Origin of the sequence: Pseudomonas sp. RG1 (genome assembly GCF_025910115.1) — a bacterium.
In the GTDB taxonomy this organism is placed as follows: Bacteria; Pseudomonadota; Gammaproteobacteria; order Pseudomonadales; family Pseudomonadaceae; genus Aquipseudomonas; species Aquipseudomonas atacamensis.
In genome coordinates, this window is sequence record NZ_JAPCIK010000034.1 from 1 (window position 1) to 54,350 (window position 54,350).

At 60.7% G+C, this 54,350-nt stretch carries 54 protein-coding genes; 28 read left to right on the forward strand and 26 right to left on the reverse strand.

Annotated elements, in window-relative coordinates:
• The first annotated feature begins 106 nt into the window (after nucleotides 1-106).
• Nucleotides 107-1,390 carry an NAD(P)/FAD-dependent oxidoreductase gene (locus OK411_RS17510; RefSeq protein ID WP_264365445.1) on the forward strand — a complete coding sequence of 428 codons (1,284 nt, stop codon included), beginning with the start codon at nucleotides 107-109 and terminating at the stop codon, nucleotides 1,388-1,390.
• Nucleotides 1,391-1,501: 111 nt separating this feature from the next.
• On the opposite strand, the gene OK411_RS17515 is transcribed toward OK411_RS17510, so the two are convergent.
• The 3 genes from OK411_RS17515 to OK411_RS17525 all read right to left on the reverse strand — a co-directional run bounded on the left by OK411_RS17515 (nucleotide 1,502) and on the right by OK411_RS17525 (nucleotide 4,117).
• Entirely contained in the window at nucleotides 1,502-2,287 is a 786-nt protein-coding gene (locus OK411_RS17515) for a DeoR/GlpR family DNA-binding transcription regulator (RefSeq protein WP_150635003.1), read from the reverse strand.
• A gap of 186 nt (nucleotides 2,288-2,473) precedes the next feature.
• Complete coding sequence (locus OK411_RS17520; RefSeq protein ID WP_264365446.1) at nucleotides 2,474-3,529, reverse strand: AbrB family transcriptional regulator; 1,056 nt, start codon at nucleotides 3,527-3,529, stop codon at nucleotides 2,474-2,476.
• A gap of 165 nt (nucleotides 3,530-3,694) precedes the next feature.
• Complete coding sequence (locus tag OK411_RS17525) at nucleotides 3,695-4,117, reverse strand: HD domain-containing protein (protein WP_264365447.1); 423 nt, start codon at nucleotides 4,115-4,117, stop codon at nucleotides 3,695-3,697.
• A gap of 158 nt (nucleotides 4,118-4,275) precedes the next feature.
• Here OK411_RS17525 and OK411_RS17530 point away from each other — a divergent pair, with 158 nt between their 5' ends.
• Entirely contained in the window at nucleotides 4,276-4,707 is a 432-nt protein-coding gene (locus tag OK411_RS17530) for a hypothetical protein (RefSeq protein WP_264365448.1), read from the forward strand.
• A gap of 70 nt (nucleotides 4,708-4,777) precedes the next feature.
• On the opposite strand, the gene OK411_RS17535 is transcribed toward OK411_RS17530, so the two are convergent.
• The 5 genes from OK411_RS17535 to OK411_RS17555 all read right to left on the reverse strand — a co-directional run bounded on the left by OK411_RS17535 (nucleotide 4,778) and on the right by OK411_RS17555 (nucleotide 10,558).
• Entirely contained in the window at nucleotides 4,778-5,062 is a 285-nt protein-coding gene (locus OK411_RS17535; RefSeq protein WP_264365449.1) for a hypothetical protein, read from the reverse strand.
• A gap of 143 nt (nucleotides 5,063-5,205) precedes the next feature.
• The gene (locus tag OK411_RS17540; RefSeq protein ID WP_011333561.1) at nucleotides 5,206-5,754 is read right to left on the reverse strand and encodes a cupin domain-containing protein; all 549 of its coding nucleotides are present in this window, start codon (nucleotides 5,752-5,754) and stop codon (nucleotides 5,206-5,208) included.
• 349 nt (nucleotides 5,755-6,103) lie between these two features.
• Nucleotides 6,104-7,387, reverse strand: coding sequence for an NAD(P)/FAD-dependent oxidoreductase (locus tag OK411_RS17545; RefSeq protein WP_024013330.1), 1,284 nt, complete (start codon nucleotides 7,385-7,387; stop codon nucleotides 6,104-6,106).
• 49 nt (nucleotides 7,388-7,436) lie between these two features.
• The gene (locus OK411_RS17550) at nucleotides 7,437-8,927 is read right to left on the reverse strand and encodes an aldehyde dehydrogenase (RefSeq protein WP_110600952.1); all 1,491 of its coding nucleotides are present in this window, start codon (nucleotides 8,925-8,927) and stop codon (nucleotides 7,437-7,439) included.
• 254 nt (nucleotides 8,928-9,181) lie between these two features.
• Entirely contained in the window at nucleotides 9,182-10,558 is a 1,377-nt protein-coding gene (locus tag OK411_RS17555) for a glutamine synthetase family protein (RefSeq protein ID WP_007918694.1), read from the reverse strand.
• 282 nt (nucleotides 10,559-10,840) lie between these two features.
• Between OK411_RS17555 and OK411_RS17560 the strand changes: the two genes are divergently transcribed.
• The 5 genes from OK411_RS17560 (at nucleotide 10,841) to OK411_RS17580 (ending at nucleotide 16,187) form a co-directional block, all read left to right on the forward strand.
• Nucleotides 10,841-11,602 (forward strand): gamma-glutamyl-gamma-aminobutyrate hydrolase family protein, encoded by a 762-nt coding sequence (locus tag OK411_RS17560; RefSeq protein WP_264365450.1) that lies wholly within the window; start codon nucleotides 10,841-10,843, stop codon nucleotides 11,600-11,602.
• A 369-nt stretch (nucleotides 11,603-11,971) separates the two neighbouring features.
• Nucleotides 11,972-13,114 (forward strand): polyamine ABC transporter ATP-binding protein, encoded by a 1,143-nt coding sequence (gene potA / locus OK411_RS17565; protein WP_024013333.1) that lies wholly within the window; start codon nucleotides 11,972-11,974, stop codon nucleotides 13,112-13,114.
• Entirely contained in the window at nucleotides 13,111-14,025 is a 915-nt protein-coding gene (locus OK411_RS17570; protein WP_024013334.1) for an ABC transporter permease subunit, read from the forward strand. Before potA ends, OK411_RS17570 begins: the two co-directional genes overlap by 4 nt.
• A complete protein-coding gene (locus OK411_RS17575; protein ID WP_016775182.1) occupies nucleotides 14,022-14,894 on the forward strand; it encodes an ABC transporter permease subunit in 873 nt (290 codons plus the stop codon). The genes OK411_RS17570 and OK411_RS17575 overlap by 4 nt, the downstream gene beginning before the upstream one ends.
• Nucleotides 14,895-15,089: 195 nt before the next feature.
• Complete coding sequence (locus OK411_RS17580; RefSeq protein ID WP_024013335.1) at nucleotides 15,090-16,187, forward strand: polyamine ABC transporter substrate-binding protein; 1,098 nt, start codon at nucleotides 15,090-15,092, stop codon at nucleotides 16,185-16,187.
• Between the two features lie 245 nt (nucleotides 16,188-16,432).
• Here OK411_RS17580 and thpR read toward each other — a convergent pair whose 3' ends face one another.
• Nucleotides 16,433-16,972, reverse strand: coding sequence for an RNA 2',3'-cyclic phosphodiesterase (gene thpR / locus OK411_RS17585; RefSeq protein WP_217878462.1), 540 nt, complete (start codon nucleotides 16,970-16,972; stop codon nucleotides 16,433-16,435).
• A gap of 107 nt (nucleotides 16,973-17,079) precedes the next feature.
• Here thpR and OK411_RS17590 point away from each other — a divergent pair, with 107 nt between their 5' ends.
• Entirely contained in the window at nucleotides 17,080-17,274 is a 195-nt protein-coding gene (locus tag OK411_RS17590) for a hypothetical protein (RefSeq protein ID WP_110600946.1), read from the forward strand.
• A gap of 65 nt (nucleotides 17,275-17,339) precedes the next feature.
• On the opposite strand, the gene OK411_RS17595 is transcribed toward OK411_RS17590, so the two are convergent.
• Both OK411_RS17595 and OK411_RS17600 read right to left on the reverse strand, forming a co-directional pair.
• Entirely contained in the window at nucleotides 17,340-18,482 is a 1,143-nt protein-coding gene (locus OK411_RS17595; protein ID WP_110600944.1) for an HlyD family secretion protein, read from the reverse strand.
• Nucleotides 18,479-20,134, reverse strand: a complete 1,656-nt coding sequence (locus OK411_RS17600; RefSeq protein ID WP_136493690.1) for an MFS transporter — start codon at nucleotides 20,132-20,134, stop codon at nucleotides 18,479-18,481. Before OK411_RS17600 ends, OK411_RS17595 begins: the two co-directional genes overlap by 4 nt.
• 309 nt (nucleotides 20,135-20,443) lie before the next feature.
• On the opposite strand from OK411_RS17600, the gene OK411_RS17605 reads away from it, so the two are divergent.
• From OK411_RS17605 to OK411_RS17630, 6 genes are all read left to right on the forward strand, one after another.
• Nucleotides 20,444-21,739: an OprD family porin gene (locus OK411_RS17605; RefSeq protein ID WP_217878463.1), complete on the forward strand. Its 1,296-nt coding sequence runs from the start codon at nucleotides 20,444-20,446 to the stop codon at nucleotides 21,737-21,739.
• A 272-nt stretch (nucleotides 21,740-22,011) separates the two neighbouring features.
• Nucleotides 22,012-22,836, forward strand: coding sequence for an NAD-dependent epimerase/dehydratase family protein (locus OK411_RS17610; RefSeq protein WP_122751063.1), 825 nt, complete (start codon nucleotides 22,012-22,014; stop codon nucleotides 22,834-22,836).
• Nucleotides 22,837-22,879: 43 nt separating this feature from the next.
• Nucleotides 22,880-23,773 carry an SMP-30/gluconolactonase/LRE family protein gene (locus OK411_RS17615; protein WP_264365451.1) on the forward strand — a complete coding sequence of 298 codons (894 nt, stop codon included), beginning with the start codon at nucleotides 22,880-22,882 and terminating at the stop codon, nucleotides 23,771-23,773.
• A 60-nt stretch (nucleotides 23,774-23,833) separates the two neighbouring features.
• A complete protein-coding gene (locus tag OK411_RS17620; RefSeq protein ID WP_024013342.1) occupies nucleotides 23,834-24,805 on the forward strand; it encodes a TRAP transporter substrate-binding protein in 972 nt (323 codons plus the stop codon).
• A 75-nt stretch (nucleotides 24,806-24,880) separates the two neighbouring features.
• Complete coding sequence (locus OK411_RS17625; RefSeq protein WP_217878465.1) at nucleotides 24,881-25,408, forward strand: TRAP transporter small permease; 528 nt, start codon at nucleotides 24,881-24,883, stop codon at nucleotides 25,406-25,408.
• Nucleotides 25,408-26,688: a TRAP transporter large permease gene (locus OK411_RS17630; protein WP_016775191.1), complete on the forward strand. Its 1,281-nt coding sequence runs from the start codon at nucleotides 25,408-25,410 to the stop codon at nucleotides 26,686-26,688. Before OK411_RS17625 ends, OK411_RS17630 begins: the two co-directional genes overlap by 1 nt.
• 51 nt (nucleotides 26,689-26,739) lie before the next feature.
• Here the strand turns inward: OK411_RS17630 and OK411_RS17635 are convergent, their stop codons facing one another.
• The 3 genes from OK411_RS17635 to OK411_RS17645 form a co-directional block, all read right to left on the reverse strand.
• Entirely contained in the window at nucleotides 26,740-27,540 is an 801-nt protein-coding gene (locus OK411_RS17635; RefSeq protein ID WP_133336674.1) for a sulfite exporter TauE/SafE family protein, read from the reverse strand.
• A 10-nt stretch (nucleotides 27,541-27,550) separates the two neighbouring features.
• Nucleotides 27,551-28,795 (reverse strand): FAD/NAD(P)-binding oxidoreductase, encoded by a 1,245-nt coding sequence (locus tag OK411_RS17640; RefSeq protein WP_264365452.1) that lies wholly within the window; start codon nucleotides 28,793-28,795, stop codon nucleotides 27,551-27,553.
• A gap of 168 nt (nucleotides 28,796-28,963) precedes the next feature.
• A complete protein-coding gene (locus tag OK411_RS17645) occupies nucleotides 28,964-29,305 on the reverse strand; it encodes an ArsR/SmtB family transcription factor (protein ID WP_217878467.1) in 342 nt (113 codons plus the stop codon).
• Nucleotides 29,306-29,397: 92 nt separating this feature from the next.
• On the opposite strand from OK411_RS17645, the gene OK411_RS17650 reads away from it, so the two are divergent.
• On the forward strand, nucleotides 29,398-30,261 hold the full coding sequence (locus OK411_RS17650) for an MBL fold metallo-hydrolase (protein WP_264365453.1): 864 nt from the start codon (nucleotides 29,398-29,400) through the stop codon (nucleotides 30,259-30,261).
• Nucleotides 30,262-30,428: 167 nt separating this feature from the next.
• On the opposite strand, the gene bkdR is transcribed toward OK411_RS17650, so the two are convergent.
• Nucleotides 30,429-30,917 carry a Bkd operon transcriptional regulator BkdR gene (gene bkdR, locus OK411_RS17655; protein WP_016775196.1) on the reverse strand — a complete coding sequence of 163 codons (489 nt, stop codon included), beginning with the start codon at nucleotides 30,915-30,917 and terminating at the stop codon, nucleotides 30,429-30,431.
• A 184-nt stretch (nucleotides 30,918-31,101) separates the two neighbouring features.
• Here bkdR and OK411_RS17660 point away from each other — a divergent pair, with 184 nt between their 5' ends.
• The 5 genes from OK411_RS17660 (at nucleotide 31,102) to OK411_RS17680 (ending at nucleotide 37,315) form a co-directional block, all read left to right on the forward strand.
• Nucleotides 31,102-32,337: a 3-methyl-2-oxobutanoate dehydrogenase (2-methylpropanoyl-transferring) subunit alpha gene (locus OK411_RS17660; protein ID WP_024013347.1), complete on the forward strand. Its 1,236-nt coding sequence runs from the start codon at nucleotides 31,102-31,104 to the stop codon at nucleotides 32,335-32,337.
• A gap of 1 nt (nucleotide 32,338) precedes the next feature.
• A complete protein-coding gene (locus tag OK411_RS17665; RefSeq protein ID WP_003224000.1) occupies nucleotides 32,339-33,397 on the forward strand; it encodes an alpha-ketoacid dehydrogenase subunit beta in 1,059 nt (352 codons plus the stop codon).
• Nucleotides 33,398-34,672 (forward strand): dihydrolipoamide acetyltransferase family protein, encoded by a 1,275-nt coding sequence (locus OK411_RS17670; RefSeq protein WP_264365454.1) that lies wholly within the window; start codon nucleotides 33,398-33,400, stop codon nucleotides 34,670-34,672.
• 4 nt (nucleotides 34,673-34,676) lie between these two features.
• Nucleotides 34,677-36,050, forward strand: coding sequence for a dihydrolipoyl dehydrogenase (lpdA, locus tag OK411_RS17675; RefSeq protein WP_264365455.1), 1,374 nt, complete (start codon nucleotides 34,677-34,679; stop codon nucleotides 36,048-36,050).
• 245 nt (nucleotides 36,051-36,295) lie between these two features.
• Nucleotides 36,296-37,315 carry a branched-chain amino acid aminotransferase gene (locus OK411_RS17680; RefSeq protein WP_016775201.1) on the forward strand — a complete coding sequence of 340 codons (1,020 nt, stop codon included), beginning with the start codon at nucleotides 36,296-36,298 and terminating at the stop codon, nucleotides 37,313-37,315.
• 200 nt (nucleotides 37,316-37,515) lie between these two features.
• Here OK411_RS17680 and OK411_RS17685 read toward each other — a convergent pair whose 3' ends face one another.
• From OK411_RS17685 to OK411_RS17700, 4 genes are all read right to left on the reverse strand, one after another.
• Nucleotides 37,516-38,418, reverse strand: a complete 903-nt coding sequence (locus OK411_RS17685; RefSeq protein ID WP_264365456.1) for a TIGR03915 family putative DNA repair protein — start codon at nucleotides 38,416-38,418, stop codon at nucleotides 37,516-37,518.
• Nucleotides 38,415-39,635, reverse strand: coding sequence for a putative DNA modification/repair radical SAM protein (locus tag OK411_RS17690; RefSeq protein ID WP_024013352.1), 1,221 nt, complete (start codon nucleotides 39,633-39,635; stop codon nucleotides 38,415-38,417). The genes OK411_RS17685 and OK411_RS17690 overlap by 4 nt, the downstream gene beginning before the upstream one ends.
• Before the next feature lie 166 nt (nucleotides 39,636-39,801).
• The gene (locus tag OK411_RS17695) at nucleotides 39,802-41,070 is read right to left on the reverse strand and encodes an Nramp family divalent metal transporter (protein ID WP_264365462.1); all 1,269 of its coding nucleotides are present in this window, start codon (nucleotides 41,068-41,070) and stop codon (nucleotides 39,802-39,804) included.
• A gap of 131 nt (nucleotides 41,071-41,201) precedes the next feature.
• Nucleotides 41,202-41,738 carry a chalcone isomerase family protein gene (locus OK411_RS17700; RefSeq protein WP_024013354.1) on the reverse strand — a complete coding sequence of 179 codons (537 nt, stop codon included), beginning with the start codon at nucleotides 41,736-41,738 and terminating at the stop codon, nucleotides 41,202-41,204.
• Nucleotides 41,739-41,884: 146 nt separating this feature from the next.
• Here OK411_RS17700 and OK411_RS17705 point away from each other — a divergent pair, with 146 nt between their 5' ends.
• Both OK411_RS17705 and OK411_RS17710 read left to right on the forward strand, forming a co-directional pair.
• Entirely contained in the window at nucleotides 41,885-42,658 is a 774-nt protein-coding gene (locus OK411_RS17705) for a hypothetical protein (RefSeq protein WP_264365457.1), read from the forward strand.
• 85 nt (nucleotides 42,659-42,743) lie between these two features.
• Nucleotides 42,744-43,301, forward strand: coding sequence for a hypothetical protein (locus OK411_RS17710; protein WP_264365458.1), 558 nt, complete (start codon nucleotides 42,744-42,746; stop codon nucleotides 43,299-43,301).
• Here the strand turns inward: OK411_RS17710 and OK411_RS17715 are convergent.
• The 4 genes from OK411_RS17715 to OK411_RS17730 form a co-directional block, all read right to left on the reverse strand.
• Nucleotides 43,291-44,007, reverse strand: a complete 717-nt coding sequence (locus OK411_RS17715; protein WP_125918657.1) for an alpha/beta hydrolase — start codon at nucleotides 44,005-44,007, stop codon at nucleotides 43,291-43,293. The genes OK411_RS17710 and OK411_RS17715 overlap by 11 nt on opposite strands.
• A 205-nt stretch (nucleotides 44,008-44,212) precedes the next feature.
• Complete coding sequence (locus OK411_RS17720; RefSeq protein WP_217878476.1) at nucleotides 44,213-45,325, reverse strand: succinylglutamate desuccinylase/aspartoacylase family protein; 1,113 nt, start codon at nucleotides 45,323-45,325, stop codon at nucleotides 44,213-44,215.
• A gap of 199 nt (nucleotides 45,326-45,524) precedes the next feature.
• Nucleotides 45,525-46,304: an ABC transporter substrate-binding protein gene (locus OK411_RS17725; protein WP_206421929.1), complete on the reverse strand. Its 780-nt coding sequence runs from the start codon at nucleotides 46,302-46,304 to the stop codon at nucleotides 45,525-45,527.
• 337 nt (nucleotides 46,305-46,641) lie between these two features.
• Nucleotides 46,642-47,070, reverse strand: a complete 429-nt coding sequence (locus OK411_RS17730; RefSeq protein WP_217878477.1) for a rhodanese-like domain-containing protein — start codon at nucleotides 47,068-47,070, stop codon at nucleotides 46,642-46,644.
• A gap of 102 nt (nucleotides 47,071-47,172) precedes the next feature.
• On the opposite strand from OK411_RS17730, the gene ftrA reads away from it, so the two are divergent.
• Nucleotides 47,173-48,129 (forward strand): transcriptional regulator FtrA, encoded by a 957-nt coding sequence (ftrA, locus tag OK411_RS17735; protein WP_264365459.1) that lies wholly within the window; start codon nucleotides 47,173-47,175, stop codon nucleotides 48,127-48,129.
• A gap of 151 nt (nucleotides 48,130-48,280) precedes the next feature.
• Nucleotides 48,281-48,616 carry a hypothetical protein gene (locus OK411_RS17740; protein ID WP_136493704.1) on the forward strand — a complete coding sequence of 112 codons (336 nt, stop codon included), beginning with the start codon at nucleotides 48,281-48,283 and terminating at the stop codon, nucleotides 48,614-48,616.
• A 58-nt stretch (nucleotides 48,617-48,674) separates the two neighbouring features.
• Here the strand turns inward: OK411_RS17740 and OK411_RS17745 are convergent, their stop codons facing one another.
• Complete coding sequence (locus OK411_RS17745) at nucleotides 48,675-49,013, reverse strand: FKBP-type peptidyl-prolyl cis-trans isomerase (RefSeq protein WP_024013363.1); 339 nt, start codon at nucleotides 49,011-49,013, stop codon at nucleotides 48,675-48,677.
• Between the two features lie 131 nt (nucleotides 49,014-49,144).
• Here OK411_RS17745 and OK411_RS17750 point away from each other — a divergent pair, with 131 nt between their 5' ends.
• Nucleotides 49,145-50,191 (forward strand): M4 family metallopeptidase, encoded by a 1,047-nt coding sequence (locus tag OK411_RS17750; protein WP_264365460.1) that lies wholly within the window; start codon nucleotides 49,145-49,147, stop codon nucleotides 50,189-50,191.
• A 14-nt stretch (nucleotides 50,192-50,205) separates the two neighbouring features.
• Entirely contained in the window at nucleotides 50,206-50,517 is a 312-nt protein-coding gene (locus OK411_RS17755; RefSeq protein WP_122508038.1) for a protealysin inhibitor emfourin, read from the forward strand.
• A 1-nt stretch (nucleotide 50,518) separates the two neighbouring features.
• Here OK411_RS17755 and OK411_RS17760 read toward each other — a convergent pair whose 3' ends face one another.
• The gene (locus OK411_RS17760; RefSeq protein WP_110645528.1) at nucleotides 50,519-51,031 is read right to left on the reverse strand and encodes a hypothetical protein; all 513 of its coding nucleotides are present in this window, start codon (nucleotides 51,029-51,031) and stop codon (nucleotides 50,519-50,521) included.
• 88 nt (nucleotides 51,032-51,119) lie between these two features.
• Entirely contained in the window at nucleotides 51,120-51,428 is a 309-nt protein-coding gene (locus OK411_RS17765) for an RcnB family protein (protein ID WP_042609276.1), read from the reverse strand.
• Nucleotides 51,429-51,628: 200 nt separating this feature from the next.
• Here OK411_RS17765 and OK411_RS17770 point away from each other — a divergent pair, with 200 nt between their 5' ends.
• Both OK411_RS17770 and OK411_RS17775 read left to right on the forward strand, forming a co-directional pair.
• Nucleotides 51,629-52,225, forward strand: a complete 597-nt coding sequence (locus OK411_RS17770; RefSeq protein WP_413694517.1) for a LemA family protein — start codon at nucleotides 51,629-51,631, stop codon at nucleotides 52,223-52,225.
• Nucleotides 52,226-52,246: 21 nt separating this feature from the next.
• On the forward strand, nucleotides 52,247-54,208 hold the full coding sequence (locus OK411_RS17775; RefSeq protein ID WP_264365461.1) for a M48 family metallopeptidase: 1,962 nt from the start codon (nucleotides 52,247-52,249) through the stop codon (nucleotides 54,206-54,208).
• Nucleotides 54,209-54,350 lie beyond the last annotated feature (142 nt).

A 54,350-nucleotide genomic window follows, 5' to 3' on the forward strand; every position in this document is an offset into this window, starting at 1 on the left:
AAGGGCGCAAATTTAATTATGTGGGGTGACTGACACACCGCTTTCGCGAGCAGGCTCGCTCCCACAGGGAATGCACTTCGAACTAGAATTTTTTGTGGACCCTGACATGACCATTCGCTGCAATTCCTACTACACCGCCACCCTTAACCAGGACACCGACTACCCGACCCTGCAAGGTCGGCACAAGGTCGATGTGGTGATCATCGGCGGCGGTTTCACTGGCGTCGCCACTGCCGTCGAACTGGCGGAAAAAGGCCTGAAAGTCGCCATCGTCGAAAGCCACAAGATCGGGTGGGGCGCCACCGGGCGCAATGGCGGGCAAGTCACCGGCAGCCTGTCCGGCGACGGCGCGATGCGCAAGCAGATGCGCGCGAAACTGGGCGATGACGTGGACGATTTCATCTGGCATCTGCGCTGGCGCGGGCATGAAATCATCCGCCAGCGCGTCGAGAAATATGCGATCCAGTGCGACCTCAAACACGGCCATTTGCACGCGGCGTACAAGCCGAGTCACATGGTCGATCTGCGCAAGGATTACGACGAAGCCGTGCGCCGAGGTCTGGGCGATGAGGTGAGCCTGCTCGACCGCAGCCAGGTTCGCGACCTGCTGCAAAGCGAGCTCTACCACGGCGCCATCAAGAACACCCGCAACATGCACCTGCACCCGCTCAACCTGTGCATTGGCGAAGCACGCGCAGCCGAAAGCCTGGGCGCGCTGATCTTCGAAAACAGTGAAGTGCTGGAGATCATCCACGGCGACACACCTGGCGTGCGCACCGCTCACGGTCAGATCGACGCCAATCAAGTGATGCTCGCCGGCGATGTCTATCACAAGCTCGAACCGGGTCAGCTCAAGGGCAAGATCTTCCCGGCCATGGGCGGCATCGTCACCACCGCGCCGCTCGGTGATCTGGCGAAACAGATCAACCCCGAAGACCTCGCCGTGTACGACTGCCGCTTCGTCCTCGATTACTACCGGCTCACCGCCGACGGCCGTTTGCTGTTCGGCGGGGGCGCCAACTACAGCGGCAAGGATTCGCGCGACATCGCTGCGGAACTGCGCCCGTGCATCGAGCGCACGTTCCCGGCGCTAAAAGGCGTGCCGATCGATTACCAGTGGAGCTGCGCGATGGGCATCGTCATCAACCGCATCCCGCAACTGGGCAAGCTCTCGGACAACGTCTGGTATTGCCAGGGCTACTCGGGACATGGCATCGCCACCACGCACATCATGGGCGAAATCATGAGCCGGGCAATCACCGGGCAAATGGAGCAATTCGACACCTTCGCCGCGTGCCAGCACATTCGCGTGCCAATGGGCGACCTGCTGGGCAACCCGTTGCTGGCGGCGGGGATGTGGTATTACCAGATGCTTGAGCGGTTGCGCTGAATTCACTGGCCCTATCGCGAGCAGGCTCGCTCCCACATTGGATTTGTGCACGACACAACACTCTGTGGGAGCGAGCCTGCTCGCGAAGAGGCCCTCAAACCCCATACAAACTCAATCCGGCAACTGCTCCACGACAATCCCCAACCGCCGATAATCCTCGACATTCCCTGACCCGGGATGCCGCTCGGTAATCAACCTATGCAGGCGCGTACACGGCGCCACCACAAACGGCTCCACCGCGCCCAGCTTGTCCGCCGTGGTCACCGCAATCACCCGCGTTGCACTGTCGAGCATCGCCTGTTTGATCGGCACTTCATCGAAATGCAGCGAGGTGATGCCGACCTCGGGATGAATCGCACACACCCCGGTAATCGCCAGATCCGCCTTGATCCCCGCCAGCAGTCGCAGCGCTTCCTGACCACTGGCCGACATCGAATGCGGATTCAATTCACCACCCGCCAGAATCACTTTCACGCCTTTGTATTCGGACAAGGCAATCGCCGTCAGTGGGGAAGCGGTCACGGCAGTGATGCGGATGTCGGACGGTAATGCGCGGGCGACCTGCAACGTGGTCGAGCCGGAATCGAACAGCACAATCTGCCCGTCCTCGATGTGCTGCGCCGCCAATTGCGCCAGACGCACCTTGACCTCGTCGGTCTCATCCAGACGCGTGAAGTAATCCTTGCCCGAGTCCTTCGGTCGCGGCAGCGCCCCGCCATGCACCCGCTGCACCAGCCCGGCGCTGTCCAGCTCGGCGAGGTCGCGGCGGATGGTGTCTTCGGACACTGCGAAATGCTGGCTAAGCTCGGAGGCCATGACCTTGCCGTCACGTTCGAGAAGCAAAAGGATTTTCTGCCGACGCAGGGACGGCAATTCAGCGATGGAATGGTCGTGCATGGTTATGCCTGTTTGTGCTTGTAGTTGCAGGTTTCAGCGACACTAGCGAAAGTCTCAGGCAAATACAAACGCAACGGCCATCAATGCTTTCGATCATTGGAATCAACACGGCGAATTTTTTCTTTGCGCTGCGCCTGTTCACAATGGCCCCACTCTCAAAAGCTCAGGATGAACAGCCCATGAATCTCAACTTCGCCTTCGCCTGCATGATCGTCGTGTCGTTCGCGATTGCCTTGGGCCACGCCTGACCTGCACCAACAACGCCGGGGCAAAATGCAGCAGCACCATCCGGCTCAGATGATGCGTCAGGATAAACACCACATTCAGCCCGCCGCCAAACGCGACAATCGCAATCGTCTCGATCGCGCCCGGCATGTACGCCAGCCACAGCGACAGTGGATCACTGCCCAGCCAGCGCGCAGCTACCTCGGCAAACGCCGCTGCGACGACGATCATCAAGCCGACCGAAACCAGAGCGGTGCGCCCATGACGCGCCAGCTCTGCGATGCCCAGCCCCTGAAACCGTGAGCCGATACGCACGCCAAGAATCAGTGCGGCCAGGTTCAAACTCCACTCCGGCATGTGAAAGCCGTGCAGCCATCCCGACTTCACAAATACAGCGGTTATGAGAATTGCGGTAAGCATGAATGGTGCCGGGACGCCGACCAGCAACAACAGGCGGCCGAGCAATACGCTCAGCGCGATGACAGAGAACGCGGTCAGCGCCATGCCTGTGGTCAACGGATCGCTGGCGACTTCAGCCACCGCCGCTTGCCCGGGAATGAGCAAACTCACCAGCACGGTGATCAACAGCAGTCGCATCAGATGCACGATGATGACTTTGCTCGAAGCCTTTTCCGACTCAAGCAAATCGAACACTGCGGCCAACGCGCCGGGATACACCGCCAGCAGTGCATCGGTGCGGTTCCAACCGGCGCCGCGTGTCAGCCACCATCCGGCGAGTGCGATTTGTACGGTCAAGCAGATCAGCAACACGCCAAGGCTGGGCAACATCGTCGCGGCCGTTTCACTGTCCCATGCTTCGAACATCAGCCCGGTGGCGATGCCCAGCGTGACCTGGATGTAGCCCAGTCCATAAGGAGTTGCCGGAGCAATGCCGGTTTTGCTGGCAAACAACGCAGTAACGACAATCGAGCCCAACAGCAAGCCGTGAGGCACGCCTTCAAACTGCAACAACGCGCCGAAACCAGCCGCAACCAACAAGCACACAATGGATTTCATAGTTCGCCTTCCTGGCTATTTTGTGAGACACCACCATTCCCTGGTAGGAGCTGCCGAAGGCTGCGATCTTTTGGGACGCAGAGCGTCCCCGGCTGCATTCCCACGCAGAGCGTGGGAACGATCAGATCGCAGCCTTCGGCAGCTCCTACAGGGGGATTGGCATTTCTATGCGCGAAGGCGTGCAATCGCCCGCCGATATTTCTCGATCCGCTCCAGATCCTCCCAACTCGGCGAGGCAATCCGCGAGATATCGCTGTTCTCTTCCAGATCCGCCAGCTTCACCACCCGGCCGATCGGGTTTTGCGCGGCGCGGTCGACAAAATCCTCGTAGGACTCGCCCGGCACTTTGGTCACCGCTGCAATCGCCGCCAGCACCTCTTCGCTGAAACCTTCCCCGCGCAGATCATCCAGGCTCACCCCGCAATCCTCGACCACATCGTGCATCACAGCGACGATGCGCTCCTCCAGCGTATTCATGCGCAACATGACTTTCAGCGGATGCAAAATGTACGGCGCCCCGCCCTTGTCCACCTGCCCGGTGTGGGCCGTGGCGGCAATGGCGATAGCGCGTTCGAGGGTTTGGGCCATGGGAATCGAATCCTGCGCTGAATGTTTCTGATTGTTGCGCAGTGTACGCGAAGATCGCTCAGCGCAAACCGATTGAACCTTGCCCGCCCTCGCCGCCTCGAAACCAGACAAGCGCCAAATCACCGATCAGACGCGGCGCCATTGGAGAGGAATTGCCGATGAAAACCCGACTGCTGCTCCTGATCGCCACGTTCGCCATCATCCCCACCTGCGTCATGGCCGAAGGCTGCGACGTGCAGACCCGCTCCTCCAGCGCCTCGGTGCCCGCCGTGGAAACCCACAGCTGCTACGAATACGAAGGCATGCCCGTGGACTCCATCAACTGGTCCTGCAGCAACGAAAGCAAGGACACCCTCAACGCCACCAAGAAAAAAGTCGATCGCTGCGACGACCACTACCAGGCCACCTGCACCGCCCGCCTCACCCAGGAATCCTTGGCCAACCCGCACTCGACCAGCAAAGACAAAAGCGCCAAACCGCTGAACATGCCCAACAACGCCAAAGTCACCACGTATTACTACGACGGCGAGCACCTGGCGCAGGCAAAGATTGATTGTGAAAACAGTGGCGGCAACTGGAAGGCTAAATAGCTTCAGTAACCAGTGATTGCCTGATAAAAAGCCCGGCTAGATGCCGGGCTTTCGGCTTCTGAATCCACTATCAGCCCTCACCGGCACCGCTGCTGGTGCCGCTGTCGTTCGATTGCTTCGAACCACTGGGCTTGGAGCCCGCAGGGGTCGAGCCGTCGTTGTTGGTGGTGTTGCCTTGTGTACCTTTCGGCACGGTGGCACCGTTGGAATGAATGTCTTCCGGCGCACTCGGATTAGTTTGGCTATTGCCGTCGTTAGCAGTGGGTGACGGGGTGTCGCCGGCGGCTGTTGCGTAGAGCGAGGTGGCGGATAACAGCGTGGCCAGGGTCAGAGCTGCGAGGTTGGATTTGCGCATGTTGGCGGTTCCTTTGCGGGGGTGAGTTATGCATTGGAAGCGCGTGCGCGGGGAAAATGCGGGAGGGCTGACGAATGGCAGAAACAAATAACCCGGCACCTCGTAAAGATGCCGGGTCAACAAAAAAATAATGCGTTATCCGATCAGAAATTCGCCGGCGTATTCGCACTAATAATCTCCGCCTCATCCGCGCCGATATTCCGGAACTTATGCGGCAACGTCGTCGGAAAGTAATAACCATCCCCCGCACTCAGCACACTCACCTGCCCGTCCACGGTCAGCTCCACCGTGCCGCGCGTGACCAGTCCGCACTCTTCGCCTTCGGCATGCACGATCGGCTCTTCGCCGGAGCTGGCGCCGGGGGCGTATTGTTCGCGGAGCAGGCGCATCTGGCGGCTGGGGACGGAAGCGCCGATGAGCAGCAGGCGCAGGCCGTGGCGGCCGAGGTCGGGTTGTTCGTTGGCGCGGAACACGTATTGGTGTTCGCGCGGGGGCTGGTCGAAGGTGAAGAAGTCGGCCAGGGACATCGGTATGCCTTCGAGCAGCTTTTTCAGCGAGCTGACGGAGGGGCTGACGCGGTTCTGTTCGATCAGCGAGATGGTCGCGTTGGTCACGCCGCTACGCCGGGCGAGCTCGCGCTGGGAGAGTTTGTAGCTTTCGCGTACTAGTTTGAGTCGAGAACCCGTATCCATGACAGCCTTATGTAAAAGCGACTTAAGGGCGATGGGGGTGGGTGGCGGGTGACGCGCAGGTCGCGCGGATCACGTTGCTCCCGTGTCCCGGAACCGTGAAAGGCGGCTATTAAATCACGTTTGCCGGTGTTGCTCAGCAGGTTCGATGGATGGTGCGGCAAAAGTCCTGTTGGCCTTGGCAATACAGTCACTGTGGGAGCGAGCCTGCTCGCGAAAGCGTAGTGTCTGGCGAATCGATGTCGCCTGATATGGCCTCTTCGCGAGCAGGCTCGCTCCCACAGTGGACATCAGTGGTTTTGCATAAGTGAAAAACCGGCGGGGTCTTTCGGACCGCCGCCGGTGAGGTAAGTCAGACGCCGAAGCGGTCGCGCAGGGAGTAGTAGACGGCGCCGAGTGCGGTAAGCGGTGCGGAGAAGGTGCGGCCGCCGAGCATCGGCATGTGCGGCAGCGAGGCGAAGGCGTTGAAGCGTTCGGCGTCGCCGCGAATCATTTCCGAGATCAGTTTGCCGGCCAGGTGCGAGCAGGTGACGCCGTGGCCGCTGTAGCCCTGCATGTAGTAGGCGTTTTTTTCGATGCGGCCGAATTGCGGCATGCGCGACATGGTCAGCAGGAAATTGCCGGTCCAGCGGTAGTCGATTTTCACGTCCTTGAGCTGCGGAAAGGTCTTGAGGATCTTCGGCCGGATCAATTGTTCGATATCGTCCGGTTCCCGCGCACCGTAGACCACACCACCACCGTAAAGCAGGCGGTTGTCAGCGGTCAGGCGGTAGTAATCCAGCAGGTAGTTGCAATCTTCCACGCAATAGTTGTTGGTGATCAGACTGCGCGCCTGCTGCTCGGTCAGCGGTTCGGTGACGACGATCTGCGAGCCGCACGGCATGCTTTTCGCGGTGACGCGGTTGTCGAGACCTTGCGGCAGATAAGCATTGCCGGCGATCAGCAGGTATTTGGCGCGGACCAGGCCTTTGGCGGTGCGCACGGTGATCGGCTCGCCGTAGGTGATTTCCACCGCCGCTGATTGCTCGTAGATCTTGCCGCCCAAACGCACGATGGCAGCGGCCTCCCCTAGCGCCAGATTTAGCGGATGAACGTGGCCACCCTGCATGTCCAGCAAGCCGCCAACGTAGGCGTCGGAGCCGACTTCGCGACGAATATCCGCTGCATCGAGCATCTTCAGATTGCGGTTGCCGTAGCGTTCCCAGTTGCGCTTCTGCTCGGCCAGGCCGTTGAGCTGTTTCTTGTTCATCGCTGCGAAAATACCGCCCGGGCGGTAGTCGCACTTGATGTCGTAATCCTTGATGCGCGAACGAATGATATCGGCGCCTTCGAAGATCATGCTGCCGAGGATTTCTGCAGTCTTGTCGCCGTAGCGCTCTTCGATGACATCGACGTCGCGGCTGTAGGAGTTGACCAGTTGCCCGCCATTGCGACCGCTGGCGCCGTAGCCGACTTTCGCCGCTTCCAGCACGGTGACTTTGTAGCCGGCTTCGCTGAGGAACAGCGCCGAGGACAGACCGGTATAACCGGCGCCGATGATGCAGACGTCGCAATCCAGCGCTTCTTCGAGAATCGGGAAGTCGATGACTTCGTTGCGGGTGGCGGCGTAGTAGCTGTTTACGTGTTGCTGTTTCATAGGTTTCTCCGAAGGCCGCCAATCAGGGGCGACCGCCGCTGTAAAAGAATCAGAGCTTGATCCAGGTCGCTTTCAGTTCGGTGTACTTGTCGAACGCATGCAGCGATTTGTCGCGGCCATTGCCCGATTGTTTGAAGCCACCGAATGGCGCGGTCATGTCGCCGCCGTCGTACTGGTTGACCCAGACGCTGCCGGCGCGCAGGCCGCGGGCGAAGGTGTGCGCCTTGCTCAGGTTGCTGGTCCACACCCCGGCGGCGAGGCCGAAGATGCTGTCGTTGGCGATTTGCAGGGCTTCTTCGGCAGTGTCGAAGGTGATCAGCGACAGCACCGGGCCGAAGATTTCTTCTTGGGCGATAGTCATCGCATTGGTCACGCCGTCGAAAATCGCTGGCTGCACGTAGAGGCCGCCGGTTTCTTCGAGGGTGCGTTGGCCGCCGGCAATCAACTCGGCGCCCTGCTCGCGGCCGATGCTGATGTAGCGCAGCACGTTGTCCAGTTGGCGCTGGTCGACCACGGCGCCGACGGTGGTCGCCGGATCCAGTGCGTGCCCCGGTTTCCACGCTTGCAGCGCTTCCACCAGCAGCGGAATGAACTGCTCGCGAATCGAGCGCTCGACCAGCAGACGCGAGCCGGCAGTGCAGACTTCGCCCTGGTTGAAGGCGATGGCACTGGCCGCCGCTTGGGCTGCCGCGCGCAGGTCCGGGGCGTCAGCAAATACCACGTTCGGGCTCTTGCCGCCGGCCTCGAGCCAGACGCGTTTCATGTTGCTCTGCCCGGCATAGATCATCAGCTGCTTGGCGATCGCCGTGGAGCCGGTGAAGGCCAGCACGTCGACGTCCATGTGCAACGCCAATGCCTTGCCGACGGTGTGGCCGTAGCCCGGCAGCACGTTGAACACGCCCTTCGGAATACCCGCCTCCAGCGCCAGTTGCGCGATGCGGATGGCGGTCAGCGGTGATTTTTCCGAAGGCTTGAGGATGAACGAGTTTCCCGCCGCCAGCGCCGGGGCAAACTTCCAACTGGCCATGATCAGCGGGAAATTCCACGGCACGATGGCGGCGACCACACCGGACGGCTCACGGGTGACGAGGCCGAGTTGGTCGTGCGGCGTGGCAGCGACTTCGTCGTAGATCTTGTCGATGGCCTCGGCGCTCCAGCGGATCGCGTTGGCGGTCGCCGGGATGTCGATGTTCATCGAATCGCTGATCGGTTTGCCCATATCGAGGGTTTCCAGCAGCGCCAGTTCTTCCTGGTGCTGCAGGATCAGATCGGCGAAGCGGATAAGAACGCGCTTACGCTCGGCCGGGGCTTTTTTCGCCCAGATGCCGGAGTTGAACGACTGGCGCGCGGCTTCGACGGCCAGGTTGGCGTCGGCTTCATCGGTGCTGGCGACGGCGGCAAGAAAGCGGCCATCGACCGGGCTCAGGCATTCGAAGGTGTCGCCGCTGATCGCCGGGCGATATTCACCGTCGATGAAGGCGCGGGATTCGATGGACAGGGACTGGAAGCGTTGTTCCCAGTCGTTGCGGGTTGTGGTCATTGTTTTGAGCTCGACAAGGGGGAATTTGGGGGTTGGTCTGGTTGCTTTGTCTGGCCGGGAATCGCTGCCCTCACCCTAGCCCTCTCCCAGAGGGAGAGGGGACCGATCGGGGGATGCCTGGTAACTGCGCCGACCTGAAAAATTTTTGCCGAATCCATCATCGACTGGATCGTTCAGGTCGCCGGATATCTCCAGACGACGCGGTCAGTCCCCTCTCCCTCCGGGAGAGGGTTAGGGTGAGGGGCTTTTGATCTTCAGACCGTATGCAGATACCAGTTGTACTCAAGGTCTGAGATCGAGTTCTCGAACTCGGCCAGCTCGCTTTCCTTGCACGCGACGAACACGTCGATGTACATCGGGTCGATGTAGCGGGCCATGACTTCGCTGTCGTCGAGCTCGCGCAACGCGTCGCGCAGGTTGTTCGGCAGGCTCTGCTCGTTCTGCTCGTAGCTGTTGCCTTCGACCGGCGCGCCGGGCTCGATCTGGTTGGTCAGGCCGTGGTGAATGCCGGCCAGCACCGACGCCATCAGCAGGTACGGGTTGGCATCGGCACCGGCGACGCGGTGTTCGATGCGCACGGCATCCGCTGAACCGGTCGGCACGCGCACGGCCACGGTGCGGTTGTCGATGCCCCAGCTCGGCGAGTTCGGCACATAGAATTGCGCGCCGAAGCGGCGGTACGAGTTGACGTTCGGGCAGAGGAACGCCATTTGCGCCGGCAGGGTCTCGAGCACACCGCCGATCGCGTGACGCAATGCGGCGTTCTGCTCGGGATCCTCGCTGGCGAAGATGTTGTTGCCTTCTTTGTCCAGAATCGAAATGTGCACGTGCAAACCATTGCCGGCCTGACCCGGATAAGGCTTGGCCATGAAAGTCGTGTCCATCTCGTGGTCGTAGGCGATGTTCTTCACCAGACGCTTGAGCAGGACCGCGTAATCGCAGGCCTTGATCGGGTCGGAGACGTGATGCAGGTTGACTTCGAACTGCGCCGGGGCGCTTTCCTTGACGATCGCATCAGCGGGAATGCCCTGCTCTTTCGCGCCTTCGAGGATGTCTTGCAGGCAGTCAACGTATTCGTCGAGATCGTCGATCAGGTAAACCTGGGTCGACACCGGACGCTTGCCGGATACCGGTGAGCGTGGCGACTGCGGACGGCCATTCACGTTGTCCTGGTCGATCAGATAGAACTCGAGTTCGAACGCCGCGCAGATGGTCAGGCCGAGGTCGTCGAATTTGCGCACAACGTTGGCCAGCACTTCACGCGGGTCGGCGAAGAACGGCTGGCCTTCGATCTCGTGCATGGTCATCAGCAGTTGTGCGGTCGGGCGTTTTTGCCACGGCTCGATGCTCAGGGTGCCGGGAATCGGGTAGCAGATGCGATCGGCATCGCCAATATCCAGGCCCAGACCGGTGCTTTCCACCGTCGAGCCGTTGATATCCAGCGCGAACAGCGACGCCGGCAGGTTGATGCCTTTTTCGTACACCTTATGAAGACTGGTGCGTTCGATGCGCTTGCCGCGCACCACACCGTTCATATCCGCAATCAGAAGGTCGACGTACAAAACCTCAGGATATTTCTTAAGGAATGCGTTGGCTTCGTTGAGTTGAACGGTACGCAGAGGGACCGACATGATGCACCTATTTAGCTGTTAATTATTATGTTCACCACTGTGTTGCGCAGCCAGTCAATCCGAAAGGCAAAGTGAAGTCAATAGCGAACACCCTGCCCTGCAGCCTTTATTTTTCGGGCTTTTCTTAACACTCTCGTGCCATATCCGTCGCTAAACCCCGGTAAACCTGAGCGATTTGATGAACGGCGTTTAGAATTTTTTACATGGCAGTTGTTAATTAAAATCAACGAGGCTAAGCTCCGGAAAAGCTCGTTCAAGTGACAGACTTCGAGGTGAATAAAAATGGCATTCAAGCCATTGATCGGCGTTACTGCGTGCGTCAAACAGATTGGCCTGCACCCCTATCACATCAGCGGCGACAAGTACGTACGTGCTGTCAGCGTTGGCGCTGAAGGGTTGCCAGTGGTCATTCCTTCCCTCGGCAACCTGACTGAAATCGAAGACCTGCTCGGTCAGCTCGACGGTCTGTTGCTCACCGGCTCTCCCTCGAACGTGGAGCCCTTCCACTATCAAGGCCCGGCCAGCGCCCCCGGCACGGATCACGATCCGGCTCGCGACGCGACCACCCTTCCTTTATTGCGTGCAGCCATCGCGGCGGGCGTTCCGGTGCTCGGCATCTGCCGTGGCTTCCAGGAAATGAACGTGGCCTTCGGCGGCAGCCTGCATCAAAAGGTGCACGAGCTGCCCGGCATGCTCGACCACCGTGAATCCGACAGCCCGGATGTGGCCGTGCAATACGCACCAGCCCATGCGGTCAGCGTGATCGCTGGCGGCGTGTTCGAAGCGCTGGAGCTGCCCGACGAATTTCAGGTCAATTCGATTCACAGCCAAGGCATCGACCGCCTCGCTCCCGGCCTGCGTGCTGAAGCCGTGGCACCGGACGGTTTGATCGAAGCGATCTCGGTCGAGCACAGCCCGACCTTCGCCCTCGGCATGCAATGGCACCCGGAATGGCAAGTGCTGGACAACCCGAACTACCTGAAGATTTTCCAGGCGTTCGGCGCAGCGTGCCGGCAACGGGCGGCGAAGCGCAGTCAGCGCTGACGCAATCCCAAACCAGATAACGATTTACTGCCCCCACGCCTGGCGGGTGTGCGTTTGCACATCCGCCAGGCGTGAACTGCAACACCCGTGATAACAACAAGTACGACCCAGGCAGCCAGGACGGCGGCGCCGAACAAGCCGGATCGGTACGGACAAAGGCCACTCAGGTCAACGCATATCCCCTGTGGGAGCGAGCCTGCTCGCGAAAGCGGTGTATCAGCAAACGATGATGTCGACTGACACTCCGTATTCGCGAGCAGGCTCGCTCCCACAGGTTCTGCGCCAGCTGACAGGCATTCCGGACCGTTCCGCAATCCACTTAAGCCCGGCCACATTGGCCAAGCACACGACACCTGTTGGGAGTTTCACATGGCAAACGCCTCCAGCACTTACCGCAAGGCACTCGAAGGTCAGCAGCAACCGAAAAAGGTGCTGGTGAAAGTCGATCGTGTCACCAAGAAGTTCGACGAAACCGTGGCCGTGGACGATGTGTCCCTGGAGATCCATCAGGGCGAAATCTTCGCGCTGCTGGGCGGTTCCGGTTCGGGCAAATCGACTCTGCTGCGCATGCTCGCCGGTTTCGAGCGGCCGACCGAGGGGCGGATTCTGCTCGATGGCGTGGACATCACCGACATGCCCCCATACGAGCGGCCGATCAACATGATGTTCCAGTCCTACGCGCTGTTCCCGCACATGACCGTGGCACAGAACATCGCCTTCGGCCTCAAACAGGACCGTTTGCCGGCCAGCGAAATCGATGCCCGCGTCGAAGAAATGCTGCGTCTGGTGCACATGACCCAATACGCCAAGCGCCGCCCGCACCAGTTGTCCGGCGGCCAGCGGCAGCGCGTCGCCCTCGCCCGCTCGTTGGCCAAACGGCCGAAACTGTTGCTGCTCGACGAGCCGATGGGCGCGCTGGACAAAAAGCTGCGTTCGCAGATGCAGCTGGAGCTGGTGGAAATCATCGAGCGCGTCGGCGTGACCTGCGTGATGGTGACCCACGACCAGGAAGAAGCCATGACCATGGCCCAGCGCATCGCGATCATGCACCTGGGCTGGATCGCGCAGATCGGCAGCCCGGTGGACATTTATGAAGCGCCGGTCAGCCGCATGGTCTGCGAATTCATCGGTAACGTGAACGCTTTCGACGGCACTGTGGTGGAAGATCTGGAAGGCCACGCAATCATTCACAGCCCCGACTTGCAGCAGAAGATCTACGTCGGTCACGGCGTCAGCACGTCGGTGCAGGACAAGTCGATCACCTACGCCATCCGCCCGGAAAAAATGCTCGTCAGCACCACCCAACCGGAGTTCCGCTACAACTGGTCCGAAGGCAAGGTCCACGACATCGCTTACCTCGGCGGCCACTCTGTGTTTTACGTCGAGCTGCCCGGCGGCAAGATCGTCCAGTCGTTCATGGCCAACGCCGAACGCCGTGGCGCGCGGCCGACCTGGGACGACAAGGTCTACGTCTGGTGGGAAGATGACAGCGGCGTGGTGCTGCGCTCATGAGAACTTTCAATCAGCAATTCTTGCGCCTGGTGCCCAGCGGACGAAAACTGGTGATCGGCATTCCGTTCATCTGGCTGTTCCTGTTCTTCATGCTGCCGTTCTTTCTGGTGATGAAGATCAGCTTCTCGGAAGCCGCGCTGTCGATCCCGCCCTACTCGGAGATCTACACCTTCGCCGAACAGAAATTCCAGCTGTTGCTGAACATCGGCAACTACACCCTGCTCGGCGAAGACGAACTGTACCTGTCGGCGTATCTCGGCTCGCTGAAGGTCGCGGCACTGAGCACGCTGATGTGCCTGGTGATCGGTTTCCCGATGGCCTACGCGATCACCAAGACCGGCAAGGAAACGCAAAACGTCCTGCTGCTGTTGATCATGATGCCGACCTGGACGGCGATCCTGATCCGCGTGTATGCGTGGATGGGCATCCTCAGCAACAACGGTCTGCTCAACGGGTTCCTGATGTGGACCGGGCTCACCGATCACCCGATCGAGATCCTCAACACCAACACTGCGGTGTACATCGGCGTGGTCTATGCCTATCTGCCGTTCATGGTCCTGCCGCTCTACGCCAACCTGGTCAAGCACGACAACAGCCTGCTGGAAGCCGCGCAGGATCTGGGTTCGAGCAACTTCAACAACTTTTGGAAAATCACCGTGCCGCTGGCCAAGAACGGCATCATTGCCGGCTGCATGCTGGTGTTCATTCCGGTGGTCGGCGAGTTCGTGATTCCAGAACTGCTAGGTGGCCCGGAGACGCTGATGATCGGTCGCGTGCTGTGGCAGGAGTTCTTCAATAACCGCGACTGGCCGGTGGCTTCTGCGCTGGCGGTGGTGATGCTGTTGATCCTGATTGTGCCGATTCTGCTGTTCAACCGCAGCCAGGCCAAAGAGATGGAGGCACGGGGATGAAACGCTTCAACTTTTCCAAATTCATGCTGATCTTTGGCTTGATGTTCATTTATCTGCCGATGCTGATCCTGGTGATCTACTCGTTCAACGCCTCGAAACTGGTGACGGTTTGGGGCGGCTGGTCGATCAAGTGGTACGTCGGCCTGCTCGACAACACGCAACTGATGGGCTCGGTGCTGCGCTCGCTGGAAATCGCCTGCTACACCGCGATTGCCGCTGTGGCACTGGGTACGCTGGCGGCGTTCGTGCTGACGCGGGTGACGCGCTTCAAGGGGCGCACGCTGTTTGGTGGCCTGGTCACCGCGCCGTTGGTGATGCCGGAAGTGATCACCGGCCTGTCGCTGTTGCTGCTGTTCGTGGCAATGGCGCAACTGATCGGCTGGCCGCAGGAGCGCGGCATTGTCACCATCTGGATCGCCCACACCACCTTTTGTGCCGCTTATGTGGCGGTGGTAGTCTCCGCGCGCCTGCGGGAGCTGGATCTGTCGATCGAAGAAGCGGCGATGGACCTCGGCGCCAAACCATTCAAAGTGTTTTTCCTCATCACCATTCCCATGATCGCGCCGTCGCTGGCCGCCGGCGGAATGATGTCGTTTGCCTTGTCGCTGGACGATCTGGTGCTGGCGAGTTTTGTCTCCGGGCCGGGCTCGACGACGCTGCCGATGGAAGTGTTCTCGGCGGTGCGTCTGGGTGTGAAGCCTGAGATCAACGCCGTGGCCAGCCTGATTCTGCTGGCAGTGTCGCTGGTGACTTTCCTCGTCTGGTACTTCGGCCGCAAGGCAGAGGCCAACCGCAAACGGGCGATTCAGGAAGCGATGGATCAGACCGCAAACGAGTCGTGGCAACAGCCGGCAGCGGCGACTGCCTGAGCAACACCGATGGACAACTGTGGCGAGGGGATTTATCCCCGTTGGGCTGCGAAGCGGCCCCTCCAGTTCTACCTGAAAACTCCGTATTCAGGTTTTGCGACTGCTTCGCAGCCGAGCGGGGATAAATCCCCTCGCCACAAGGTTCAAGTGCACCGAGCTTTTGTTTTGTTGAATAAGAAGAAGGGAGTTGTACCGATGAAAATGTTTGGCAGGACTCTGCTGACACTGTCCTTAATGGGCGCGATGGTCATGGGCGCCCAGGCCAACGACAAGGTGCTGCGTGTTTACAACTGGTCCGATTACATCGCGCCGGACACCGTGAAAAAGTTCGAAGACGAGACCGGCATCCGCGTGACCTATGACGTCTTCGACAGCAACGAAACCCTTGAGGCGCGTTTGCTCGCGGGCAAATCCGGCTATGACATCGTCGTGCCGTCGAACAGTTTTCTGGCCAAGCAGATCAAGGCCGGTGTCTACCAGCCGCTGGACAAGTCGAAGCTGCCGAACTGGAAGAATCTCAACCCGGTATTGCTGAAAAACGCTTCCGCCAGTGATCCGGACAACGCGCATGCGTTCCCGTACATGTGGGGCTCGATCGGCATCGGTTTCAACCCGGCGAAGGTCAAGGAAGTACTCGGCGCCAACGCCCCGACCAACTCCTGGGACTTGCTGTTCAAACCGGAGAACGCGGAAAAGCTCAAAGCCTGCGGCATCAGTTTCCTCGATTCGCCGACCGAAATGCTCCCGGCCGCCCTGCACTATCTGGGCTATCCGGTGAACGACAAGGACAAGGCGCACATCGCCGAAGCCGAAGCGCTGTTCATGAAAATCCGTCCTTACGTGGCGTACTTCCACTCCTCGAAGTACATCTCCGATCTGGCCAACGGCAACATCTGCGTGGCGGTCGGTTACTCCGGCGACGTCCTGCAGGCCAAGGCCCGCGCGGTGGAATCGGGCAACAACGTGGTGATCGACTACAGCATTCCCAAGGAAGGCGCCGGCAGTTTCTACGACATGGTCGCCATCCCCCGTGATGCGGCGAACGTCGACAACGCCTACCTGTTCATGGACTTCCTGATGCGCCCGGACATCATTGCCGAAGTCACCAACAGCATCGGCTACAGCAACGCCAACGCAGCGGCCACGCCATTGGTGGACGAAGCGATCCGCAACGAACCGGGCTCGTATCCGTCGCAAGCGGTGATGGCGACGTTGTATGCAGTGCCGGATCAGCCGATTGCCACGCAGCGGATCATGACCCGTGGCTGGACGCGGGTGAAGCTCGGTAAATAAAAACACCGATGATCAAAAATGTGGGAGCGAGCCTGCTCGCGAAGGCGCCGTGTCAGGCGATTGAGATGCCGAATGTGCCGACGCTTTCGCGAGCAGGCTCGCTCCCACAATGAAGCAATGCAGTGCTGAAAATTTTCCGTTCACGCAGCGCCTTACCACCGCTGCACCCTGCTCTGAACGGCCTCACCCGGCTCCCTCGGCTCGGGTGAATTTGCAGGCGCCTTCGGGCGCCTTTTTTTGTCCGTTCAGATCAGCGGCCAGTCCTGCAAAACCCGATAGCGACCCTTGTGCGATTCGAACAGAGCGAAGCGTTCAGCACGCAGAAAGAACTCCGGCGGCGTGCGCGATTCCGGCTCCGGCGCGCGGTACTCCCGCGCCAGTGTCAGGTGCGGGCGGAACTCGTGGGTGGGCTCGTCAAAACCGAACGGCAGCATCGCCTGCTCCAACGCATAGACCAGGCGCAACAACGCCGGCGGCGCCTGCTCGGGTGCAAGGGACAACACACCGGGGCGATGCCAGACCTGCAAGCGATCCAGCGCAACCCGCAACGCCTCGCCAGGAACACGTACGCCGCCGGCGGCTTCGCAGACGCCATGGATTTGCGCCAACGGCACCGCACCGAGGAACAGCAGAGTCAGATGAAAGTTATCCGCCGGCACCGGTTTGCCGCTGCGCAGGCCCAGCTCCGCGCGCCACTGGGCGATCGCCTTGCGCTGCGCTGGCGGGCAGTCCAAAGCGAAAAACAGCCGTTTCGACGGTTCATCCCTGCGCACTTCATCCATCATCGCCCTGCCCCCTTTATCGTCATGATCGAGCCGATTCTACACAGCCTGTTCTGACGACTCGCGACAGGAAGCTATAGTTCAAGGATTGCCATCAACCGGAGGCTGCCATGCGCGAGATCCTCAGCAAAGAACCCTGGTGGGCCCGGCCACCACATCCCGGACAGGACGAAAGCGAACTGGAATGGGGCTGGCTGGTGCATTACAGCGAAGGCGAACCGCGCTTCGAATTCGTTCGCGAGAGGCCCAGCGACGAGCAGATTCGCAACCGCAAAAGTTGCCGCGTCACTCCCTCGGCCGAGTGAATAGACCCTGTGAGCACTAATCCTGTGGGAGCGAGCAAGCTCGCTCCCACAGGGTCATGCATTGATCAGTGGGGTTGGGTGTCGCCGGCGGCGGTGTCGATGCTGACAACCACTGACATCCCCGGCCGCAAGCGTTCTTCTTCCTGCTGGTCGGGATCGATGGTGATGCGCACCGGCACGCGCTGGGCGATCTTGACGAAGTTGCCGGTGGCGTTGTCGGCCTGCAGCAAGGCAAATTCCGAGCCGGTGCCCGGCGAAATATGCTGCACATGGCCGGTGAATCTGCGGTGGTTCAAGGCGTCGACGGTAAAGCGTACCGGTTGCCCGACCCGCACGTTGGCCATCTGGGTTTCCTTCATGTTGGCGATTACCCACTTCTGGTCCGGGACCAACGCCATCAACTGCGCGCCGGAGTTGACGTAGGCCCCCAGGCGCACGCCGATCTGCCCGAGCTGGCCGTCGCGCGGGGCGACAATCCGTGTGTTCGACAGATCGATCCGCGCCAGTTGCACCGCCGCTTCGGCACTGGCCACGGCGGCCTCCAGCGAGCCGCGATTGACGATCACTGTTTGCAGATCCTGCCGGGCGATTTCCAGATTGGCCTTGGCCTGCGCCACAGAAGCCGTGCTCTGCGCGTTGGCAGCAAGGGTCACGTCGAACTCGCGTTTGGACACCGAGCCGTCGCGCACCAGTTCCTGATTACGCCGCAGATCGGCCTCGCTCTTGCGCAACTGCGCCTGGCTGTCGGCGAGCACCGCCTGGCGCAATTTGATCGTCGCTTCAGCGCTGTTGCGCTGCTGCACGACGTTGGCCAATCCGGCTTTCTGCACCGCCAGTTGTGCCAGGGACTGGTCGAGGCGTTGCTGATAAATGCGGTCGTCCAGACGCACCAGCAGGTCCCCGGCCTTGACGTACTGGAAGTCCTGCACCGGCACCTCGAACACATAGCCGCTGAGCTGCGGCCCGATGATCGTCACCTGCCCGCGAATCAAGGCGTTTTCGGTGGTTTCGACCGCACTGCTGAACGGCGGCAGTTGCCACGCATACAACACGATCAACACGCCGACGATGGCGATTGCGGCAAAGCCCAGTGAAGAAATGATCCGCACCCGCAGCGAACGCGGCGCAGTGTTGGGTGATGACGGCGGCGCCTCCCCTTCAGGTGTGGCGGCGATGGCGTTGGTGGTTGTGGTGGTCGGTTCGGTCATGAAGAAGTGGCACCGCTGGGTGGTACGGAAGGTGTCGGCTCAATGGCTTTGGTGGTGCTCATCAGCCACAACGCGCGAATCGAAAGCCAGATCATGGTCAGGACGGCAATGACCGCGATCAGCATGAAGACATCGTTATAGGCCAGCACGTTCGCTTCGCGTGTCGCCGCATTGGCGAGGCTGCGAATGCCGGCCAGATTGCGCAGGCTCGGGTCGGCGAGCAAACCGCCGAAGGCCGAGCCGCCGCTCTGCACCCGCGCGGCCACCAACGGATCGGACATCACCAGGTGATCGACGATGTGGCTGGAATGGTACTTCTCCCGCACGATCTGAAAAGTGCCGAGCAACGCCGCGCCGAGCAGTCCGCCGAGGTTATTGCAGATCCCGAACAGCACGGAAAAACTCACCAGGTTGCGCGGATTGGTCAGCACGTTGCGCGTGCCGAAGACCATGGTCGGGCCGAGAAAAAACGTGCTGCCGAATGCCAGCAGGAACTGGCTGAAATACATGTTGGCGGGACGGGTCAGGTTATTCGAGAAGCTGTCCATCACCGAACCGGTGGCCATCAGCGCCAAGGAAATGATCAACGGCATCAGCAGGTGTTTGGGGTCGATAGTCAGTGCGCTGGTGGCAAGCCCGGCGATGCTACCGATCAGCATCACCACGTACAGACTGTGCAACTGCTCATAGCCCATGTTGAGGTTCTGCATGAACCCCACGGCGCCGGTGGATTGCTCCGAGGTGACCATGCGGATCAGAGTCACCGCCAGCGCCAGGCGGATCATCGTTCCGCTGCCCAGCCAGCGGGTCATCAGCATCGGGTTGCTGCGGTTATGCTCGATGGCCAGGCCCATGATGATCAGCGCGATCGAACAGGCCAGCGCCACGCCGATCCAGTCTGCCGCCAGCCACCAGTCGATCCGCCCCAGCGACAACACCGCGCACAACAACGCTACACCCGTGGCGAGGATGGCGAAGGTGAGGAAATCGAGTTTTTCAAAGGTTTTGAAGCGGTCACCGGGCGGCAGCTTCAGCAGCAAGACACAGCCGAGTGACAGCAGGGCCATGCCCAATTCGAACAAGTACAAACCGCGCCATTCGGCGATCTGCAACAGGTCTTCGGAAAACAGCCGCGCCAGCGGTAACGCCAATTGCGACGTGCCGAGGCCGAGCACCAACGCTTTGAGCCGCCACTTCGCCGGGAACGCCTGGACCATGTAATACAGACCCAGCGAGCTCAGCGCCGCACCGACCATACCGTGGGCAGCCCGCACCGCCACTGCCGAGTTCAAATCGTTGACGAACAAATGGCCGAAGGTCACTAGGGCATACAGCACCAGAAACACCTCGGTGAACGCGCGCAAGCCGAACTGCTGGCGAAACTTCACCAGCAGCAGGTTCATCGATACGTTGGTCATCACATACGCCGCCGGCAGCCAGGCCATCTCCGCCGTGGTCGCGCCGAGCGAGCCTTGCAGGTAAGGCAGGTTGGCAACCACCAGCGAGTTGCCCAACCCACCAGTCACCGCCACCAGCACGCCAACCGCCGCGTACGCCAGGCGCTTGGGCGTGGAATGTAACGGGGTCGACGGGGAACCGGGCAGGCTGGGCTTTTCGTGGGGTTGCCAGTTGCGCGGGGCGTATTTATCCATGAATCGGCCTGGTGCTGGGGGTGAGGGAAGTTTGCCGCAATTTGACGGGCAATACACGACTCGACAGACACCAAGGAACCCTGTGGGAGCGAGCCTGCTCGCGAAAGCGCTGTGTCAGTCGACAACTTCATTGAATGAAAGTCCGCATTCGCGAGCAGGCTCGCTCCCACATGGGTTCGGCGTCGCATGGGAGGTCATCGCATAACTTCCAGTTGACAATCCCCGTAAATCTGGGAAATATCCGCATCGATGTTGTACGACGACGTATGACAAATAATAAAAACAACAAACGATCCAGGGAGCGTCCCAGTGAGCCCACTCGCCCGCAATTCCGTCCGCCCTTCACGTTTTGCCCATTTCAAATCGCGTTCGACCCTGAGCCTGATCGGTTGCAGCAGCCTCGCTCTGGCCTTGCCCATGAGCGCCGATGCCGAAGGCTTTCTTGAGGACAGCAAAGCCACGCTGAACCTGCGCAACGCCTACTTCAACCGCAACTTCGTCAACCCCGCCTATCCGCAGGGCAAGGCTGAAGAGTGGACGCAGAGCTTCATTCTCGACGCCAAATCCGGCTTCACCCAAGGCACGGTCGGCTTCGGCCTCGACATCCTTGGCATGTACTCGCAGAAGCTCGATGGCGGCAAAGGCACGGGCGGCACGCAACTATTGCCGATCCATGATGACGGCCGCCCGGCCGACAACTTCGGCCGCCTCGGCGTGGCGCTGAAAGCCAAAGTCTCGAAGACCGAACTGAAAGTCGGTGAATGGATGCCGGTGCTGCCGATCCTGCGCTCCGACGACGGCCGCTCCCTGCCGCAGACCTTTCGCGGCGGGCAGATCACGTCCACCGAGATCAACGGCCTGACCGTCTACGGCGGCCAGTTCCGTGGCAACAGCCCGCGCAACGACGCGAGCATGGAAGACATGTCGATGAACGGCCGCGGTGCGTTCACCTCCGATCGCTTCAACTTCGGCGGCGGCGAATACAGCTTCAACGAAAAGCGCACGATGGTCGGCGTGTGGTACGCCGAGCTCACCGACATCTACCAGCAGCAGTATTTCAACCTCAGCCACAGCCAGCCGCTGGGCGACTGGACGCTGGGCGCCAACCTCGGTTTCTTCACCGGCAAGGAAGACGGCAGCGCTCAGGCGGGCGACCTCGACAACAAGACCGCGTTCGCCCTGCTCTCGGCCAAGTACGGTGGCAACACCTTCTACGTCGGCCTGCAGAAACTCACCGGCGACGATGCCTGGATGCGCGTCAACGGCACCAGCGGCGGCACCCTGGCCAACGACAGCTACAACGCCAGTTATGACAACGCCAAAGAGCGCTCCTGGCAGGTGCGTCACGACTACAACTTCGTTGCGCTGGGCGTGCCTGGCCTGACCCTGATGAACCGCTACATCAGCGGCGATAACGTGCACACCGCCACCACCAATGACGGCAAGGAATGGGGCCGCGAATCGGAGCTGGCCTACACCGTGCAGAGCGGCCCGCTGAAGAACCTCAACGTGAAATGGCGCAACGCGACCATTCGCCGGGACTTCAGCACCAACGAATTTGACGAGAACCGGATTTTTATCAGCTATCCGATTTCGTTGTTGTAACGGTTGGCGGTTTGCCCTGTGGGAGCGAGCCTGCTCGCGAAAGCGCCGGACCAGTCGATTTGTTCTGACTGGCACACCGCATTCGCGAGCAGGCTCGCTCCCACAAGGGGATTGCATTGCAAGGCAGGTATCGGGTCTTGAGAAAATGAATCGCCCCTTCCGTCATCTACACCAAAAGTCGCGTTGACAAGATCCGGAAACCCTATCGATACTTCAGCGCAGTCATACGACAACCTACAACAAACCTAATAACAATGTGTTCAGGGATTGCCATGACGTCTACCTCTACCCCCCGCGCTCCTTTCAACCGCCTGCTGCTGACCGGTGCCGCCGGCGGCCTGGGCAAAGTGTTGCGCGAACGCCTGCGCCCTTACGCCAATGTGCTGCGCCTGTCCGACATCGCCGCCCTCGCCCCGGCCGTCGATGACCACGAAGAAGTCGTGCTCTGCGACCTCGCCGACAAGCAAGCCGTGCATCAACTGGTCGAAGGGGTCGATGCGATCCTGCATTTCGGCGGCGTTTCGGTCGAGCGTCCGTTCGAAGAAATCCTCGGTGCCAACATCAGCGGCGTGTTCCACATTTACGAAGCGGCGCGCAAGCACGGTGTGAAGCGGGTGATCTTCGCCAGCTCCAACCACGTCATCGGTTTCTACAAACAGGACCAACAGCTCGACGCCACCTCGGCGCGTCGTCCCGATGGTTACTACGGTCTGTCCAAGTCCTACGGCGAAGACATGGCCAGTTTCTACTTCGATCGCTACGGCATCGAAACCGTCAGCATCCGCATCGGCTCCTCGTTCCCCGAACCGCAGAACCGCCGGATGATGCACACCTGGCTGAGCTTCGACGATCTCACGCAACTGCTGGAACGCTCGCTGTACACACCGAACGTCGGCCACACCGTGGTCTACGGCATGTCCGCCAACAAAGACGTCTGGTGGGACAACCGCTACGCCAGCCACCTCGGTTTCGAAGCCAAGGACACCTCGGAAGTGTTCCGCGACAAGGTCGAAGCGCAACCGATGCCAGCCGACGATGATCCGGCGCGGATCTACCAAGGCGGCGCCTTCGTCGCAGCAGGCCCGTTCGGCGAGTGACCGTTCGACTTGATCCCCTTTAATAAAAACCATGGGAATGAGTATGCAAGCCGAATTGATCGTCGACGCCCGCAACGCGGTCGGTGAAAGCCCGGTCTGGGTGCCGCAGGAAAACGCCCTGTACTGGGTCGACATTCCCAACGGCGGGCTGCAACGCTGGAGCGCTGACACTGGCCATGTTGCCTCGTGGAAGGCCCCGGAAATGCTCGCCTGCATCACCCGCCACCGCAGTGGTGGCTGGGTCGCTGGCATGGAAAGCGGCTTCTTTCGCCTGCACCCGCACAGCGACGGCAGCCTCGACAGCGAATTGCTCGCGACTGTCGAGCACAGCCGCGCCGACATGCGCCTCAACGACGGTCGCTGCGATCGCCAAGGGCGTTTCTGGGCGGGCAGCATGGTGCTGAACATGGGACTGAACGCGCCTGAAGGCCGGCTCTATCGCTACAGCGCCGGGCAGACGGGCGTGATCGAAGCGCAGCTGGATGGCTTCATCGTGCCCAACGGCCTCGGTTTCAGCCCTGACGGCAAAACCATGTATCTGTCGGATTCGCACCCCGATGTGCAACTGATCTGGGCCTTCGATTACGACATCGAGACCGGCACGCCATCGAATCGCCGAATCTTCGTCGACATGAATCATTTCCCCGGCCGCCCCGATGGCGCCGCCGTGGATGCCGAAGGCTGCTACTGGATCTGCGCCAACGACGCCGGCCTGATCCACCGCTTCGCCCCGGACGGCCGACTGGATTTCTCGCTGGAAGTACCGGTGAAGAAACCGACCATGTGCGCCTTCGGCGGCAGCAACCTGGACACCTTGTTTGTCGCCTCGATTCGCCCCGGCGATGACCACGACCCGCAATCGCTGGCCGGCGGCGTGTTCGCCCTGAAGCCAGGTGTCAAAGGCCTCGCCGAACCGCAATTCAACGATTTGCTTTAGACCCTCTGCTGGACCGCTGCGCCTTGAACACAAAAATAACAAGACTGGAGACTCACCCCCATGAACTTCAAACGCACCTTGCTCGCCGCTGCACTCCCGCTGATGTTCACCTTCGCTGGTGCCGCTCAGGCACTGGAACTTAAAGTCGCCGACATCCACCCCAAGGGTTATCCCACCGTGGAAGCCGAAGAAAGCATGGGCAAGACCCTGACCAAGGAAACCAACGGCGAGCTGACCTTCAAGTACTTCCCAGGCGGTGTACTCGGTTCGGAAAAGGAAGTTATCGAGCAGATGCAATTCGGCGCGATACAGATGTCTCGCGTCAGCCTGGGTATCGTCGGCCCTGTGGTGCCGGATGTGAACGTGTTCAACATGCCGTTCATTTTCCGCGACCAGCAACATATGCGTAACGTCATCGATGGCCCGGTGGGCGATGAGATTCTCGACAAGATCACCAACTCCGAATTCAAATTGGTGGCCCTGGCGTGGATGGACGGCGGTACACGCAACATCTACACCAAAAAACCGGTGCGCAAGCTCGAAGACCTCAAGGGCATGAAAATTCGCGTGCAAGGCAACCCGATGTTCATCGACATGATGAACGCCATGGGTGCCAACGGTATCGCCATGGACACCGGCGAAATCTTCAGCGCCCTGCAGACCGGCGTGATCGACGGCGCGGAAAACAACCCGCCGACCCTGCTCGAACACAACCACTTCCAGAACGCCAAGTTCTACAGCCTGACCGGTCACCTGATCCTGCCGGAGCCGATCGTGATGTCGAAAATCACATGGGAAAAACTCACTCCGGATCAACAGCAACTGGTGAAAAAAGCCGCCAAGGCTGCCCAGGCTGAAGAGCGCGTACTGTGGGACAAGAAGTCCGCCGCCAGTGAAGAAAAACTCAAGGCCGCCGGCGTCGAGTTCATCACCGTTGACAAGAAACCTTTCTACGAAGCTACCGCCTCGGTTCGCGAGAAATACGGCGCGCCTTATGCCGATCTGATCAAAAAGATCGAAGCCGTTCAGTAACGCCTCCCGCTCCGTACTCATGAAAAAGGCCCGGCGCGCCAGCGGTTCAGGCGCGCCCGGTTACGGTGGAACCCGATGAAGAATCTGCTGCTGCGTATCAACGACAAGATCTACATGACGTGCATCTGGGTCGCCGGCCTTTCCGTCCTGGCGATTTCCCTGATGATTCCCTGGGGCGTCTTCGCCCGCTACGTGCTCGGCACCGGTTCGAGCTGGCCTGAGCCGACGGCGATCCTGCTGATGATGGTGTTCACCTTCATCGGCGCCGCCGCCAGTTACCGCGCTGGTGCGCACATGGCCGTGGCCATGCTCACCGACCGCATGCCGGCGCAAATGAAAGCCGCAGCGGCGATTTTTTCGCAACTGCTGATGGCGGCCATCTGCATCTTCATGACCATCTGGGGCACCAAGCTGTGCATGTCCACTTGGAACCAGTTCATGGCAGCCCTGCCCGATCTGCGCGTTGGCGTGACCTATCTGCCGATCCCCATGGGCGGTTTGCTGACATTGATTTTTGTCGTGGAAAAACTCTTGCTCGGTGACCAGAGCAAACGTCGGGTCGTGCAGTTCGACCTGGTTGAAGAAAGTGAAGGTGCCGTTTAATGGACGCTCTGATCCTGCTGGGCAGTTTTATCGTATTGATCCTGATCGGCATGCCGGTCGCTTACGCGTTGGGCGCCGCTGCGCTGATCGGCGCTTGGTGGATCGACATTCCCTTCCAGGCGGTGATGATCCAGGTCGCCTCGGGGGTGAACAAATTCTCGCTGCTGGCCATTCCGTTCTTCGTCCTCGCCGGCGCGATCATGGCCGAGGGCGGCATGTCCCGGCGGCTGGTGGCATGTGCGGGGGTGCTGGTAGGTTTCGTCCGCGGTGGCCTGTCGCTGGTCAACATTGTTGCCTCGACTTTCTTCGGCGCGATCTCCGGTTCGTCGGTGGCTGACACGGCGTCGGTGGGTTCGGTACTGATCCCGGAAATGGAACGCAAGGGCTATCCGCGCGACTTCTCCACCGCTGTGACCGTCAGCGGTTCGGTGCAAGCCCTGCTGACTCCGCCAAGCCACAACTCGGTGCTCTACTCGCTGGCCGCTGGCGGTACGGTGTCGATCGCTTCGCTGTTCATGGCCGGCATCGTCCCGGGCCTGCTGATGAGCGCCTGCCTGATGGTGCTGTGCCTGATCTTCGCGAAAAAGCGCAACTACCCCAAGGGCGAAGTGATTCCGATGCGCCAGGCGCTGAAGATCGTCGGCGAAGCCCTGTGGGGCATGATGGCGATGGTGATCATCCTCGGCGGCATTCTCTCGGGTATTTTCACCGCCACTGAATCGGCGGCCATCGCCGTGCTTTGGTCATTCTTCGTGACCATGTTCATCTACCGCGACTACAAATGGAGCGAGCTGCCCAAGCTGATGCATCGCACGGTGCGCACCATCTCCATCGTGATGATCCTGATCGGTTTCGCCGCCAGCTTCGGCTACATCATGACGCTGATGCAGATCCCGGCGAAAATCACCACGCTGTTCCTGACCCTGTCGGACAACCGCTACGTGATCCTGATGTGCATCAACGTCATGCTGCTGTTGCTTGGCACCGTGATGGACATGGCGCCGCTGATCCTGATCCTGACGCCGATCCTGATGCCAGTGATCATGGGCATCGGTGTCGATCCGGTGCAGTTCGGCATGATCATGCTGGTCAACCTGGGGATCGGATTGATAACACCGCCCGTGGGCGCCGTGCTCTTCGTCGGCTCGGCGGTGGGCAAGGTCAGTATCGAAAGCACGGTGAAAGCGCTGCTGCCGTTCTATGGCGTGCTGTTCCTGGTGCTGCTGCTGGTGACCTACGTTCCGGCGATTTCGCTGTGGCTGCCGCACCTGGTGTTGTAACCCGCTGAGAAGATCGCAGCTTCGTGCAAGGAGGCTGCGATCTGTTGTTCTTCACGCCCGCAACAACATGTACCCCGCAACCACCAGACAGACACTGGCAAACCCCACCTGCAACGCCCGCGCCGGCACCTGCGCGCACAGCCTGCGACCGATGAGCATGCCAACGATGCTGGCGACAATGAACGCCGCGCCCTGGCTGTCGATACGCACCCCCGCATGAAACGCGCCGATCACCCCGATCGCGGAAATCAGACTGATCACCATCAACGACGTCGCAACGATGCCGCGCATCTGCACATCGGTCAGTTGCTTGAACGCCGGCACAATCAGAAAGCCGCCGCCGACGCCCAGTAAACCCGAAACCACGCCAGTAACCGCTCCCAGTGCAGCCAGGGTGGCGGTGCATTTGGCGGTCCAGTCGAAGCGCCCGGTCTGCTCGTTGAGCATGCAGTTTTTCTGCCCCCAACTGGCATGGCCGTGATCGCTCGGCCCGGCTTGCTGACGCTCCTTTCTGAACATCCGCCAGGCGACCAGGACCATCAGCAGGCTGAACAGCATCATCAGAATCTTTTCCGGCAACTGATGTGCGAAGTAGATCCCCAGCGGCGAAAACACCGCGCCCAGTGCCGCGATCAACAGCGCCGCGCGGTAACGCACCAGGCCATGGCGCAAACCGTCGATCGCCCCGACCGCCGCCGCGCTGCCGACCGCAAACAAGGCCACCGGCGCCGCTTGCGTCATCGTCCAGCCGAGCCCGAGCACCAGCGCCGGCACCGCGAGAATCCCGCCGCCCGCGCCAGTCAGGCCGAGGACCAACCCCATCACCACGCCAAACAGACTTGCCAGCAACATAGGGGTTTTCTCAGTCGACCCTGGACAGACGCGTCAGCCACTCGCGGCCCTTGAGCATGCCGTGCCAGTAGAACCACGGCAGCAACGTCGCCTTCAGCCACCACGCCGAACGGCGGGCCACGGCCGGGTCCAGCGGGAAAGTCGGCAGCAGTTTGCCGCCATAGCCGAACTCGGCGAGGATCACCTTGCCCTTCTCCACCGTCAGCGGGCACGAGCCGTAGCCGTCGTACTTGAGCGGCAGCGGCTGTTGTTTGCGCGCGGCCAGCAGGTTCTGCGCAACGACGACCACCTGCTTGCGCACCGCTGCGGCGGTTTTCGCGTTGCTGGTGCCGCAGATATCGCCCAGTGCGAACACGTCTGGATAGCGCGGATGCTGCAGGCTGTGCGGATCGACCTCGCACCAACCGCCGGCATCGGCCAGCGGACTCTGGGCGATGAAATCCGGCGCGACTTGTGGCGGCACGACGTGCAGCAGATCGAAGGTTTTCGCGACCCGGCTGACATTGCCGTCGGCGTCCTTTACTTCAAACCACGCGGTTTTCGCCGGGCCGTCGACCTTGACCAGATTCGAGTTGAACGCCAGTTGCGCGTCGTACTGTTCGATGTACTTCATTAGCGGCGGCACGAAGGTCGGCACGCCAAACAGCGCAGCGCCAGCCAAGTTGAATTCGACATTGATGTCTTTCAGCACGGCGGATTTGCGCCAGTAATCGCAAGACAGATACAGGGCTTTTTGCGGTGCGCCGGCGCATTTGATCGGCATCGCTGGCTGGGTAAACAGCGCCCGGCCATCGCGCAGTTTCTGCACTTGATCCCAAGTGTACTGGGCGTGTTGATAGCTGTAGTTGGAGGTGACGCCGTGCTGACCGAGGCTTTCCTGCAAGCCTTCGACTTTTTCCCAGGCCAGGCGCAGGCCGGGGCAGACGACCAGGTTTTGATAGCTGACGGTGCGCTGGTCGTCGAGGGTGAGTTGGCGGCTTTGCGGGTCGATGGCGCTGACACTGGCCTGAATCCACGTCGCCTGCCGTGGCATGACTTGGCTCATCGGCCTGACGGTGTCTTTCACATCAAACGCACCACCGCCGACCAGCGTCCACGCCGGTTGATAGTAGTGCTGTGAACTCGGTTCGATCACGGTGACTTTAAGCTGCGGGTCACGCTTGAGCAGGCTGGCGACAAAACCGATGCCGGCCGTGCCACCGCCGATGACCACGATGTCCGCACTGATGGATGGGCCCCAGTGTTGATCGTTCATTGCTTGTTCCTTTTGCTGCACGCAAGGATTTGTTCGGGTCAAACCAAAGAACCTGTGGGAGCTGGCTTGCCAGCGAAAGCGGTGTGTCAGTCACATAAATATTGGCTGATAAGTCCTCATCGCTGGCAAGCCAGCTCCCACAGAGTAAGTAAGTTTTAGGGCTGGCATTTATGGCTGTCCCCAGCTCTTGAGTACCGCTCCGCAATAGAGCCCCGAGAGGGTTTTCATCACCTGGATCACTTCGTGACTGGCCAGGCCGTAGAAAATATATTTGCCTTCACGGCGAGTCGCGACCAGCCCTTCATCGCGCAAGATGCCCAGTTGCTGGGACAGCGTCGGCTGGCGTACGCCGGTCATTTTTTCCAGCTCGCCGACGTTGCGTTCGCCCTGGGTCAGTTGACAGAGGATCAACAGGCGATCCTCATTGGCCAGAGCCTTGAGCAGCGCGCAGGCTTTGGACGCCGAGGCGCGCAGTTGGGCGACTTCACATTCGGTCAGACTGGATTGCATTTGCACGAGGCCTTGAAGGTCACTTAAGCTGCGAACATTATGTTTTTACATAAAGTGTTGCAACCCGAAATTACCCAGCACAGGTTTTCGCCATGCCCGCCCTGATTGAAGCGTTCCTCGACCCCGCCTCCTCGACCTACAGCTACGTGGTCTACGAAGCCGACGGCGGCCAGTGCGCGATCGTCGACCCGGTGCTCGACTATGATGGCGCCGCCGGGCGCACCGGCACGGCGCAGGCGGACAAGATCATCGCTTTCGTGCGTGCGCACCGGCTGCAAGTGCAATGGCTGCTGGAAACCCACGCCCACGCCGATCACCTGTCTGCCGCGCCGTACCTGCGTCGGGAACTGGGGGGCAAGATCGCCATCGGTGAATCGATCAGCAAAGTGCAGAATGTGTTCAAGGCGCTGTTCAATCTGGAGCCGGAATTTTGCGTCGATGGCTCGCAGTTCGATCATTTGTTCGCGCCGAACGAGTCGTTCATGATCGGCAACCTCAAGGCTACCGCCCTGCACGTCCCCGGCCATACGCCAGCGGACATGGCGTACCTGATCGACGGCGAGCAGATCCTGGTGGGTGACACGCTGTTCATGCCGGACGTTGGCACCGCGCGCTGTGATTTCCCTGGCGGTAATGCGCAGCAATTGTTCAAGTCGATCCAGAAGCTGCTGGCGTTTCCGGCCAGCGTGAAGCTTTACGTCTGCCACGATTACCCGCCCGAAGGCCGCGCCTCACAGTGCCAGACCACTGTCGGCGAACAGCGCAAAAGCAATATTCATGTGCATGACGGGATCGATGAAGCGGCGTTCGTCGAGATGCGCACGACACGTGACGCTGGGTTAGGCATGCCGACGTTGCTGCTGCCGGCGATTCAGGTGAACGTGCGGGCGGGGAATCTGCCGGCACCTGAGGGGAATGGCGTGGTTTACCTGAAGATTCCGCTCAACAAACTCTGACGGTTCGGCAACGCAGCCTCCAGCAGCGCCAACTGATCGTTCCCACGCTCCGCGTGGGAATGCATCCCGTGACGCTCTGCGTCACTTCTTGAGGCGGAACGCGGAGCATCCCTGGCGGCATTCCCACGCGGAGCGCGGGAACGATCGGCGTCTGCAGGTCAGTCGTATCAATTGCCCAACGTCAACCCATTGGCCGGCAACGGCAACGCGGTCTTATAACGCACCTGCTTCAGCGCAAAGCTCGAACGAATATTCGCCACCCCCGGCACCTTGGTCAGAAAATCCATCATGAAGCGTTCCAGCGACTGAATGCTCGGCACCAGCACGCGGATCAGATAATCCGGATCACCCGCCATCAAGTAGCACTCCATCACCTCGGGCCGATCAGAAATCGCTTCCTCGAAATGCTGCAACGCCTCCTCTACCTGTTTTTCCAGGCTGACGTGAATGAACACGTTTACGTGCAGCCCCAGCAGATCGGCATCCAGCAGCGTGACCTGCTCGCGAATCAAGCCCAATTCTTCCATGGCCTTGACCCGGTTGAAGCACGGCGTCGGCGACAGGTTCACCGAGCGAGCGAGGTCGGCGTTGGTGATGCGCGCGTTCTCCTGAAGGCTGTTGAGAATGCCGATGTCGGTACGGTCCAGTTTGCGCATGAGACAAAACCACCTGTTTTTTATGTTTATGCAGAATTTCTATCTGCAAATGGTCGCCAGCGCAACGAAACACAGAGAAATATTCTTCTTGGCCACGCCTATGATTGTTGTAGGACAAGATTTCCTCATCCCGGAATGACTGCCAGCTCACTACAAGAAATTCACAAGATCGAGCGTAGAAGCCATGACCCAAGCGTATGAACCGCTGCGCCTGCACGTCCCTGAACCCTCGGGCCGTCCCGGCTGCAAAACCGATTTTTCCTACCTGCATCTGACCGATGCCGGTACGGTGCGCAAACCTCCTGTCGATGTAGAACCCGCTGACACCGCCGACCTCGCCCGTGGCCTGATTCGCGTGCTCGACGATCAGGGCAACGCCCTCGGCCCGTGGGCCGAAAACGTGCCGGTCGAGATCCTGCGTAAAGGCATGCGCGCGATGCTCAAGACGCGCATCTACGACAACCGCATGGTCGTCGCCCAGCGTCAGAAAAAGATGTCGTTCTACATGCAGAGCCTCGGCGAAGAGGCCATCGGCAGCGCCCAGGCTTTGGCGCTGAACATCGACGACATGTGCTTTCCGACCTACCGCCAGCAAAGCATCCTGATGGCACGCGACGTGCCGCTGGTCGACCTGATCTGCCAGTTGCTGTCCAACGAGCGCGACCCGCTAAAGGGCCGCCAGTTGCCGATCATGTACTCGGTCAAGGACGCCGGTTTCTTCACCATTTCCGGCAACCTCGCCACCCAGTTCATTCAGGGCGTAGGCTGGGGCATGGCCTCGGCAATCAAGGGCGACACCAAAATCGCCTCGGCCTGGATCGGTGACGGCGCCACCGCCGAATCGGACTTCCACACCGCCCTCACCTTCGCCCACGTTTATCGGGCGCCGGTGATTCTCAACGTGGTCAACAACCAGTGGGCGATTTCGACCTTTCAGGCCATCGCTGGCGGTGAAGCCACGACCTTCGCCGGACGCGGCGTCGGTTGTGGCATCGCCTCGCTACGCGTCGATGGCAACGACTTCTACGCGGTCTACGCCGCTTCCGCCTGGGCCGCCGAACGCGCCCGGCGTAACCTCGGCCCGACCATGATCGAATGGGTCACCTACCGCGCCGGCCCGCACTCGACCTCCGACGATCCATCGAAATACCGCCCGGCCGATGACTGGAGCCACTTCCCGCTCGGCGATCCGATCGCGCGTCTGAAACAGCACCTGATCAAGGTCGGCCACTGGTCGGAGGAAGAGCACAGCGCCGTCAGCGCTGAACTTGAAGCCGAAGTGATTGCCGCGCAGAAACAGGCCGAACAGTACGGCACCCTCGCCGGCGGGCAGATTCCAAGCGCCGCGACCATGTTCGAAGACGTCTACAAAGAGATGCCGGAGCACTTGAAGCGCCAGCGTCAGCAGTTGGGGATCTGACATGAACGATCACAACAACAATATTCAGTTGGAAACCGCCATGACCACGACCACCATGACCATGATCCAGGCCCTGCGCTCGGCCATGGATGTGATGCTTGAGCGCGATGACAATGTCGTCGTCTTCGGCCAGGACGTCGGTTACTTCGGCGGCGTGTTCCGCTGCACCGAAGGCCTGCAGACCAAGTACGGCACCTCGCGGGTGTTCGACGCACCGATCTCGGAAAGCGGCATCGTCGGCGTCGCCGTCGGCATGGGCGCCTACGGTTTGCGTCCGGTCGCCGAAATCCAGTTCGCCGACTACGTCTACCCCGCCTCCGACCAGATCATCTCCGAAGCAGCGCGTCTGCGTTATCGCTCGGCCGGTGAGTTCACCGCGCCGATGACCCTGCGCATGCCGTGCGGCGGCGGCATCTACGGCGGCCAGACCCACAGCCAGAGCATCGAGGCGATGTTCACTCAGGTCTGCGGTCTGCGCACGGTGATGCCGTCCAACCCGTACGACGCCAAAGGCCTGCTGATCGCCTCCATCGAAAACGATGACCCGGTGATCTTCCTTGAGCCGAAACGCCTGTACAACGGCCCGTTCGATGGCCATCACGACCGCCCGGTAACCCCGTGGTCGAAACACCCGCAAGCCCAGGTGCCGGACGGTTACTACACCGTGCCGCTGGACGTTGCTGCGATCACTCGCCCGGGCAAGGACGTGACCGTGCTGACCTACGGCACCACCGTATACGTCTCGCAAGTCGCTGCCGAAGAATCCGGCGTCGATGCCGAAGTCATCGACCTGCGCAGCCTGTGGCCGCTGGACCTGGAAACCATCGTCAAGTCGGTGAAGAAAACCGGCCGCTGCGTGGTGGTTCACGAAGCCACCCGCACCTGCGGTTTCGGCGCCGAGCTGGTGTCGCTGGTGCAAGAGCACTGCTTCCATCACCTGGAAGCGCCGATCGAGCGCGTCACCGGTTGGGACACTCCCTACCCGCACGCGCAGGAGTGGGCGTATTTCCCAGGGCCGTCCCGCGTGGGCGCGGCGTTGAAACGGGTCATGGAGGTCTGAATGGGCACGCACGTTATCAAGATGCCGGACATCGGCGAAGGCATCGCAGAAGTAGAACTGTCGCAGTGGCACGTCAAGGTTGGCGATCTGGTGGTTGAAGACCAGGTGCTGGCGGATGTGATGACCGACAAGGCGATGGTCGATATTCCGTCGCCGGTGCATGGCAAGGTGATTGCCCTCGGTGGTCAGCCAGGTGAAGTGATGGCGGTCGGCAGTGTGCTGATCAGCATCGAAGTCGAAGGGGCTGGCAACCTTAAAGAGTCCGCCGCGCCCGCGCCGGTCAAAGAAGCACCGGCTGCGCCGAAAGTTGAAGCCGCTGTCGAAAGCAAACCCGCCGTAGCCGCCGCACCACGTCCGGCTGCCGTTTGCCAAAGCCCGATGGTTGCTCGCGAAGCGGATGAATGCCCGCTTGCCTCGCCGGCCGTGCGCAAACACGCGCTGGATCTGGGTATTCAATTGCGTCTGGTGCGCGGCAGCGGCCCGGCCGGTCGCGTGTTGCATGAGGATCTTGAGGCCTATCTGGCGCAAGGTCGGTCGAACGCTTCGGCGCCGGCCGCTGCCGCTTACGCTCAACGCAACGACGAAGAACAGATTCAAGTGATCGGCATGCGTCGCAAGATCGCTCAACGCATGCAGGATGCTACTCAGCGTGCCGCGCATTTCAGCTATGTCGAAGAAATCGACGTCACCGCGATCGAAGAACTGCGTGCGCATCTGAATGAAAAACATGGCGCCAGCCGTGGCAAGTTGACCTTGTTGCCGTTCCTCGTTCGCGCGCTGGTGGTGGCCCTGCGCGACTTCCCGCAGATGAACGCCCGTTACGATGACGAAGCGCAAGTCATCACCCGCCTCGGTGCGGTGCATGTCGGCGTCGCCACGCAAAGCGATGTCGGCCTGATGGTGCCCGTGGTGCGTCACGCCGAAGCGCGCAGCCTGTGGGACAGCGCCGCGGAAATTTCGCGTTTGGCCAACGCCGCGCGCAATGGCAAGGCCAGCCGCGATGAGCTGTCCGGTTCGACCATTACTCTGACCAGCCTCGGCGCATTGGGCGGCATTGTCAGCACGCCGGTGCTGAACCTGCCGGAAGTGGCCATTGTCGGCGTGAACAAAATCGTCGAACGGCCAATGGTGGTCAAAGGCCAGGTGGTGATCCGCAAGATGATGAACCTCTCCAGCTCCTTCGATCACCGCGTGGTCGACGGCATGGACGCGGCGCTTTTCATTCAGGCCATTCGTGGCTTGCTCGAACAACCCGCGACCTTGTTTGTGGAGTAATGGAATGCAGACTTTGAACACCACCCTGCTGATCATCGGCGGCGGCCCCGGCGGTTACGTCACGGCGATCCGCGCCGGGCAACTGGGCATCCCGACCATCCTGGTCGAAGGCCAGTCGTTGGGCGGCACCTGCCTGAATATCGGCTGCATTCCGTCGAAAGCGCTGATTCATGTGGCTGAGCAGTTTCATCAGACGCAGCATCACAGCCAGCATTCGGCGCTCGGCATCAGCGTTGCCGCGCCGACCCTGGATATCAGCAAAAGCGTCGAGTGGAAGGACGGCATCGTTGATCGCCTGACCACTGGCGTCGCCGCGCTGCTGAAGAAGAACAAGGTTCAGGTCATCAACGGTTGGGCGAAAATCATCGACGGCAAAACCGTGGAAGTCGGCGATACCGGAATCCAGTGCGAGCATCTGGTGCTGGCCACCGGCTCGACCAGCGTCAACCTGCCGATCCTGCCGATTGGCGGGCCAATCATCTCCTCCACCGAAGCGCTGGCGCCGACGTCTGTGCCGAAACGCCTGGTCGTGGTCGGCGGTGGTTACATCGGCCTGGAGCTGGGCATCGCCTATCGCAGGCTCGGCGCAGAGGTCAGTGTGGTCGAGGCGCAGGATCGAATTCTTCCGGCTTACGACGCGGAGCTGACACAACCGGTACACGACGCGCTGAAGCAGCTGGGGGTAAAGCTGTACCTCAAGCACAGCGTGCTGGGTTTCGACGGCACGTTGCAGGTGCGCGATACCGAAGGCGAAACCCTCAATCTGGAAACCGATCAGGTACTGGTCGCGGTCGGACGCAAACCCAATACGCAGGGCTTCAATCTCGAAGCGTTGAATCTGGACATGAACGGTTCGGCTATCAGGATCGACAGCGGTTGCCAGACCAGCATGCGTAATGTCTACGCCATTGGCGACGTGAGCGGCGAACCGATGCTGGCCCACCGCGCCATGGCTCAGGGCGAGATGGTTGCCGAGCTGATCAGTGGCAAGCGCCGCGAATTCAACCCGACCGCCATCGCCGCCGTGTGCTTTACCGACCCGGAACTGGTGGTGGTCGGCAAAACTCCGGACGAGGCCAAGGCTGCCGGGCTGGACTGCATCGTTGCAAGCTTCCCGTTCGCCGCCAACGGCCGCGCAATGACCCTGGAATCGAAAAGCGGCTTCGTGCGCGTGGTCGCACGTCGCGACAATCATCTGATTGTCGGCTGGCAAGCGGTGGGCGTTGGGGTTTCCGAACTGTCGACGGCGTTTGCGCAAAGCCTGGAAATGGGCGCGCGACTGGAAGACATCGGCGGCACCATCCATGCCCACCCGACCTTGGGTGAGGCGGTGCAGGAAGCGGCGTTGCGGGCGCTGGGGCATGCGCTGCATCTGTGACAGATGCAGCCGAATGCCGCTGTGGCGAGGGGATTTATCCCCGCTGGGTTGCGCAGCAACCGCAAAATCGGCCACCGCCGAACGTCAGATATCTGAGCCAAAGGGGCCGCTTCGCAGCCCAGCGGGGATAAATCCCCTCGCCACAAGCTGCGAAACCGCTCAAGAATGAAGTATTGTTGTGCCCATCCAAAAAAACGTCAGAAGCCTTGAACCGTTTCGGCGGTTGTTCAGTGATAGAGGGTGTCATGGGTAACGAAAGCATCAATTGGGACAAGCTGGGTTTTGATTACATCAAGACCGACAAGCGCTATCTGTCGTACTTCCGCGATGGCGAGTGGGACAAAGGCACCCTGACCGAAGATAACGTCCTGCACATCAGCGAAGGCTCCACTGCCCTTCACTACGGTCAGCAGTGCTTCGAAGGCATGAAGGCCTATCGCTGCAAGGACGGCTCGATCAACCTGTTCCGCCCGGACCAGAACGCCCTGCGCATGCAACGCAGCTGCGCGCGTCTGCTGATGCCGACGGTCGACACCGAGCAGTTCATCGAAGCCTGCAAAGCCGTGGTTCGCGCCAACGAGCGTTTCATCCCGCCGTACGGCACCGGCGGCGCGCTGTACCTGCGCCCGTTCGTGATCGGCGTCGGTGACAACATCGGCGTGCGCACCGCGCCCGAGTTCATCTTTTCGATCTTCTGCATCCCGGTCGGCGCCTACTTCAAGGGCGGCCTGACCCCGCACAACTTCCAGATCTCCAGCTACGACCGCGCGGCCCCGCAAGGCACCGGTGCGGCCAAGGTCGGTGGCAACTACGCCGCCAGCCTGATGCCGGGCTCGAAAGCCAAGAAAGCCAACTTCGCCGACGCGATCTACCTCGATCCGATGACCCACACCAAGATCGAGGAAGTCGGTTCGGCCAACTTCTTCGGGATCACCCACGACAACAAGTTCGTCACCCCGAACTCGCCATCGGTCCTGCCAGGCATCACCCGCCTGTCGCTGATCGAACTGGCGAAATCGCGTCTGGGCCTGGAAGTGGTTGAAGGCGACGTGCTGATCGACAAGCTGTCGGACTTCAAGGAAGCCGGTGCCTGCGGTACCGCTGCGGTGATCACGCCGATTGGTGGCATCAGCTACAACGATCACCTGCACGTGTTCCACAGCGAAACCGAAGTAGGCCCGGTGACCCAGCAGCTCTACAAAGAGCTGACTGGCGTGCAGACCGGCGACATCGAAGCGCCAGCGGGCTGGATCGTCAAGGTTTGATCTGACGACTGCTGATGCTCAAAAGCCCTCCACCGAGTGATTGGTGGGGGGCTTTTTTATACGGCTGGGCTCTGGTGTCGTATTGAAGAACGTCACCCCCTCACCCCAGCCCTCCCGAAACGTCGGACCGCCCCCAAGGGGGCGAGGGGGAAAGGGAGCCGACTTGTGCGCTTTTCAAAAATCGCGTTCGCCTCGGCCATTCAGGTCGATGGAGTTCGCAAGAACACCTCGGTCGGCTCCCTCTCCCTCCGGGAGAGGGCTGGGGTGAGGGTTTGCTTTTGATTTTTGGAGGCAATGCGCTTGCCCGTCCGATCCGAAATCCCGCTCGCCTGCCCATTCTGCTGTTTGCCCATCCGCGCCTGGGTGATCAATCCCGGTATCAACTCCCCCTCCGGCAGATTCTTCCAGAACCGCACCGGCAGATGCCCTTGCATGACCTTCGGGTTCAACCGCGCCGGGTTGAAGATGTGGCTGTAGTAGGTCAACCATAAATCGCCGTGGGGGTCATCGACGTTCTGTGCCAGTTGCTGCCATTCAATCGGGCATTGCCGCTCGTGAATCAACTGCTCACCGTCGTAGTACACACCATCGCGCGGTGTGGCGATCAACCAGCGATGCTGGCCCATGCGACCGATAAAGTGCTCGCTGGCGCTGTGCAGGATGTCATGCGCCGGTTCGTGCCACGCCACGTATTGTGGACCAGGCAGATCCTTCGGCCGCTCGATGAAACGCACGAATGCATGCAGATGATGGGCCTCGCGGCTGACCTGCTTGATGCGCCGCTGCAACTCGCTGCCGAGTTTGTCGCCGGCCATCATCGCCGTGCGGTCGCCGTGACTGAACCGCCAGAGCACTTCATACAACAGGCTCCAGCGCTGTTCGCCGCGATAGCGCGCCGCTTGTTCGAGGGTGGCGAGCAGCGCACGGGGAATACGCGCCTGAAACGGCCCCTGCCCTTCGGGCACGTGATCATCACTGGCAAACAGATCGCCAACGCCTTCCGCCGCCCAGCTCACCAGACTCGGATCGATCTCATGGCTGAGCAACCAGCGGGCCTGCTGGCGCCATGTGTCGAACAGATCATCACAATCGAGACTGATCATCCCCACAACCCCATCTGCTGCGGCATCGGCCGGTCGCGCAATTGCTGGTAGAGCATGTGACTGGTGACTTCCGCCTGTTGCGGGTGGTAATCGCTGGTGATGATGAACGGCTTGGCCTTGGCCAGCACACAGCGCATCCGTGCCACGTCTTCGTAACGGATGCGGCGCTGACGGCGCAACTCGACCAGGCGCTCGGTGGTGCGCAAGCCGATGCCCGGGATGCGTGCGATCAACGTCGCGTCGGCACGATTGAGGTCGAGCGGGAACACTTCGCGATTTTCCAGCGCCCAAGCCAGCTTCGGGTCAATATCGAGCGCCAGATTGCCCGGGCCTTTGAGCAATTCGTCAGCGCTGTAGCCGTAGCTGCGCAGGAGGAAATCAGCCTGATACAAACGGTGCTCGCGCATCAGCGGTGGCGCGGCGAGCGGTACGCTTTTCGGGCTGTCGGGGATCGGGCTGAATGCCGAGTAATAGACCCGGCGCAAACGGAAGTTGCCATACAGGGATTGAGCGCTGTGGAGGATGGTGCTGTCGTCGGTGTCATCGGCACCGACGATCAGTTGCGTGCTCTGCCCGGCCGGGGCGAATTTTGCCGAGCGCGGCTCGTTCAACACTGTTTGCACGCCGGTGTAGATGGTGTTCATCGCTTGCTTGATCGAGGTGATGTCCTTCTCCGGCGCCAGTGTCTGCAGGCTGGCGTCGGTGGGCAGTTCGATGTTGACGCTGAGGCGGTCGGCGTAACGCCCTGCCTCCTCGATCAAGGCCGGATCGGCTTCCGGAATGGTCTTCAAATGGATGTAGCCGCGAAATTCGTGCTCTTCACGGAGCAACTTCGCCACGCGCACCAGTTGCTCCATGGTGTAGTCCGCCGAGCGAATGATCCCGGAGCTGAGAAACAGCCCGCTGACACAGTTGCGGCGGTAGAAATCCATGGTCAGCGTCACGACTTCTTCCGGGGTGAAGCGCGCACGCGGCACATCACTGGAACGGCGGTTGACGCAGTACTGGCAATCGTAAAGACAGAAGTTGGTCAGCAGGATTTTCAGCAACGACACACAGCGCCCGTCCGGCGTGTAGCTGTGGCAAATGCCCATGCCGTCCGTCGAACCGAGCCCGCTCTTGCCCTCGGAGCTGCGCTTGGGCGCACCGCTGCTGGCGCAGGAGGCGTCGTACTTGGCGGCGTCGGCGAGGATGCTCAGCTTGTCGATGATTTGCATGGCGCGGGCTCTTTACTGTGTGCATATACAGTATAGGCTCGCCCGCCGCGAAACAAGTTGATGGATGACCCCTCGTCGGCTGGCCATCTGAATTGCGGCCAACCGCGCAACCAGTGGGAGCGAGCCTGCTCGCGAATAGGCCCTGCCAGTCACCGCAACACAGTGATCAAACAGCCCACTGCAATATCAACCAACTGTTCGCCCCGCTGATCAACACAAACAGCCCCCAGGCCAGCACCCGCGTGGGCCAGCGATTGACGAACGGCCCCATCAATTGCCGATCGTTGGTCATGCGGATCAGCGGGTACAAGGCGAACGGCAGTTGCAGGCTGAGCACCACCTGGCTCAACACCAGCAGCTTGCCGATTGCGCCGTCACCGAGCAGCCATACGCCGATGAACGCCGGAATCAGCGCCAGCCCGCGGGTGATCAAACGCCGCTGCCAGCACGGGATGCGCAGGTTCAGATAGCCTTCCATGATGACCTGCCCGGCGATGGTCCCGGTGAAGGTCGAACTTTGCCCCGACGCGAGCAGTGCCACGCCGAACAGCACACTGGCCAGCGCACCGCCCACCAGTGGGTCGAGCAGGTGATAGGCGTCCTGAATGTCGACCACATCGGTGTGCCCGGACTGGTGAAACGCCGCCGCTGCGAGAATCAGGATCGCCGCGTTGACCAGCAGCGCCAGGGCCAGGGAACCGATGGTGTCGATGCGCGCCAGTTTCACCGCGTCCCGCTTGCTCGCCAGGTCCTTGCCGATCATCCGCGTTTGCACGATCGAGGTGTGCAGATACAGGTTATGCGGCATCACTGTGGCGCCGAGGATGCCGATGGCCAGATACAGCGGCGCCGCATCGCTGATCGCGGACAGCGAGGGTTTAAAGCCCAGCGCCACGTCTGGCCAGTACGGTTTGATCAACAACAATTCGACGAAGAAACACACACCGATGGTCGCGACCAGCACCAGCATGATCGCTTCGAGACGACGGAATCCCCGGTTCTGCAGGGCCAGCACCAACAGCGTGTCGAAAGCCGTCAGAGCGATACCGAAGGTCAGCGAGCAACCGAGCAGCAAGTGAAATGCGAGAGCGCAGCCAAGCACTTCGGCGAGGTCGGTGGCGATGATCGAGATTTCCGCCAGCAGCCATTGCAGGCGCGCAGTCGGCGTGCTGTAGCGCTCGCGGGACAACTGCGCCAGATCGCGACCAGTGGCGATGCCCAGCCGCGAACACAGGCACTGCACCACCATGCCGGCCAGACTCGCCAGCAACACGACGAATAAAAGACTGTAGCCAAAACGCGAACCGGCCTCGATCGCGGTCGCCCAGTTGCCCGGGTCCATGTAGCCGATCGACACCAGCAAACCGGGGCCGGCGAAGCGCAGCACACGTTTGAAGAACGTGGCAGTCGGATCGACCGCAACACTGCCAGCCACTTCCGGCGGGCAAAACGGCGCGGTGGCGATTTTGGGCAAACTGAATTTCACGCACACATCCAGAAACAAAAACGGGAGCCCGGCAGCTTAGTCGTTTCGCCTGATGCCTTGAAGCGCAAAGATCACTGAACCTATGGGTTCACCCCCAGCAACTGCTCGCGCAACTCGGGACTGCGTGTTCGCGGATCCAGCCAGATATCGAAAAACGCCTTGGCAAACTGCGGATCCTCGATCTCATGCTGGAGCTTCTGCCCGACAAAAAACCGCGCGCCCTGCCCCGGCAGATACACGCCGGTAATCCGCGTGCCGGCCTGGACGTCGACAAAGGATTGCTGCATCTGCGCCTGCCAGCCGGCCAATTGCGCTGAAGTGACCCGAGGACCGGCCAGGCGTTTGATCTCATCGACGCTGGTGCTGACCAGATCGTCTCGCGAGATGTTGCGCCGGTAGATCAGCTCCAGGGCAAACGGCTGGCCGTCCGCCAGAGGCCGCGCGGCACTCCACAAACGCGCGCTGTAAACATCGAAGCCGAACACGCTGAAATCGCCGCTGCCGATGATTTGCGCCCCCGGCACCGCGTCTTGCCAATTGGCCCACGTCGGCGTCAGCAACAGTGCCCACAAGCCGATGCCACAACAGCCACGTACGAGCTTGGGTGTTCTGTTCATCGCCGTATCGTCTCCGCTGCATTGTGATGATCAAAGCATAGCCGGATTCGCGCATGAATTTTTGTATACAACAATTGCGAACATAGGCAGCAATCTTTAATCGGCAGTGCTAACGTGGCTCATCCTGACCCGATGGAGACACCCGCGTGCTGATCCTCAAACTGCTGCTGATTCCCGGTTTTCTCCTGCTGATTTCCCTGGCAGGCAAACGTTGGGGGCCGAGCGTGGCCGGGTGGCTGTCGGGATTGCCGGTGGTGGTCGGGCCGATTCTGTTCTTTCTGGCGATTGAACAAGGGCCGCAGTTTGCCGCGCAATCGGCGGTCGCGGCGCTGTCGGCAATGTTCGCGATGATCGCTTTCTGCATCACTTATGCGCAGGTGGCGCAGCGGGCGAACTGGCCGTGGGCGTTGACCATTTCACTGGCGGTGTGGGCCGCGCTGGCGACGGTGTTGTCGGTGATTCCGGCGTCCTTGCCGTTCTCGGTGATTGCGGCAGCGGTGGCACTGCTCGCTTCGCCTTATCTGTTCCCTGAGGTGCATCCAGTATTGAACGGGCCAGCACCGAAGTCGGACAAACTGATCTGGCGGATGATCGCCGGTGCGGCGCTGACGCTGGTGGTGACGATGCTGGCAAGCACCGTCGGCGAGCGCTGGAGCGGCCTGCTCGCGGTGTTCCCGGTGCTGGGCAGCGTCATGGCGGTATTTTCGCAACAAACCCGCGGCCCGGCGTTTACCGCTGCGTTATTGCGCGCAACGGCAACCGGCATGTATTCGTTCTCGGCGTTCTGCCTGGTGTCGGCCCTGACGCTGCCAAGCATGGGCCTCAGCGGTTTTGTCGTAGGCGTGGCAGTGTCGGTGGCGATGCTCGGGGTGACCTGGCGTCTGCTGGCGCGGCCAGTGGCCAAGGCGCAAGCGCAATAACCGCCCGGACGAATCGCGCTGGAACGCCCGGCACGCTCCGTGGGATGATCGCCCGCCTCGCGCGACCATTTCCCGGAGATTTCAGATGTCATTGTTGAGCAACAAAGCCGTCGTCCTGATGCTGGCGGCCATCGCCGGTTTCGCCGCGATCAACGCACACGCCGCCAAGGAAAAGGTCAAAACCGAGAAGGTTACGCTGCTCGACGGCAAATTCGCCTTCGTCCTGCCCAAAGGCTTTGTCGCTGACCCGCTGCCCGCCAGCCCGAGCGGGGCGAAGGGCACGATGTACACTAACCAGACCACCAAGACCGTGGTCATCGCCGCCGAAAACCAGATCCCCGCAGGCCAGAACGTCAAGGACAACGACGGTGAGTTTCTTGACGGCAGCGTGTCGAGTTTCATCGACGATCAGCGCAAGGCCCTGCCGGACTTCAACAAGCTCAGCGAAAAAAGCCTGACCCAAAAAGGCACCGGCCTGGGGCTGCGTCAGGTTGACAGCACCGCCACTCAGGGCGGTGGCCAAACCCTGAACACCACATTGCTGGCCGGCTCGGGGACGAAGATGGCGCTGGTGCAGGTGATTTCCCGCGTCAGCGACAAGAAGGGTCACGATGCTTTGGTCAAAGCCATCGTCAAGGATTGAGCCGCTGCAACCAGCCGTTCAAATCGCGCAATTCGGCCGCACTGATGCTGTGGCCGACGCCCGGATACGCGTGAAACTCGGGCTGGTAATCGAGCTTGTGCAATAGCGCGTTGGCCTCGGTGCCGTGACGGTAAGGGACCGGATCATCAGCGGTGCCGTGGCCGATAAATATGCTCAGCGGCAGTGGCGCTTGCCCGGGCTTGAGTTCGGCTTTGAGCACCGGCAACAAGCGCCCGCTCAACGCGGCAAACCCGCCCACGACCGCTGGCGCGCGCAGGCCCACTTCGTAACTCATCATCGCGCCCTGGCTGAAGCCGATCAGGTACACCTTGTCCGGCGCGGCGTGATATTTCTTCGCCGCCTGGGCGATAAAGTCGCGCAGCTTCTGGCCGCTGACCTTCAGATCATCGGTCTCGCCGTTGTAGGCGCCTTCGCCCTTCTTGCGAAACCACTGGAAACGTCCTTCGCCCAACGTCATCGGAGCCCGCACCGACAGGTAGTTGTACTGCGCCGGCAGCTGAAATTTCATGCCGATCAGATCGGCCTCGTTACTGCCGTAACCGTGCAGAAAAATCACCAGCGGACGTGGTTCGGCGTCGGCGTGGACCTGTTCGAGGTACTTGAGTGGCAGATCGGATTGCAGGGTGGTTTGCGCGTGAACGGCGGTGGATGCGAGCAGGGTCAGCAGGGCGAACAATTTGAGCATTGCAGCGTTCCTTCACAGAGTGTCGGGTTCGCGGGGAGCCTAACATTCTCGGCTGAGGATCCAAATTTTGTGGAGTGGCTGATGCCGCTATCGCTGGCAAGCCAGCTCCCACAAGAATTGCGGCGTCTCCGAAATTTGAGATCAACCGCAACCCTGTGGGAGCTGGCTTGCCAGCGATGAGGTCAGCAAATTCAGCGAAGAGCCATCAGTCGTTCGTCAGCTTGCCGGTACGAAACGGCACCCGCCCCGCCACTTTCGCCTGCCAGATCCCCGGCTCGGTATAGCGCCCGCGATCAATCGCGAACAGCACCCCGCTGGTGCCGGCGCGCACGGTGGTCACGCGATCCTGCAACGGATCAACCACTTCGAACAGCGCATCGCCCTGCTCTACCCACTCGCCGGCATTGCGCAAGAAACTGACCACGCCGTGGTGCGGGGCGAACAGGTATTCGGTGCCTTCGAACGGCAGACCTTCACAACATTCGCTCGGCGCCGCCGGCCAGTCGCCGCTGATGAAACCCTGCTCGGCGAGAAAGCCCAGAATCGCTTCGCAATTGGCCTGAGCCTGATCGACGCGGGTGTCGCCCATGCTGCCCAGCTCAAGCGTCGTCGCCAGATTCGCCGCCGGAATCGCCGCGTTCGGGAATGCTTTGGCCAGACGCAGCCACGGCGTCGAGCACGACTCATCGAATGAGCTGCCGCCGGAGTCCTCGCAGAGCAACGCGACGCCGGCCTGCAACCGCGCCGCCAGCGATTGCCATTGCGGCCAGTGTTGCGGCAGCGCGTAGAGGTGAATCGCAGCGTCGAAGTCGCAGTGCAAGTCGAGAGTGATGTCGGCGTCGCAGGCGTGGCGCAGCAACAAGCGGTGCAAGGCTTCCAGTTGCGATGCCGGCGCCGGCAATTCTTCGAAGACCTGAGCCATGGCCTGGCGGATCAGCGCGACGTTGGCCTCGGCATCCGCGCCCAGACGCTCGCCAACCAGCGCCGCGACCGGGGCGCTGAGTTCGACGAATGCGCGGTTGAAATTCTTGCCGCTGCCCAGTTCGAAGCGGCCCATGTGATTGCCTTGCAGATGCTGATCCAGGCCGATCGGATTGGCCACCGGCACCAGTTCGATAACGCCCTGCAAACGGCCCTGCCGTTCCAGTTCGTTCAAACGCAGCTTGAGTTCCCACGCGGTACGCATGCCCGGCAGTTCATCGGCGTGCAGGCTGGCCTGGATATACACCTTGCGGCTGCCGGCGCCGTAGCGGAACACGCTGAGGGAGCGCTCGCTGCCCAAATGGCTCCAGGGCAGAACGTGGTCGATGCGTTGCATGGAAAACTCCTTAATAGCTGGGTTACGCAAATCCCTGTGGGAGCGAGCCTGCTCGCGAATGCGTCAGGTCAGACGATGACGATGTCGAATGTCAGACCGCTTTCGCGAGCAGGCTCGCTCCCACAGAGAATTTCCATCAATAAAAGAACATAAAAAAAGTGGCCACCGCGCAAACGGGGCCACTTTTTTTCACGGCGTATTAATGGCCGTATACGTCAAAGTCGAAGTACTTGTCCTGGACTTTCTTGTACTCGCCATTGGCGCGGATTTCGGTGATGGCTTTGTTGAACTGCTCAGCCAGTGCGGTATCGCCCTTGCGCACCGCGATGCCAGCGCCGCCGCCGAAGTACTTGGCGTCTTCGTAGGTCGGGCCGACGAATTCGAAGCCTTTGCCGGCGTCGGTTTTCAGGAAACCGTCGCTAAGGTTGACCGAGTCGGCCAGCATCGCGTCGATACGCCCGGACACCATGTCGAGGTTGGCTTCCTGCTGCGAGCCGTAGCGCACCAGATCGATCCCGGCCGGAACCAGCACTTCGGTCGCGTAGCGGTCGTGAGTACTGGCGCGCAGCACGCCGACTTTCTTGCCCTTGAGTTCGGTCAGCGGGTTTTTCACGCCCGAGCCTTCCTTCATCACGAAACGTGCCGGGGTGTGGTAGTACTTAATGGTGAAATCGACGTTTTTCTTGCGATCGTCAGTGATGGTCATCGACGACAGGATCGCGTCGATCTTCTTCACTTTCAGCGCCGGGATCAGGCCATCGAACTCTTGCTCGACCCAAGTGCATTTAACCTTCATCTGCGCGCACAGTGCGTCACCGATGTCCACGTCAAAACCAGTGAGTTTGCCGTCAGGGGTTTTCATCGAGAATGGCGGGTACCCGGCTTCGATACCGATGCGGATCGGCTTGGCGTCTTCGGCCACGGCGGTCAGGGACAACATCGACAGTGCCAGGGCACCGAACATCACTAGCTTTTTCATTTATTACTCCCGTGCGGAGGCTTTTATTGGCAGCTTTCGAGTCAGCGTTCGGTCATGGCGTTCTAACGGCAAAAACCGACGTGGCCGGCAGTCTATGGCGGCGCGCACGGAGGCAATTGTTTTTAAGCGACAATTACTTACAGAACATCGGCGCACGCATTGACTGGGGTCAACGCGTGCGCCGTGGTGGTGCGAAGGCTGTAGGACAAGACTGTTTTCAGAGCAAGAAACACCGATCCTCCTGTACAAGGAGCTGCCGGAGGCTGCGATCTTTTGATCTTGTTTTTTTGAGATCAAGATCAAAAGATCGCAGCCTCCGGCAGCTCCTACAGAAACGTCAGCATTCGCAGGCGACAGGTGTATTGGCCACTGACGCCACGCTCAGTTCGAAACCCTCATCGAGCCATCCGGTGACGCCGCCGATCATCTCCTTGACCGGATAGCCCAATGCCGCCAGCTTCACCGCCGCCTTGTTCGCGCCATTGCAATGCGGTCCGGCGCAATAGACCACGAACAAAGTGTGTTTCGGGTATTCGGCCAAGCGCTCCGCCGTGAGCAAGCGGGTCGGGATATTGGTCGCGCCGGGCACATGGCCGCGCTCGAACGCTAATGGGCCGCGCACATCCACCAGAACAAAATCGACCTCCCCGGCCTCTTGGCTACTGAACACGTCGGAACAATCGGTTTCGAAGGTCAGACGATTGCTGAAATGCATCAGGGCAATCGCCGAAGGGGCGGCGGGAATTTGGCGAACCAGGCTGGTCATGCTGTGTTGCTCCTTTTGTCTGAGGGGGATGAACAGACTTTATCGAGACGGCACTTGCCGCTACAGTGGCGCGCAAGACACCGACCGGGAGATTTCCGCCAAATGCCCACTCAGCCCAATCTGGTTGCCATTCTGGCCTACGACGGCCTCTGCACATTCGAGTTCGGCATTGCCGTGGAGATCTTCGGCCTGGCCCGGCCAGAGTTCGATTTCCCTTGGTACGAACACGCGATAGCGGCAGTCGATCAAGGCCCGATGCGCGCCATGGGCGGGATTCAGGTGCTGGCCGATGGTGGCCTGGAACTGCTCGCCGCAGCGCGCACCATCGTCATTCCGGGCTGGCGCGACCGCAACGCCCCGGTACCGCCTGCGCTGATCGACTCGTTGCGTCAGGCCCACGACCGAGGCGCGCGATTGCTGTCGATCTGCTCGGGCGTGTTCGTGCTCGCCGCCAGCGGCCTGCTCGACGGCCACCGCGCCACCACGCACTGGCGCTACACCGGTGAACTGGCGCAACGCTTCCCGGCAATCGAGGTCGATCCGGACGTGCTCTACGTCGACGCCGGTCAACTGATCACCTCCGCCGGCAGCGCGGCCGGCATCGACGCCTGCCTGCATCTGGTGACACGTGACTTCGGCACGCAGGTCGCCAACGCCGTCGCGCGGCGACTGGTCATGTCGCCACAACGCACCGGCGGCCAGGCCCAATTCATCCCCACCCCGGTCAGCCCGACACCCCGCAGCGACCTGTCGCGCATCATGCAATGGGCCCGCGAACGCCTGCACGAACCACTGGAAGTCCGCGATCTGGCCAGTGAAGCGGCGATGAGCGAGCGCACCTTTCTACGGCGTTTCACCGAAGCCAGCGGGCAAACGCCCAAGGCGTGGCTGCAACATGAACGCCTGGCGCGAGCGCGGGAGCTGCTCGAGAGCACCCATCAACACACCGAGCAGATCGCCCAGCGCTGCGGCTATCGCTCGGTGGAGAGTTTTCGTGTGGCGTTCCGCAGCGTGGTGGGCGTACCGCCGTCGGTTTATCGGGAGCGGTTTGGGCGGTAGGGTAAGGCGATGATGGCTTGATGCAGCGCTGGTCGACATGCAGTTTACTGGCAAACGCCGTCAACTCTGTGGGAGCGAGCCTGCTCGCGAAGGGGCGGCAGGCACACGTCTCGTCAATCCGTTAACAGCCAAAAAGGACACAGCTGCGCCAATGAAACTCACCTACCAAAACCCGTCAATAGATCATGATGAATCCGTACGATTACTGGCCAGCGGCGCTCAGGAGAATGTCATTTGCGCACTGATTTCCATTGGCTTGAATGAACCCGATGGCAGTTGGGCAGAGGAAATCTGCGCCAAGTATCTCTCCAGCGAAACCGAAGCGATCGCTGCCTCTGCCATCACCGCCCTGGGCCATATCGCTCGTCGACATGGAAGACTGAATACCGAAACCGTTTTGCCGGCGCTCGAAAACGTAAGGCGTCGGATGCCCTCGTTGCAGGGCGTCATTGAGGACACAATTGACGATATAGAGATGTTCACCTGAGCATCCGAAGTTGCAAGCGTCTGGATGAGGGTTGCTTCATCCAGACGCACGTCAGACCTCAATCCTCCCGCGTCAAAACCTCCAGCAACTCAATCTCAAACACCAGATTCGAATTCGGCGGGATCTTGCCCATGGTCCGCTCGCCGTACCCCAGATGCGCCGGTACCAGCAATTTGCGTTTGCCGCCGACCTGCATGCCCATCAGCCCCTGATCCCAGCCTTTGATCACGCGCCCAGTGCCGATTACGCACTGAAACGGTTTGCCCCGGCTCCAGGACGAATCGAATTCAGTGCCGTCTTCCAGCCAGCCGGTGTATTGGGTGGTGATCAGCGCGCCTTTCACCGCGGCTTTGCCGTTGCCCGCTTGCAGGTCGATGATTTGCAGTTCGTCTGTCATGTCGTTGGCTCTTGAGGTGTTCGCAGGCGGCGTTTTTCGCAGAATCCGGCGTCGATGGCAATCCATGGAACCGAAAACACGCCTTGCCGCTCACATGTGTATCGACATCGTATGACGACAAGGATGCTTAGATGACCGACTCTCGATTGCTGCGCAGTTTCATCCCGCCCTACATTCTCAACCGCATCATTGCCCACGGTTCCGAGCCGCAGCGCAACGCCGCGATGCAGACGCTCAATCATGTGCGCAGCCTGCTGCCCAACCCCGGCCGTCCTTCGCAGCCGCCGGCGCGGGCGATTCTGCCGGAGGCGAGCAAGCCTGGCCTGGCACGGCGCAGCGTGCATGATGCGCAGAACAAAATGCTCTTACCGGGCATGCCGGTGCGTCTCGAGGGCCAGCCGGCATCGGGGGATCCGGCAGTCGACGAGGCTTACGATGCGCTGGGCGCCAGCTATGATTTCTTCTGGAAGGTGCTCGGTCGCGACTCGATCGATAATCAGGGATTCGCGCTGATCGGCAGCGTGCATTACGGGCAAGCCTACGAAAACGCATTCTGGAATGGCGCGCAGATGGTTTTCGGTGACGGCGATGGCGAAATCTTCCAGCGCTTCACCCGTTCGCTCGACGTCATCGGCCATGAACTGGCCCACGGCGTCACCGAAAGCGAAGCCGGGCTGATTTATGCCAACCAGTCCGGCGCGCTGAACGAGTCGCTCTCGGATGTATTCGGCGTGTTGACCAAGCAATACACCCTTGGCCAAACCGCCGAGCAGGCAGACTGGTTGATCGGCGCCGACCTGCTGATGCCACAGATCCAAGGCAAGGGCCTGCGCTCGATGTCGCACCCCGGCACGGCATACGACGACCCGATGCTGGGCAAGGATCCGCAACCGGATCACATGCGCAAGTTCGTCATCACCAGCGAAGACAATGGCGGCGTACACATCAACTCCGGCATTCCCAACCGCGCGTTTTACCTGGCAGCCCGAGCGTTTGGCGGCTTCGCCTGGGAAAAAGCCGGACGCGTCTGGTACGACACGCTGTGTGATGACCGTTTGAAACAGGACGCAACGTTTGACGCGTTCGCAAAACTGACGATCAACCACGCCGGCGAGCGCTTCGGCGCCGAAGCAGCCGACGCAGTGCAGCAAGCCTGGGCACAGGTCGGTATCGAATAATCCGAGGAGACCGTATGAAAACGCTACCCGAGCTGGATAAAGATTCCGTTTTGCGCGTATCTCGCCAGGGTGGCGTTGCAGCGATTCACAGCCTGAGCCGCCCACGGGAAATCGAATTTGCCCAGTGCGACATCAGTCAGCGTTCAAGGATCTGCTCGGTGCTTGAGGGTTGCCTGCCACTGGACAGCAGCGAATCGGGCCGTGGGGATCAGCGCTTCTACCAGATTGAAGTGCGCTATCAGTCCGGGGAAATGGTGTTGAAGGTGCCGGAGGACCGGGCGCCTGGGGAACTGGTGCATTTGTGGGACAAGGGGGAGCTGCTCTGATTCACGCTGGCGGCTCTTCTGCGTCGACAACTGACGATGTGCGCGGGCCAAAACCCGCGGTCTGGCCGAATACGACACCGTTGAATGTGTGCGTACAGCACTCGCAGCTCGGCGTCATGTCATGCGCCTTCAGTCTCGGATTGACCATTTGCAGGAGATTTTGCTCGTCGACGTACAGCCCGTTGAAATAACTGGACTCACCCAGTCGCACGACTTCTTCGCGATCCTTCTCATGGATGGCCACCATCCAGAACACCGGCGCTGATTGATCCAGTCGCGCCACAGCTTCGCTGAAAATGGCATCCCAAGAACCGCCCACCCGAGACAGCAGGAAGCGAAACAACGGCGTGTAATCTCGCCCGTATTGTTTGCCTGCGTGCATCGAACTTCGCATGCCTTCGTCACGGCTTGCAGCTTTGCTGTTGCGCTGATCGCGATAATGCGCAACTGATTCGTGGCGACGAACACCCCACGTACGAGTGTTCACTTTGCGGTAGAGCGGTTTCTTGTCCAATCCCTTGTTCCTCATCCAGACGTCCGCTGTTTTACCGGAACGGCGCTCGAATGCAATCAGCCATCCGTGGCCAATTGTAAAACCGGGCTTATCGCTCGACCGGTTGCATCTCGACAATCGTGCCGTTGGTGATCATCACCATCACGTACTTGTCATTGATCTGCACCCACTGCGCCTGCTCGATCGGCGCTTTCAGACCTTTGGCTTTCCAGTTCTTCAGCGCCTTGTCTTCGCGCTGGTACATTTCCGGCGCGCGGTCGTTGACCTTCAGCTGGCGGTCGCTGGTCGGCGATTGCACGGCGGGTTCGCTGGAGGTTTGCGCCGCTTGAACAATGGGTGTGATTCCGGCAATGCCCGCAACAAGGGCCAGGCTGGCGATTAGGGTTTTGCTGTTCATCGGTGAACCTCTTTCGGATGAGTAGTACCTGAACTCCGACTGCGCGGCGCAGGAAACATTCCTTGTTTTTTCACTGCGGCCGGCGGACAAATCGTCGCCGAATCTCCGCCCTCTGCCGGGAGCTGGCACGCTGCCACATTCACGCTGGATTTGCGCTAATATGCCGCGCCCCTTTCTACCGTGTGAATAAGGACATCACCGTGAACAGCACACTCATCATCCTTTTGGTCGTTGCCGGCCTCCTCGCCCTCTACGCCATCCAGCTTTTCAACAGCCTCGTTGCCCGCCGCAATCAAATCAAGAATGCGTTTGCGCAACTCGAAGTACAGCTCAAGCGTCGCTACGACCTGATCCCCAATCTGGTGGCAACCGCCAAAGGCTACATGGCCCATGAGCGCGAGACGCTGGAAGCGGTGATTGCCGCGCGCAACAACGCGGTCGCAGGCCTGCAGGCCGCTCAGGCGCAGCCGGGCAATGCGCAGAACATCGTCCAGCTCGGCCAGGCGGACAGCGTGCTGAGCAATGAGATGGGCCGGTTGAACGTGACGGTCGAAGCCTATCCGGATCTAAAGGCTTCGCAGAACATGCAGCAATTGAGCGAAGAGCTGAGCAGTACCGAGAACAAAGTCAGTTTTGCGCGGCAGGCTTACAACGATGCAGTGATGAGCTACAACACTCTCAAGCAGAGTTTCCCGGCTGCGCTGTTCGCCCCGCTGTTCGGCCATGCTGCCGACGCCTCGGTGCTGACGTTCGCCGACAGCGCCGCGATTCAGCAAGCACCACAGGTTTCGTTCTGACCCCAGCCAACGGATGGCACCATGAATTTTTTCCAACAACAGCGCCAGGCCAAGCGCCGAACCCTGCTGCTTATCGTTCTGATGGCATTGGCCGTTCTGAGCTTGATTGCCGTTTCCTGCGTGCTGATGACCATTCCAGTGGAAGACGGCGACGGCAATGTTCTCTTCGATCTGGAGATGAGCTGGGAGCTGATCGGATATGTGTCAGCGGTGGTGATCAGCGTCGTGCTGCTGGGCAGTACGGCGAAACATTCCGAGTTGTCCGCCGGCGGCAAAGTCATTGCCCGTGGCCTCAACGGCCGGCTGATCAACCATAACGCGCAGACCCTGGAAGAGCAGCGCCTGCTCAACGTGGTGGAAGAAATGGCCATCGCCTCTGGCACGGCCGTCCCTCCCGTCTATCTGTTGCCGGAGCTGGGCATCAACGCCTTTGCCGCTGGCATGACGCCGCAAAACGCGGTAATCGGCGTGACTCAGGGCGCGATCAATCTGCTCACGCGCGAAGAACTGCAAGGGGTCATCGCCCATGAGTTCAGCCATATCTACAACGGTGACATGCGCCTCAACACCCGGTTGATCGCTATCGTCCACGGCATCCTCGTCCTGGGTCTGACTGGAAGCTACATCCTGCGTGGCACCGAAGCGGTGGGCAAAGAAGCTGCGCGCCGCAACAAGTTTGTCGCGTTCACCGCGCTGGTCGGTTTTGTCCTGTGTGTTGCGGGATTTGCAGGGTCGTATTTCGGCAATCTGATCAAGGCAGCGATCGGGCGGCAACGCGAATTCCTCGCTGACGCGACAGCTGTGCAATACACGCGCAACCCGCAAAGCATTGCCGGTGCACTGAAGAAGATCGGAGGCTATGAACTGGGCGCAACACTCAATGCCGCGCGTGCTGCCGAGTTCAGCCATCTGTATTTCGGTTCGGGCACGTCTTCGTTCGACCTGATGGCCTCGCATCCGGATTTGAGCGAGCGGATCCGCCGGGTCGATGCGCACTGGGATGGCAGCTTCGTGAAAATCGCCGCACCTGCCGTGGAGCCGCAGGCCAAACCCGACCTGCCGATTTCGGATGCCTTTGGCGGTGTCCCGGCTGCCGCCATGGCAGTGCTTTACGATTTGAGTGCAGCACAGGCGTCCGTTGCGGCAATCGGCGCTCCGCAGGCAGAACACTTGATTGAGGCGCGCCGTGTTCTCGGCGATATTCCGCAGGTTCTCAGAGAGGCCGCGCGCAGCATCGACGGCGCCCAAGCGATCGTCTACGGGTTGTTGTTGTCCCGCTCGGCGCCTGTGCTGGGCCTGCAGCTCGACACACTGAGAGGGACCGTCGACGATGCAGTGTTCGAGCAACTGGAGCTACTGCAAAATCCGTTGTTATCGCTGCAGCCCGGGTTGCGTTTGCCGTTGCTCGATCTGGCAACGCCGAGCCTGCAACTGCTCGGCAAAAGTTTCGCCAGGGTCGATGCCAACCTGATTGCGCTGATTGAAGCTGACAACGAAACCGAACTGCTTGAGTGGACGCTGCTGCGCGTCGTCGAGCGCAACGTGCTGGGCGCGACACCGGTGCAGTTCAAGTTTGGCCTGTTCCAGTGCGCCGAAGAATTGTTGGCGCTGCTGAGTGCGCTGGCCCGCGCCGGACAGAACGATCAAGCGGCGGCCGCAGACGCACTGCAGTCCGCGTGGCAGGGGCTTGCCTTCGAACAGCCGCAAGAGATACGCAAGGATCTCGAAGAACTGATCGGCCTGGAAACCGCGCTCAATCGTCTGCGCCATCTCATGCCGGAAGAACGTCCCGCCCTGCTCGATGCGATGACTCGCTGCGTGATGCACGACGGCGTGATCACCGTCGCCGAAGCGGAGTTGTTCCGGGCTGTCGCCGACCTGCTGGATTGCCCGCTTCCGCCGTTTTTGAGTATCCCGGTGCAGGTTGGCAACCGCGCAACTGAGGTTGCTCGCGAGCAGGGCGCCGTGGCGGCTACGGCTTAGACCGACTGATAATCCGACAGCACTGGCGCCTGACACACAGCTATCGCGAGCAGGCTCGCTCCCACAAAGGCCTTGGCGGACGCTGATTCTCTGATCACCACCGATCCCCTGTGGGGGGGGGGGGGGGGGCGCCCCGCCCCCC

Excerpts from the sequence above, each read along its gene's own strand:
- OK411_RS17510 (WP_264365445.1), top strand. The coding sequence starts at position 107 with ATGACCATTCGCTGCAATTCCTACTACACCGCCACCCTTAACCAGGAC.
- OK411_RS17515 (WP_150635003.1), bottom strand. The coding sequence starts at position 2,287 with ATGCACGACCATTCCATCGCTGAATTGCCGTCCCTGCGTCGGCAGAAA.
- OK411_RS17520 (WP_264365446.1), bottom strand. The coding sequence starts at position 3,529 with ATGAAATCCATTGTGTGCTTGTTGGTTGCGGCTGGTTTCGGCGCGTTG.
- OK411_RS17525 (WP_264365447.1), bottom strand. The coding sequence starts at position 4,117 with ATGGCCCAAACCCTCGAACGCGCTATCGCCATTGCCGCCACGGCCCAC.
- OK411_RS17530 (WP_264365448.1), top strand. The coding sequence starts at position 4,276 with ATGAAAACCCGACTGCTGCTCCTGATCGCCACGTTCGCCATCATCCCC.
- OK411_RS17535 (WP_264365449.1), bottom strand. The coding sequence starts at position 5,062 with ATGCGCAAATCCAACCTCGCAGCTCTGACCCTGGCCACGCTGTTATCC.
- OK411_RS17540 (WP_011333561.1), bottom strand. The coding sequence starts at position 5,754 with ATGGATACGGGTTCTCGACTCAAACTAGTACGCGAAAGCTACAAACTC.
- OK411_RS17545 (WP_024013330.1), bottom strand. The coding sequence starts at position 7,387 with ATGAAACAGCAACACGTAAACAGCTACTACGCCGCCACCCGCAACGAA.
- OK411_RS17550 (WP_110600952.1), bottom strand. The coding sequence starts at position 8,927 with ATGACCACAACCCGCAACGACTGGGAACAACGCTTCCAGTCCCTGTCC.
- OK411_RS17555 (WP_007918694.1), bottom strand. The coding sequence starts at position 10,558 with ATGTCGGTCCCTCTGCGTACCGTTCAACTCAACGAAGCCAACGCATTC.
- OK411_RS17560 (WP_264365450.1), top strand. The coding sequence starts at position 10,841 with ATGGCATTCAAGCCATTGATCGGCGTTACTGCGTGCGTCAAACAGATT.
- potA (WP_024013333.1), top strand. The coding sequence starts at position 11,972 with ATGGCAAACGCCTCCAGCACTTACCGCAAGGCACTCGAAGGTCAGCAG.
- OK411_RS17570 (WP_024013334.1), top strand. The coding sequence starts at position 13,111 with ATGAGAACTTTCAATCAGCAATTCTTGCGCCTGGTGCCCAGCGGACGA.
- OK411_RS17575 (WP_016775182.1), top strand. The coding sequence starts at position 14,022 with ATGAAACGCTTCAACTTTTCCAAATTCATGCTGATCTTTGGCTTGATG.
- OK411_RS17580 (WP_024013335.1), top strand. The coding sequence starts at position 15,090 with ATGAAAATGTTTGGCAGGACTCTGCTGACACTGTCCTTAATGGGCGCG.
- thpR (WP_217878462.1), bottom strand. The coding sequence starts at position 16,972 with ATGATGGATGAAGTGCGCAGGGATGAACCGTCGAAACGGCTGTTTTTC.
- OK411_RS17590 (WP_110600946.1), top strand. The coding sequence starts at position 17,080 with ATGCGCGAGATCCTCAGCAAAGAACCCTGGTGGGCCCGGCCACCACAT.
- OK411_RS17595 (WP_110600944.1), bottom strand. The coding sequence starts at position 18,482 with ATGACCGAACCGACCACCACAACCACCAACGCCATCGCCGCCACACCT.
- OK411_RS17600 (WP_136493690.1), bottom strand. The coding sequence starts at position 20,134 with ATGGATAAATACGCCCCGCGCAACTGGCAACCCCACGAAAAGCCCAGC.
- OK411_RS17610 (WP_122751063.1), top strand. The coding sequence starts at position 22,012 with ATGACGTCTACCTCTACCCCCCGCGCTCCTTTCAACCGCCTGCTGCTG.
- OK411_RS17615 (WP_264365451.1), top strand. The coding sequence starts at position 22,880 with ATGCAAGCCGAATTGATCGTCGACGCCCGCAACGCGGTCGGTGAAAGC.
- OK411_RS17620 (WP_024013342.1), top strand. The coding sequence starts at position 23,834 with ATGAACTTCAAACGCACCTTGCTCGCCGCTGCACTCCCGCTGATGTTC.
- OK411_RS17625 (WP_217878465.1), top strand. The coding sequence starts at position 24,881 with ATGAAGAATCTGCTGCTGCGTATCAACGACAAGATCTACATGACGTGC.
- OK411_RS17630 (WP_016775191.1), top strand. The coding sequence starts at position 25,408 with ATGGACGCTCTGATCCTGCTGGGCAGTTTTATCGTATTGATCCTGATC.
- OK411_RS17635 (WP_133336674.1), bottom strand. The coding sequence starts at position 27,540 with ATGTTGCTGGCAAGTCTGTTTGGCGTGGTGATGGGGTTGGTCCTCGGC.
- OK411_RS17640 (WP_264365452.1), bottom strand. The coding sequence starts at position 28,795 with ATGAACGATCAACACTGGGGCCCATCCATCAGTGCGGACATCGTGGTC.
- OK411_RS17645 (WP_217878467.1), bottom strand. The coding sequence starts at position 29,305 with ATGCAATCCAGTCTGACCGAATGTGAAGTCGCCCAACTGCGCGCCTCG.
- OK411_RS17650 (WP_264365453.1), top strand. The coding sequence starts at position 29,398 with ATGCCCGCCCTGATTGAAGCGTTCCTCGACCCCGCCTCCTCGACCTAC.
- bkdR (WP_016775196.1), bottom strand. The coding sequence starts at position 30,917 with ATGCGCAAACTGGACCGTACCGACATCGGCATTCTCAACAGCCTTCAG.
- OK411_RS17660 (WP_024013347.1), top strand. The coding sequence starts at position 31,102 with ATGACCCAAGCGTATGAACCGCTGCGCCTGCACGTCCCTGAACCCTCG.
- OK411_RS17665 (WP_003224000.1), top strand. The coding sequence starts at position 32,339 with ATGAACGATCACAACAACAATATTCAGTTGGAAACCGCCATGACCACG.
- OK411_RS17670 (WP_264365454.1), top strand. The coding sequence starts at position 33,398 with ATGGGCACGCACGTTATCAAGATGCCGGACATCGGCGAAGGCATCGCA.
- lpdA (WP_264365455.1), top strand. The coding sequence starts at position 34,677 with ATGCAGACTTTGAACACCACCCTGCTGATCATCGGCGGCGGCCCCGGC.
- OK411_RS17680 (WP_016775201.1), top strand. The coding sequence starts at position 36,296 with ATGGGTAACGAAAGCATCAATTGGGACAAGCTGGGTTTTGATTACATC.
- OK411_RS17685 (WP_264365456.1), bottom strand. The coding sequence starts at position 38,418 with ATGATCAGTCTCGATTGTGATGATCTGTTCGACACATGGCGCCAGCAG.
- OK411_RS17690 (WP_024013352.1), bottom strand. The coding sequence starts at position 39,635 with ATGCAAATCATCGACAAGCTGAGCATCCTCGCCGACGCCGCCAAGTAC.
- OK411_RS17700 (WP_024013354.1), bottom strand. The coding sequence starts at position 41,738 with ATGAACAGAACACCCAAGCTCGTACGTGGCTGTTGTGGCATCGGCTTG.
- OK411_RS17710 (WP_264365458.1), top strand. The coding sequence starts at position 42,744 with ATGTCATTGTTGAGCAACAAAGCCGTCGTCCTGATGCTGGCGGCCATC.
- OK411_RS17715 (WP_125918657.1), bottom strand. The coding sequence starts at position 44,007 with ATGCTCAAATTGTTCGCCCTGCTGACCCTGCTCGCATCCACCGCCGTT.
- OK411_RS17720 (WP_217878476.1), bottom strand. The coding sequence starts at position 45,325 with ATGCAACGCATCGACCACGTTCTGCCCTGGAGCCATTTGGGCAGCGAG.
- OK411_RS17725 (WP_206421929.1), bottom strand. The coding sequence starts at position 46,304 with ATGAAAAAGCTAGTGATGTTCGGTGCCCTGGCACTGTCGATGTTGTCC.
- OK411_RS17730 (WP_217878477.1), bottom strand. The coding sequence starts at position 47,070 with ATGACCAGCCTGGTTCGCCAAATTCCCGCCGCCCCTTCGGCGATTGCC.
- ftrA (WP_264365459.1), top strand. The coding sequence starts at position 47,173 with ATGCCCACTCAGCCCAATCTGGTTGCCATTCTGGCCTACGACGGCCTC.
- OK411_RS17740 (WP_136493704.1), top strand. The coding sequence starts at position 48,281 with ATGAAACTCACCTACCAAAACCCGTCAATAGATCATGATGAATCCGTA.
- OK411_RS17745 (WP_024013363.1), bottom strand. The coding sequence starts at position 49,013 with ATGACAGACGAACTGCAAATCATCGACCTGCAAGCGGGCAACGGCAAA.
- OK411_RS17750 (WP_264365460.1), top strand. The coding sequence starts at position 49,145 with ATGACCGACTCTCGATTGCTGCGCAGTTTCATCCCGCCCTACATTCTC.
- OK411_RS17755 (WP_122508038.1), top strand. The coding sequence starts at position 50,206 with ATGAAAACGCTACCCGAGCTGGATAAAGATTCCGTTTTGCGCGTATCT.
- OK411_RS17765 (WP_042609276.1), bottom strand. The coding sequence starts at position 51,428 with ATGAACAGCAAAACCCTAATCGCCAGCCTGGCCCTTGTTGCGGGCATT.
- OK411_RS17775 (WP_264365461.1), top strand. The coding sequence starts at position 52,247 with ATGAATTTTTTCCAACAACAGCGCCAGGCCAAGCGCCGAACCCTGCTG.